Origin of the sequence: Mannheimia kashgarensis (assembly GCF_041807705.1) — a bacterium.
Lineage (GTDB): Bacteria > Pseudomonadota > Gammaproteobacteria > Enterobacterales > Pasteurellaceae > Mannheimia.
On sequence record NZ_JBGTYY010000002.1, the window covers coordinates 53,821 to 111,491 of the forward strand.

Annotated in this window: 53 protein-coding genes, 1 tRNA gene and 2 pseudogenes (2 of these 56 only partly in view); 30 read left to right on the forward strand and 26 right to left on the reverse strand. The window is 40.4% G+C overall.

All coding sequences use genetic code 11. The features are described from left to right. The 20 genes and pseudogenes from ACERCF_RS01500 to ACERCF_RS01595 form a co-directional block, all read right to left on the reverse strand. A protein-coding gene (locus tag ACERCF_RS01500) for a host cell division inhibitor Icd-like protein (RefSeq protein WP_373624373.1) crosses the window boundary here: on the reverse strand, positions 1-444 show its 5' portion. It extends 153 nt beyond the left edge of the window; 444 of the gene's 597 nt are visible here — the first part of the coding sequence; the start codon lies at positions 442-444; its stop codon lies off the left edge, out of view. A 100-nt stretch (positions 445-544) separates the two neighbouring features. Continuing rightward, positions 545-886, reverse strand: coding sequence for a hypothetical protein (locus ACERCF_RS01505; RefSeq protein ID WP_373624374.1), 342 nt, complete (start codon positions 884-886; stop codon positions 545-547). A gap of 2 nt (positions 887-888) precedes the next feature. Then, positions 889-1,116 (reverse strand): helix-turn-helix transcriptional regulator, encoded by a 228-nt coding sequence (locus tag ACERCF_RS01510; RefSeq protein ID WP_025235898.1) that lies wholly within the window; start codon positions 1,114-1,116, stop codon positions 889-891. 118 nt (positions 1,117-1,234) lie between these two features. Further along, on the reverse strand, positions 1,235-1,924 hold the full coding sequence (locus tag ACERCF_RS01515) for a hypothetical protein (protein ID WP_373624375.1): 690 nt from the start codon (positions 1,922-1,924) through the stop codon (positions 1,235-1,237). Positions 1,925-2,010: 86 nt separating this feature from the next. Continuing rightward, positions 2,011-2,226 carry a hypothetical protein gene (locus tag ACERCF_RS01520; protein WP_373624376.1) on the reverse strand — a complete coding sequence of 72 codons (216 nt, stop codon included), beginning with the start codon at positions 2,224-2,226 and terminating at the stop codon, positions 2,011-2,013. Between the two features lie 64 nt (positions 2,227-2,290). Continuing rightward, complete coding sequence (locus ACERCF_RS01525) at positions 2,291-2,764, reverse strand: HK97-gp10 family putative phage morphogenesis protein (RefSeq protein ID WP_373624377.1); 474 nt, start codon at positions 2,762-2,764, stop codon at positions 2,291-2,293. A gap of 3 nt (positions 2,765-2,767) precedes the next feature. After that, positions 2,768-3,031: a hypothetical protein gene (locus tag ACERCF_RS01530; RefSeq protein ID WP_025235901.1), complete on the reverse strand. Its 264-nt coding sequence runs from the start codon at positions 3,029-3,031 to the stop codon at positions 2,768-2,770. Between the two features lie 32 nt (positions 3,032-3,063). Next, on the reverse strand, positions 3,064-4,743 hold the full coding sequence (locus ACERCF_RS01535) for a terminase large subunit (RefSeq protein ID WP_373624378.1): 1,680 nt from the start codon (positions 4,741-4,743) through the stop codon (positions 3,064-3,066). Then, entirely contained in the window at positions 4,740-5,099 is a 360-nt protein-coding gene (locus ACERCF_RS01540; protein ID WP_373624379.1) for a phage terminase small subunit P27 family, read from the reverse strand. Before ACERCF_RS01540 ends, ACERCF_RS01535 begins: the two co-directional genes overlap by 4 nt. Before the next feature lie 245 nt (positions 5,100-5,344). Beyond that, positions 5,345-5,701 carry an HNH endonuclease signature motif containing protein gene (locus tag ACERCF_RS01545; RefSeq protein ID WP_373624380.1) on the reverse strand — a complete coding sequence of 119 codons (357 nt, stop codon included), beginning with the start codon at positions 5,699-5,701 and terminating at the stop codon, positions 5,345-5,347. 11 nt (positions 5,702-5,712) lie between these two features. Continuing rightward, positions 5,713-6,018: a head-tail connector protein gene (locus ACERCF_RS01550; RefSeq protein ID WP_025235905.1), complete on the reverse strand. Its 306-nt coding sequence runs from the start codon at positions 6,016-6,018 to the stop codon at positions 5,713-5,715. Beyond that, positions 6,011-6,382, reverse strand: coding sequence for a phage head closure protein (locus ACERCF_RS01555; RefSeq protein ID WP_025235906.1), 372 nt, complete (start codon positions 6,380-6,382; stop codon positions 6,011-6,013). The genes ACERCF_RS01550 and ACERCF_RS01555 overlap by 8 nt, the downstream gene beginning before the upstream one ends. Next, positions 6,366-7,577, reverse strand: a complete 1,212-nt coding sequence (locus tag ACERCF_RS01560) for a phage portal protein (protein WP_373624381.1) — start codon at positions 7,575-7,577, stop codon at positions 6,366-6,368. The genes ACERCF_RS01555 and ACERCF_RS01560 overlap by 17 nt, the downstream gene beginning before the upstream one ends. A gap of 2 nt (positions 7,578-7,579) precedes the next feature. After that, positions 7,580-8,149, reverse strand: coding sequence for an HK97 family phage prohead protease (locus ACERCF_RS01565; protein ID WP_373624382.1), 570 nt, complete (start codon positions 8,147-8,149; stop codon positions 7,580-7,582). A gap of 52 nt (positions 8,150-8,201) precedes the next feature. Then, the gene (locus tag ACERCF_RS01570) at positions 8,202-9,389 is read right to left on the reverse strand and encodes a phage major capsid protein (RefSeq protein ID WP_373624383.1); all 1,188 of its coding nucleotides are present in this window, start codon (positions 9,387-9,389) and stop codon (positions 8,202-8,204) included. Then, the gene (gene gpU, locus ACERCF_RS01575; RefSeq protein WP_373624384.1) at positions 9,382-9,816 is read right to left on the reverse strand and encodes a phage tail terminator protein; all 435 of its coding nucleotides are present in this window, start codon (positions 9,814-9,816) and stop codon (positions 9,382-9,384) included. The genes ACERCF_RS01570 and gpU overlap by 8 nt, the downstream gene beginning before the upstream one ends. 326 nt (positions 9,817-10,142) lie before the next feature. Continuing rightward, positions 10,143-11,380 (reverse strand): annotated as a pseudogene (locus ACERCF_RS01580) (integrase arm-type DNA-binding domain-containing protein). A gap of 254 nt (positions 11,381-11,634) precedes the next feature. Next, positions 11,635-11,711 (reverse strand) — tRNA-Val (locus ACERCF_RS01585). A gap of 63 nt (positions 11,712-11,774) precedes the next feature. Next, positions 11,775-12,587, reverse strand: coding sequence for a bis(5'-nucleosyl)-tetraphosphatase (symmetrical) ApaH (apaH, locus tag ACERCF_RS01590; protein WP_373624385.1), 813 nt, complete (start codon positions 12,585-12,587; stop codon positions 11,775-11,777). Between the two features lie 53 nt (positions 12,588-12,640). Further along, positions 12,641-14,617 carry an exoribonuclease II gene (locus tag ACERCF_RS01595; RefSeq protein WP_373624386.1) on the reverse strand — a complete coding sequence of 659 codons (1,977 nt, stop codon included), beginning with the start codon at positions 14,615-14,617 and terminating at the stop codon, positions 12,641-12,643. 158 nt (positions 14,618-14,775) lie between these two features. Between ACERCF_RS01595 and ACERCF_RS01600 the strand changes: the two genes are divergently transcribed. Together ACERCF_RS01600 and ACERCF_RS01605 are read left to right on the forward strand one after the other, a co-directional pair. Then, entirely contained in the window at positions 14,776-15,054 is a 279-nt protein-coding gene (locus tag ACERCF_RS01600) for a Bor family protein (RefSeq protein WP_006248149.1), read from the forward strand. 24 nt (positions 15,055-15,078) lie between these two features. Continuing rightward, positions 15,079-15,375, forward strand: coding sequence for a Bor family protein (locus ACERCF_RS01605; protein ID WP_373624387.1), 297 nt, complete (start codon positions 15,079-15,081; stop codon positions 15,373-15,375). 64 nt (positions 15,376-15,439) lie between these two features. Here the strand turns inward: ACERCF_RS01605 and ACERCF_RS01610 are convergent, their stop codons facing one another. Beyond that, positions 15,440-16,228 (reverse strand): SDR family oxidoreductase, encoded by a 789-nt coding sequence (locus ACERCF_RS01610; protein ID WP_373624388.1) that lies wholly within the window; start codon positions 16,226-16,228, stop codon positions 15,440-15,442. Between the two features lie 144 nt (positions 16,229-16,372). Then, positions 16,373-17,146 carry an FNR family transcription factor gene (locus tag ACERCF_RS01615; protein ID WP_373611415.1) on the reverse strand — a complete coding sequence of 258 codons (774 nt, stop codon included), beginning with the start codon at positions 17,144-17,146 and terminating at the stop codon, positions 16,373-16,375. Positions 17,147-17,372: 226 nt separating this feature from the next. Between ACERCF_RS01615 and ACERCF_RS01620 the strand changes: the two genes are divergently transcribed. The 5 genes and pseudogenes from ACERCF_RS01620 (at position 17,373) to galU (ending at position 23,172) form a co-directional block, all read left to right on the forward strand. Further along, the gene (locus ACERCF_RS01620) at positions 17,373-17,798 is read left to right on the forward strand and encodes a universal stress protein (RefSeq protein ID WP_373611416.1); all 426 of its coding nucleotides are present in this window, start codon (positions 17,373-17,375) and stop codon (positions 17,796-17,798) included. A 195-nt stretch (positions 17,799-17,993) separates the two neighbouring features. Further along, a complete protein-coding gene (gene alaS, locus ACERCF_RS01625; RefSeq protein ID WP_373624389.1) occupies positions 17,994-20,618 on the forward strand; it encodes an alanine--tRNA ligase in 2,625 nt (874 codons plus the stop codon). Between the two features lie 82 nt (positions 20,619-20,700). Next, positions 20,701-20,883: a carbon storage regulator CsrA gene (csrA, locus tag ACERCF_RS01630; RefSeq protein ID WP_373611418.1), complete on the forward strand. Its 183-nt coding sequence runs from the start codon at positions 20,701-20,703 to the stop codon at positions 20,881-20,883. A 47-nt stretch (positions 20,884-20,930) separates the two neighbouring features. Continuing rightward, positions 20,931-22,185, forward strand: a pseudogene (locus tag ACERCF_RS01635) (phosphohexomutase domain-containing protein); the annotation flags it as partial. A gap of 99 nt (positions 22,186-22,284) precedes the next feature. Next, positions 22,285-23,172 carry a UTP--glucose-1-phosphate uridylyltransferase GalU gene (galU, locus tag ACERCF_RS01640; protein ID WP_373624390.1) on the forward strand — a complete coding sequence of 296 codons (888 nt, stop codon included), beginning with the start codon at positions 22,285-22,287 and terminating at the stop codon, positions 23,170-23,172. A gap of 38 nt (positions 23,173-23,210) precedes the next feature. Here galU and priC read toward each other — a convergent pair whose 3' ends face one another. Continuing rightward, positions 23,211-23,741 (reverse strand): primosomal replication protein PriC, encoded by a 531-nt coding sequence (gene priC / locus ACERCF_RS01645; protein WP_373624391.1) that lies wholly within the window; start codon positions 23,739-23,741, stop codon positions 23,211-23,213. A gap of 500 nt (positions 23,742-24,241) precedes the next feature. Here priC and ACERCF_RS01650 point away from each other — a divergent pair, with 500 nt between their 5' ends. From ACERCF_RS01650 to ACERCF_RS01700, 11 genes are all read left to right on the forward strand, one after another. Continuing rightward, complete coding sequence (locus ACERCF_RS01650; protein ID WP_373624392.1) at positions 24,242-25,318, forward strand: porin; 1,077 nt, start codon at positions 24,242-24,244, stop codon at positions 25,316-25,318. Positions 25,319-25,488: 170 nt separating this feature from the next. Next, the gene (gene serC, locus ACERCF_RS01655) at positions 25,489-26,571 is read left to right on the forward strand and encodes a 3-phosphoserine/phosphohydroxythreonine transaminase (protein WP_373624393.1); all 1,083 of its coding nucleotides are present in this window, start codon (positions 25,489-25,491) and stop codon (positions 26,569-26,571) included. Between the two features lie 498 nt (positions 26,572-27,069). Continuing rightward, a complete protein-coding gene (locus ACERCF_RS01660) occupies positions 27,070-28,788 on the forward strand; it encodes a sensor histidine kinase (protein WP_373624394.1) in 1,719 nt (572 codons plus the stop codon). 172 nt (positions 28,789-28,960) lie between these two features. Continuing rightward, complete coding sequence (locus ACERCF_RS01665; RefSeq protein ID WP_373624395.1) at positions 28,961-29,557, forward strand: response regulator; 597 nt, start codon at positions 28,961-28,963, stop codon at positions 29,555-29,557. A gap of 169 nt (positions 29,558-29,726) precedes the next feature. Then, on the forward strand, positions 29,727-31,070 hold the full coding sequence (gene mukF / locus ACERCF_RS01670; protein ID WP_373624396.1) for a chromosome partition protein MukF: 1,344 nt from the start codon (positions 29,727-29,729) through the stop codon (positions 31,068-31,070). Positions 31,071-31,120: 50 nt separating this feature from the next. Further along, on the forward strand, positions 31,121-31,840 hold the full coding sequence (gene mukE, locus ACERCF_RS01675) for a chromosome partition protein MukE (protein WP_373624397.1): 720 nt from the start codon (positions 31,121-31,123) through the stop codon (positions 31,838-31,840). A gap of 14 nt (positions 31,841-31,854) precedes the next feature. Then, complete coding sequence (locus ACERCF_RS01680) at positions 31,855-32,910, forward strand: DNA cytosine methyltransferase (RefSeq protein ID WP_373624398.1); 1,056 nt, start codon at positions 31,855-31,857, stop codon at positions 32,908-32,910. Between the two features lie 2 nt (positions 32,911-32,912). After that, complete coding sequence (locus tag ACERCF_RS01685) at positions 32,913-33,512, forward strand: PDDEXK family nuclease (protein WP_373624399.1); 600 nt, start codon at positions 32,913-32,915, stop codon at positions 33,510-33,512. Between the two features lie 15 nt (positions 33,513-33,527). Then, complete coding sequence (gene mukB / locus ACERCF_RS01690) at positions 33,528-38,009, forward strand: chromosome partition protein MukB (protein WP_373624400.1); 4,482 nt, start codon at positions 33,528-33,530, stop codon at positions 38,007-38,009. 198 nt (positions 38,010-38,207) lie between these two features. Further along, complete coding sequence (locus tag ACERCF_RS01695) at positions 38,208-39,425, forward strand: ATP-binding protein (RefSeq protein WP_373624401.1); 1,218 nt, start codon at positions 38,208-38,210, stop codon at positions 39,423-39,425. A 65-nt stretch (positions 39,426-39,490) separates the two neighbouring features. Next, positions 39,491-40,669 (forward strand): sugar transporter, encoded by a 1,179-nt coding sequence (locus ACERCF_RS01700; RefSeq protein ID WP_373624402.1) that lies wholly within the window; start codon positions 39,491-39,493, stop codon positions 40,667-40,669. Positions 40,670-40,817: 148 nt separating this feature from the next. Here the strand turns inward: ACERCF_RS01700 and ACERCF_RS01705 are convergent, their stop codons facing one another. Beyond that, positions 40,818-42,554 carry a DUF3413 domain-containing protein gene (locus tag ACERCF_RS01705; protein WP_373624403.1) on the reverse strand — a complete coding sequence of 579 codons (1,737 nt, stop codon included), beginning with the start codon at positions 42,552-42,554 and terminating at the stop codon, positions 40,818-40,820. A 5-nt stretch (positions 42,555-42,559) separates the two neighbouring features. Continuing rightward, the gene (locus ACERCF_RS01710) at positions 42,560-42,781 is read right to left on the reverse strand and encodes a YejL family protein (RefSeq protein WP_373624404.1); all 222 of its coding nucleotides are present in this window, start codon (positions 42,779-42,781) and stop codon (positions 42,560-42,562) included. A gap of 317 nt (positions 42,782-43,098) precedes the next feature. Here ACERCF_RS01710 and ACERCF_RS01715 point away from each other — a divergent pair, with 317 nt between their 5' ends. The 9 genes from ACERCF_RS01715 (at position 43,099) to ACERCF_RS01755 (ending at position 53,092) form a co-directional block, all read left to right on the forward strand. Beyond that, positions 43,099-43,671 (forward strand): TetR/AcrR family transcriptional regulator, encoded by a 573-nt coding sequence (locus ACERCF_RS01715; RefSeq protein ID WP_373624405.1) that lies wholly within the window; start codon positions 43,099-43,101, stop codon positions 43,669-43,671. Positions 43,672-43,701: 30 nt separating this feature from the next. Then, entirely contained in the window at positions 43,702-44,907 is a 1,206-nt protein-coding gene (locus ACERCF_RS01720) for an efflux RND transporter periplasmic adaptor subunit (protein ID WP_373624406.1), read from the forward strand. 13 nt (positions 44,908-44,920) lie between these two features. Further along, positions 44,921-48,088: an efflux RND transporter permease subunit gene (locus ACERCF_RS01725; RefSeq protein ID WP_373624407.1), complete on the forward strand. Its 3,168-nt coding sequence runs from the start codon at positions 44,921-44,923 to the stop codon at positions 48,086-48,088. Between the two features lie 222 nt (positions 48,089-48,310). Next, entirely contained in the window at positions 48,311-49,774 is a 1,464-nt protein-coding gene (gene guaB / locus ACERCF_RS01730; protein WP_373624408.1) for an IMP dehydrogenase, read from the forward strand. Positions 49,775-49,823: 49 nt separating this feature from the next. Further along, complete coding sequence (locus ACERCF_RS01735) at positions 49,824-50,492, forward strand: HAD family hydrolase (protein ID WP_373611482.1); 669 nt, start codon at positions 49,824-49,826, stop codon at positions 50,490-50,492. A gap of 37 nt (positions 50,493-50,529) precedes the next feature. Continuing rightward, complete coding sequence (locus tag ACERCF_RS01740) at positions 50,530-50,847, forward strand: hypothetical protein (protein WP_373611481.1); 318 nt, start codon at positions 50,530-50,532, stop codon at positions 50,845-50,847. 21 nt (positions 50,848-50,868) lie between these two features. Then, complete coding sequence (gene guaA, locus ACERCF_RS01745) at positions 50,869-52,440, forward strand: glutamine-hydrolyzing GMP synthase (protein WP_373624409.1); 1,572 nt, start codon at positions 50,869-50,871, stop codon at positions 52,438-52,440. A 113-nt stretch (positions 52,441-52,553) separates the two neighbouring features. Continuing rightward, positions 52,554-52,808: a type II toxin-antitoxin system Phd/YefM family antitoxin gene (locus ACERCF_RS01750; RefSeq protein ID WP_373624410.1), complete on the forward strand. Its 255-nt coding sequence runs from the start codon at positions 52,554-52,556 to the stop codon at positions 52,806-52,808. Next, complete coding sequence (locus tag ACERCF_RS01755; protein ID WP_373624411.1) at positions 52,805-53,092, forward strand: type II toxin-antitoxin system RelE family toxin; 288 nt, start codon at positions 52,805-52,807, stop codon at positions 53,090-53,092. The genes ACERCF_RS01750 and ACERCF_RS01755 overlap by 4 nt, the downstream gene beginning before the upstream one ends. A gap of 74 nt (positions 53,093-53,166) precedes the next feature. On the opposite strand, the gene glmU is transcribed toward ACERCF_RS01755, so the two are convergent. Then, positions 53,167-54,531 (reverse strand): bifunctional UDP-N-acetylglucosamine diphosphorylase/glucosamine-1-phosphate N-acetyltransferase GlmU, encoded by a 1,365-nt coding sequence (glmU, locus tag ACERCF_RS01760; protein ID WP_373624412.1) that lies wholly within the window; start codon positions 54,529-54,531, stop codon positions 53,167-53,169. 222 nt (positions 54,532-54,753) lie between these two features. Between glmU and ACERCF_RS01765 the strand changes: the two genes are divergently transcribed. The 3 genes from ACERCF_RS01765 to ftsH form a co-directional block, all read left to right on the forward strand. Then, positions 54,754-55,839 (forward strand): calcium:cation antiporter, encoded by a 1,086-nt coding sequence (locus ACERCF_RS01765; RefSeq protein WP_373624413.1) that lies wholly within the window; start codon positions 54,754-54,756, stop codon positions 55,837-55,839. 113 nt (positions 55,840-55,952) lie between these two features. Continuing rightward, positions 55,953-56,579, forward strand: coding sequence for a 23S rRNA (uridine(2552)-2'-O)-methyltransferase RlmE (gene rlmE / locus ACERCF_RS01770; RefSeq protein WP_373624414.1), 627 nt, complete (start codon positions 55,953-55,955; stop codon positions 56,577-56,579). A 118-nt stretch (positions 56,580-56,697) separates the two neighbouring features. Next, a protein-coding gene (gene ftsH, locus ACERCF_RS01775; RefSeq protein WP_373624415.1) for an ATP-dependent zinc metalloprotease FtsH crosses the window boundary here: on the forward strand, positions 56,698-57,671 show its 5' portion. It continues 973 nt past the right edge of the window; 974 of the gene's 1,947 nt are visible here — the first part of the coding sequence; it begins with the start codon at positions 56,698-56,700; the stop codon falls past the right edge of the window.

Below are 57,671 nucleotides of genomic sequence, written 5' to 3' on the forward strand. Positions count from 1 at the left end.
TTTGTCGTAATGTTGGCGGGAAATGCCTAAGAATTGGTAGATCATTGCTGAAAACTCCGTTTGTAGATTTTGAACATCTACCGCAAGTTTCCACGCTTGGCGGTAGAGCGTAACGGGGTGGAAAACTGTCTCAAACGGAAAACAGCCAACGATTAAACGTTGCCCGTTACGCCCTACCATTGAGAGAAGTGCCGATCCAAGTTTGGATTGGCTTCTTTTAGGTGTGCGTAAGCCACGAACAAAAAAAGCACGAGTTAAAAGGCGTGCTAGTGTTCGCCGTTTGATATTATTCGAGTTTCCACGCTCGGCTGTGGATTTTGCCACAGCAAGGGCAATATAAATCGCTTTGGTTAAAGGTGTCAAATGGTTTTTAGGTGAAATAAATTCATTTTCTTGTGATTTTTGATGAATTTTGTTCAAAATGATGTTACAATATACTCGCATTTTAAGAAGTCCTATTCGGTAAATGTCATTTCATCAAGTTTAATTTCTAGAAATCCTGTGGAAACGGGGGAAAATGCGGCGAAGGAAATCGCCGCTTTTTTTATGCCTGCTTTCCAAGCTGTGTAATAGCGTGTTGAATTTGGCTTTCACTAAACGGCGTGAAATTTGCGTAACTTTTGCGATTTCTCCCCGCTTGTAGTTTGCTGTTATAAAGCTGTGCTAATTTGTGGATTTGTTCCGCATTAGCTGCTTTATAGCTGTAAGGTCGCCCAGCAGGTGATGTGTGGCGCACGTGTATCAGCTCTTCATCGATAAGCTTTTCAATATCGTAAGCGTAGTTGCGGGCGTTCAGGTGGTAGCCGTCTTCGATAAAGTCTTTTTCAGTAAAACCGTGCTGCGGGTGAGTGATCAAACATTGAATTGCTTTCATTATCACAGACATAATTACCCCCTTTTTGCTTCTTGCGCCGCAATCCATTCACGGATTTCAGATAAATTCCAGCGAATATGATTTTGTGATAGGCGGATAGGTTTCGGGAAGGTTGGATCGTCTTTCATCAAGCTGTTTAGCTTGGTGCGTTTGATGCCGATCATTGTCATTGTGTCTTGGGTTGTTCCCCATACTGCTTCCGCAGTTGGGGCTTTATGGGGTGGGATATGAGAAAGTGTCATTGTAAATCCTCTCTTAACTTAACTTTTGATTGATTAAGCAACGTTGCGAGAGGAATTTTAGAGAATAGGAAAAAAGAGAATAATTAGTTGAAGATGCTTATGTATATATAAAAGCTACTTATGATCCACTTTTTCTTTTGCGTGGTGGTTTACCCTTGTTCGGATCAAGGTCTTTAATCCAACGAATTACTGTTTGAGTTGTTTGCTTTAAATCTAGCTCGAATATAACACTAAGCGCCATATTGTTTTGTGATACACTTGGATCTTCTTTCCATTTTTGCTTGGCTAATGCTTGGGCATTTAATTCAGCCTCACTTTTCTTTTTAGGTATTTTACCTTTTTTAATTCTATCTACCTTAGGGCTTAATCTAACTTCATCTAATATAACCATTTTATCGGCTTCAATAATTGTAAGATAAAAGTCTTTCATTATTTCTGTAATCTTATTTGTTTTATCTACCATATTAGCAACTTGAATAGCCATTTCTTTATCCAGTATAGATGCATTGATTAAAAATGATATAATCTTATTTGTTTGTTCCATATGGTGTTCAATGTGCTTTTTTAATCCATCAATAGCAATGTCAATTAATAATTCATTAGTTTCTAGCTCATCTGAAATATTTCTTAGCATTCTTGATATTTTTTCTTTATCGCCTTCATTCTTGTAACTGCGCAAGGCTACTGTTGCTATCTTGGTATAAGCAGATAAATGGGTTAAATCTACTTCCTGATTATTCTCCTTACATATTTTTTCCAGTTGTGATAGGAAACTTTCTTTTATTAATTTTGCGTCTTCTTTATTCATTAAATAATCCTAGTGATTTTATCTTGTTATGTTATAATTACCACCGCTAACTTTGAGTAGCAATAGGGGAAGGTTAAAACCTTCATTTAAAATTTTATTGGACAAAGTAAGCAGTAAATAAATGGTGATGGTAATAGTAAAAAGCCGATAGTTGTGAAACTAACGGCTTTTTTTCTGATAACTTCTTGTGTTCTTGCTTTTGATTGCTCGGCGGTAAAAAAACGCCCTGCCTTGACATCTTCCTGCCCTCGGCGGATTTTTTCCGCTAGAAATTCATTGTAGCCTTGTTCTTTAAGTAGCATTTTTCGCCCCTTGTGTTATCGCTTGTTAAGTAACAATAGCACAGAAACGATAAAAAAAGAACAGTTACCGCCATTTCGCCATTGATTGCTGCATTGTCGCAATATAGACGTTTTTCGCTTCATTGATTGCCCGTGCTTCGCCGGCATTTTTGGCTTTTTCCATAAAGTGCGCACCTTTCATTTTCTTAGTACCTCGGTCAAGCATAAACCAGTAAAACGGATCTGTTTTATCTTTGGTGTTGGCTGATACTGCCGCCATTTTCTTTCCACCTGCGCGGCGTATTCTGATCACGCCTTTTCCGCTTAATTGCCCATCTTTGCGTTTGATTTTTATCCGGTGGCGCAAGTTGTTTTTCACTGTGCCTTTTTGCCGGTATTCCGTACTTTTCCCTAAAACCGGAATAAGTGGCTTAGCGATATTCTTATATAATTTCACGCCTGCTTTTAAGCCTTCGCGCATTGCTTTTTTCTGCGCGCTGGCTAGGTCGTTTTGAAATTGGGTTAATTTTTTTGAAATTAAATCGGCAAAACCAGCCATATATTACCCCTTGATTTTATTTAATCGTTCTAGTTTTTTGTTTAGGCGTTGAATAAGTAAATCATTCCCTAGTGTAAATTCTTGTTTCTGTTTATTTACGGCAATCATTATTCGCTTTTTTAAACAAATTTTTAATTCATTCAGCGGATATGGTTCTTTATCATTCCACAAGCTCATAAAAGTATAAGGTGGTGTGCCACGATGTAAGTAATAATCTATGGCGAGATCCATTAAAACAAAATTATTTTTAGCAATTTTTGCTTTCATTTTGGTGTCCTTATTTTAGGGTTAAATTAAAGTTATAAATCTATTCCGTTGAATTGACTTAATTCATTTTTTTGCTGTTCGCTCATATCAAAGGCTAAATCACCGTGTTCTAGCTGATAAGTGCCGAGAGCCATTAGAAAGGCGATCGCTGGGTCGATTTTGTTTGCGGATTTCTTTTTATTCGGTTTGATGTTGGCGTTTGCGTCGGTTTCCATAACCACGTTTGACAACGCCCACGCAAGCACGGGGTCGCCGTTATGCTCAATCATCTGCCGATTTATCAATACTTCCGCCGATTTCGCCACGGGGCTGTAACGTTGGTAGGTTTGCGGAAACGGCTCAACATCCAGCCCGTAGCCTTGTAGCTGTGTTCTTAGGTGCGTGGCGTTCCATACGTCGAAGCCGATCATCTTGATTTCCCATTTCTCGCTGTCTTTGAATATCTCATCTCTGATTTGGTCGTAGTCGATACAGTCGCCCTTGGTAATGCGTAGCCAGCCCATTCTTGCCCATTGGCGATAGATAGCACGGTTTTTGTTTGCCACGTTTTCAAGTTGATATTCGGGGATGTAGTGGCGTGTGATAATCCGTGCTTTGTTGTCGTTGGTCGGGAAAATGTAGCAGACGCTCGTCAAGTCGTTAGTGCTGGATAGGTCTAGCCCCATATAGCACGCCTTGCCGTATAGCTCGCTTTCGGTGTAGGTGCGCTCGCACGCTTTCCAGTTGCCTTCGCCTAGCCACGGGGTTGTGCCGTTGCACCACACATTAAAGCGTTTGGTGAGCATTTCCACCCATTCGGACGGAATACCACGGGCTTTTGCTATGGTGTTTTCAAAATCGGCATAGGGTATCGATTTGCCTATATTCGGATTGGCTTTGATCCACATTTCGGGGCTATCAACTTCGCTTTCGTCGTCCAGTTCGAAAATCAGAATAAAAATGCTCTCGTTTTTCTCCGTGCCGTCGAGAATTTGGCAGCAGTAATCATAGTGCTGTTTACAGGCGGAAATTGTGTTACTGCCGGCGGTGGTAATGGCGAATAGTAGCCCTTCCGGTCGCGCACCTTGCCCCAGTTCCAGCGCAGAATAGACGCTGTTATCGGGGTGTAAGTGGTATTCGTCCACGATCGCAAGACTGGGGTTTGTGCCTTCTATGGTGCTGGATTTCGCCGCAAGCGGTCGCATTAGGCTGTTTTTTTGCGAATAGAGCATTTTATGCTGTTGAATGGTGAGCCGTTTTTTCAGTGGGGCGGATAACTGCGCCATTTTCTTGGCGTCATCAAACACAATCCGCGCCTGATCACGGCTTACGGCGGCGGTGTAAATATCTTGCTGACCGTTTTCCATTATTAGAAACCAGTTCGCCAGCACGGCCGCCACGGTCGATTTCGCATTTTTCCGCGCCACTTGGACGTAAGCCGAACGATATTTGCGCAAGCCACTTTCGGCGTGTTTAAAGCCGAGTAGGTTCGCAAAAAGAAAGATCTGCCAGTCTGAAAGCTCTATCGGTTGTTTGTACAAATGCCCCTTGACGTGCGGGCAAAGGCGGGAAAATTTGATGAATTTCTCCACCGTTTCCACATCGAAAATGTAAGCAGGGTTGGCTAAGTCGGCAAAGTAGCGCGCGACGGCTTGTTTTATGCGGCGGCAAGCGTTGATTTCGCCACTTTCTACCGCCACGGCGTAGGCGTGCCACGATTTTTCGTTCGTCATAGGGTGTCTAATTCGTCTTGTTCTTGGGTATCGATTGGCGTTTTACGACGGCTCACAGGGTCAAAACCGAGTAGGGAAGACATCTTAATGATGATTTTCTCCGCTTCGCTTTTGGCCGTCAGTGCCGGATTGCGTGCTTCTGTGCCTTGGCTGTTGGTAATACTAAAACCACGCTCCGCCAAGTCTTGAACCGCGCGGCAGTAAAGCGAGTAGTTCACGCAATAAAGCTCTAAGTTGGTGTAGTCTTCATCGGTAATATCGCCACGCTCGGCAAGTACTGCGATTTTGCGCTTCCACTGATCGCGTGCGATTTCATCTAAATAGCTCGGGGCTTCGGGGATGTTCTTTTTTGTCATTTTGTTTTCTGTCTATATTTTCTAAAAAATTGTCGTGCGTAAAAATTTAATTGGGGGGGCGGTTCTTAGCGGTTGAGCTTTTCTTTCCAAAACTCCCCCCACTGGCTGAAATTGTTTAATTTTTGCGCGAAGCTCAAATTTGAGCTTTGTTTATTTATTAAACGAAGTCCAAAGTTGGATTTCGTTCATTTATTCAGCCAATCCAAATTTGGATTGGCTAAGGTATCAGGGTTTTCTTTATCCCTTCACTTCTTCGCACCATATCCGCGTTTGTCTATCTCTCGTGTCTTGTAGCTGTGGCAATAACGGCAAAGGGCTTGATGATTAGACTGTACCCAAAACAGCGGGTCGGCTTGCCCATTCTCTACGGGCTTGATATGGTCTATCACGGTTGCCGGTGTGTAATCGCCTTTGGCTAAACACATCACACACAGGGGATGTTGAGCTAAGTAGCCTTTGCGGTACTTTGTCCACTGGTGATCGTAGCCACGCTTTGCCGCACTTTCGCGGGTGTCCTTCGGTTTGTGTTCATCACATCGCCCAGACTTGACGCGGTTACGGCAACCGGGGAAGGTGCAACGGCGCAAGGGTTGAAACGGCATTCTGTCAGCTCCTAATAGATTGCCGGTTCGCGGTATGGCTTCCATAACGCACTAATCGCAAATGGCACTTCATACAGTTGAACGTCGGCCACGGCTTCACGGTTTGCGTATAAATGCCCGATCAACATCAGGCAACCGACCTTAATCCCCTTTGTGAAGATTACGGTTTTATCGGTGGTCGTATCGCCCCACGTTTTGCCGATATAGTTCTGCGCCACTTCTTCCGCACTCTCCGCCAAGAGTTCAAGCAGTTCATCGTCTAAGCTATGCTCTACGCGCAAGTGTGCTTTAATTTCGTCTAAGTCAATATTAGCCATTGTGCGCTTCTCCTTCTTTACACATAAGCTGTAATTCTTCGTGGCGTTCGTGAAAGTCGATAACATCAAAAATCGAAAATATCCGCTCGCCGTACTTAATCCGCATTTTTCGAACAATCACTAAATCAGGGCGATAGCGCACCCGAATACGGGTGATGTTCTCGCCGATTTGAAAAGCACCACTAAAATACTCACGCCCTGAAATCGGTTCGATACTGGCTCTTAATGTGATGACATCTTGCCAATTCTGCTTCATCGTAGATCCGCTGCGAATAATCTTGCCTTGGTTATCCGGTTTCGCTGGCGCAATTCGTTGAAGCGTGATCACCTTATCGAATTTTCCGGCTCTAACCATTCGCGCCATTTTCGCCCCCTTGCTTGACTTCTACGGTCTGTTTCCACGCTTGCGAATACTCATCACCGCCAACATAAGGCAATAGCCCTTCACGCTTACGCGCTTCATTCGGGGAAAGAATGCCCGCCTTAATAGCGGTTTCGTAGCTTTGAAATCGCTCTTGCTGATTGGTGCGCAGTAAGTCGCTGGTGTCGAACTCAATCACGTACCGCTTCCTGCTTTGGCTATTGAGATCAATCATCAAGGCATCTTTTAATTGCTGTTCAAAATTGACTAAATGCGGGCGCAAGGTTTGCCCCAAGAACGCACGGCTGGCTTCGCTGAAATTGGCGTAGCTGGAATGCGAATAATCTTGTAGGAAAATGGGCGAAATGTTGAAAATGCGCGCCACATCTTCAATCGTGAATTTTCGGCTGGCCAACCATTCCGCATCTTGGTTACTCATTCCCAACTGTTTGTATTCCATACCGCCTTCTAAAATCGGCGTTTTACCGGCATTCTTCGCCCCTTGATAGCGTTTCAAGGCTTCGATTGCCTTTTGACCTTTGGCTTGATCGAACCATTCCGCCGTGGTCACAATACCGCCCGCCATTAAGCCGTTTTTCATAATGCTTGCGCCGTGCTTCTGTTGGGCAAGGCCTAATCCCACTGCTTCACGGCAGACGGTAATCGGCGAACGCCCCATAAAGCCGTCGTGGCTGGCGTGGCGTAGGTGTAGCACTTCATCTTGAAGATAGGTGCTTACTTTGCCGTTGAAGTCTGTGATTTGATACAGATATGCGCCCGTGGTGGTGCGTTGGACGTTTACCGCGTGCGGCGGGTAGGGGGTCAGGCTTTCCGGTTGCCCTTTATCATTCCAGCCGATCACGGCGTATGCGTTGCCGGTTAAAAGAACGTGGCGCATCATCACTTCTTTAAACTGGTAGGGCGTTTGGTTGCGGTTCGGCATTTCATTCAGCAGATATTCCACCGAATGATTTTCTACCCGTTCGCGCCCGTCGGCGTTCACTTCGAACAGATAGCAAGGCATACTTGCCACCGCTTGCGCAATCACATTGACTGCATTCAATACCGCGGGCAGGGCTTCGGCGGTTTGTGGGCTAACATATTCGCCCGCGCCGGTATTGGCTGCGCCGATAATCCCCAGCACATCATCCACCGTAAAAGAACGGGTTTCAGGCTTCTTCTTAAAAAATCCAAACATCGTTAGCCCTCCGCCACAGCCAACCATTTACGGCGGTTTTCGTCTTGCCAGTTTGCGGATTTTTCGCTTTTTGCGACCGCTTGCGAACGTTTCAAAATGGCTAGACTGCTGTCTGGATATGCCGGAATGCTGGTTACGGTAATTTCGAATAGCTCTGCTTCGGTCACGGTGCGCAAATTCGGCTCTACGGAAAAATCCCACTCGTTCTTTTTGGCAATGAAACCAAAGGACATTCCGCGAATGTCGCCACGTTCCACGCTTACCAGCAGATCGCGCCCTAGTTGGTTATCCGGTGGGGTGAGTTCAAAACGTAAACCAATCGCGTCTTCTTGTAGTGAAAGTGTACCGCTTGATGTGCGTCCAAGCAGTTTTGTATGGTCGTGTTCAAACAGCGCGCGCACATCTTGCCCACCCGTCAAAGAATGGCTAAACGCATTCGGGGCGAAACGTTCGATATATTCGCCCCACAGCAATTCACTGTCTTTATTCCACTGCACCACATAGCCGGTGAGCTTCTTGTTTTCGCTGTCTGCGGTCAGCGTACTGCTGCGGATCTCTAATTCTGTTGTCATTGTATTTCCTTAGACAAAAAAGGGGCGAAAATCGCCCCTGTGGTGGTTATGCTTAGGCTTTACCTTCAAGCACCTTGATAGCGTTGCTATCGACCACGCCACCGCCTAAATACTTATCCGTGTGGACTTTATAGAAGCCCGGTTCGGTAATGTTGTCAGGGCGAGTGCGCACGCCGGTTTCGTGATCCACGATTGTATAACCACGTTTGAAATCACCTACTGCTAAGAATGGCTGTTCGACCGCCACATCCGGCATTGTTTCAAGGTAATAGACCGGCAAGCCTAACAGTGTGGACGGTGCGCCCGCTTGTAAGCCGTCGCGCCAAATGTAATCGCCGTTGCCGTTCTTCAATTTCTGAATAGTACCGGCGGTTTGTGAGTTCATAACCCACACTGCATTTTTGCGATAACCAGCTTTGAGTGAGTAGAGTAGATCGATTAGCACATCCGCATTCAGTTTGTCGGTTTTCACTTCCATTTTTTGAAGTGTGCCGAATGCGCGGGTTTTGTCGTTGTCGGTAGTGCGTGGGTAGTGTAAAAAGCCTTTAGCCATTTTCTCGCCCGTACCGTTCACAAGATCGCTTTCTTCGGTTTCGGCGAAAGTATCTGTAATTTCATCTGTCAGCCAGCCGAGAATATCTACGCCGCCAAAATCTAAAATCTCTTGCGTGGATTTTGGATACGCAAAGACATTGTGAACAGCGATCGTGACTTCGTTCATTTTCGGCGTGTTTGTACCGGTGCGCGCTTCGCCTTCTGTACCACGGCCAACGGTTGCACCACCCGCAGAAACGAGTTTTTTATACTCTTTCGCTCCCACCGGCAAACGTACGGTATGCGCAAGTGAGCGCATTACGCTTTCATCGGCAAGGCGTTTCATCACTTCGCCGTCTAACTGTGGGATAACTGAATAGCCCCCATCTGCACCGCCATTCGTATTTGTCGCTAGTGTGCGCAGTTCGCCCGTTTTAATCCAGTGGCGTAATTCATCATTACTTGGGGCTTTTGTGGCTTTCTCGGCTTTCTGATAAGCCGGATTACTGCGCTCTTCTTCGGTGACGCTTTCCAAGCGTTCGATCTCGGTTTTGAGTTCGTCCACTTTTGCTTTTAAGGCATCAAATTTACCGCCTTCTTCTTCATTCAAAGAGCGATTTTCTTTGTCGGCATTCGCCAGCATTTCGCGCATTTGCTCAACCGCTTGCGCTTTTTGTTGGCGTAGTTCTTGGAGTTTTTTAAACATTAGCATTTTCCTTATGATTAAGTGTTTGGAATTGATAGCAAACGCGATACGTTAATGCCGAACTCACCCACGCATTATTTTCTGTGTCGTATTCGTAATCGTAAGATTGATTGAAATCGGCGGTTAGCGAGAAGCTGTCGAAGTCGTGGAATAAGATTGCTTGATTGATTTTCTCATTCAGCTCATCTAAAACGGCTTCGCCTTGGTGGAAAGGTAAGTAAGTCAAAATGACTAGATCAGCTTCCCACTCGATATTTCCAATCGTAACGGGCTGCCCTTCTGCGCCATTGAGATAAACCGCAATCATCGGCAATTCATCATCGAGATTGAGAATTTTCGGTAATCCATTGTGGAAATAGGTAACTTCTTCAATTTCACCGCTTAAAAAGTTGATAACTTCTTGTCTAATTTTGTTATGGATTAGCATCAAAACCCCGCTCAAAAATCCGTTAAATCCTTATTCTAAGGATTTAAAAATTGAACTTGAATAGGATGTTTTTTGTGCGAAAAAATACGATAAAAAATGAAAGCTAAATTTACATTTCTTTTCAGATAGGATGTTTTCTTGTTTGGTAGTAGGTTTGAGATAAATCACTTTATCACTTATAACTCACTTCTATATTTTCCTTTATATATCAATCATTTATTTCTTTTTTAATTGAAAAAGTGAGAAAGTGAGTTATATATAAGAAATAATATATAAAAAGAGATAAGTAAAAATAAAGCCTAGCGGGTTTGCTAGGCTTGGAAGGTTTAGGGGAGTTTTGCCAGTATCGAGAAAGTGGAGCATTGTTCTACATAATCGCCCCACGCCTGCATTACAGGCTTACGCTGCTCTAAATAGGTTGAACGGTTATAAACTTGGCTTACTTCGCTGCCGACTGCGTGAGCTAAACAGGCTTCAGCCACCTCATAGCCTACGCCATTTTCAGCAAGCCACGTTCGCGCCACTGCGCGCAATCCGTGCGCGTCTGTCTGCCGGCATATCCCATCGAATTTATCGCTTTGTTTGCTGTTTCTTTATTCATCGGCTGGTTTGGCTTGCTGTAATGCGGAAACACAAAACGAGAATTACCGGAAATCGCTTTCATCTTCTCTAAAATAGCAATGGCTTGAGTAGAAAGCGGTACAGTATGCGAATTTGCGCCTTTCTTCGTCTTCTTCATCTTGTCGGCTGGTATCGTCCATAGCTTTTCTAACCAGTCAATTTCGCACCATTCGACGCTTACCGCTTCTGCGGGGCGAACCATTGTCAAAAGCTCCCATTGGATCAAAATCTTTGTAACTAAATCGCGGTTAGAGTTATGAAGCGTGTTCAGAAATTCCGGTAACTCTTCGGGGCGAATAGCCGGATTGTTCTGCTTAGGCTTCTTACTGAATGCTTCGCCGACCTTCTCACAGTAGTTAAACTGTAATAAGCCGGTATTCACGGCATAATTTAGAATTTGATTGGTCAAACGGATCAGGCGGTGCAGTGTGTCGCTTTTCCCGGCTGCATTTAACGGTTTGAGCGTTTCCACAAGTAAATATGGCGTGATTGCATTAATAGGATGATGACCTAGCTTTTGAAAGAGGTATTTTTCCAGCCGTTGCCAATTCTTTTCCATTGTGAGCGGTTCGACATCATTTTGCCGTTTAACCCGCCAATTCTCGGCAACTTTATAAAAAGTGCTTGAACGAGTTTGTAGGTCTGCGATTTTTTGTTCTTTTTGATGTATCTGCGGATCGATATTTTGAGCCAATAAAGCCCGATATTCATCGCGCTTTGCTCTTGCCTGCGCAAGAGAAATTTCAGGATAAGCACCAATCCCTAAATTTGTGCGTTTGGGTGGCTCTGTCAAAGGTCGATAGTAATTGAAAAGCCAAGATTTTGAGCCATTAGACTTTACACGCAAAAAAAGCCCTTGCCCATCCATTAGACTGTAATCTTTCTCTTTGGGCTTAGCTTTATCTACTTCGGTATTTGTAAGGGGTTTTGTTACTCTTGCCATAATTTAGGAACACGGGAATTTTAGGAACACGAAAAATAAAAACTTTGTAAGCCTTGCTCTTCAAGGCTTGTGAGATTTTTAGGAACACAGAATTTTACGTATTATAACCTGTGTTCCTAACTGTGTTCCTAAAATCTGCGGTTAAACGCGAAAAAATACGGTAGGAAATGATAAGTAAAAAGGGCTTAAAAACACGAAATCCCTTGATAATCAAGGGCTTTGCGAAAGGTTGCGTTAAGTTACGCTAGGAATAATGGTGCGACTAGCTGGACTCGAACCAGTGACCCCCACCATGTCAAGGTGGTGCTCTAACCAACTGAGCTATAGTCGCATTAATGGGAAGCATTCTATTGGAAAAAAGAGGACTGTGCAATATGCTTTTTCTTGAATGCTCTTATTTTAAACGCTTTTGCGTGAAAATCTGTTTATCTTCCCAGCGGAGCATTGTTAAATGGCTTCCCCAAGCACAGCCAGTGTCTAAAGCGTGAATATTTCGATAAGGGCATTTACCCATTAAACTTGCCCAATGTCCAAAAATAATTTCTTGTTCTTTATAGAGAGGATTATCTAATTCAAACCAAGCCACAAGATCTTTGGGGGCTTCTTCAACTGGTAATTTACACTCAAAATCTAACCGCTTGTCGGTGTAGCAAAAACGCATACGGGTTAGCACATTAATGATATAACGCCAGCGTTCAATTCCTTGTAAATCTTCAGACCATCGTTGCGGATTATTTTCATACATTTGAGCGATATAATCAGCGTATTCTGAACTTTGTAGCACTCTTTCGGCTTCTTTCGCACAATTTAATGTGGTAGCTAAATCCCATTCTGGGCTAATGCCTGCGTGAACAAGGAGAAATTTATGCGTTGGGTGATGGATTGCAAGCGGTCGATTTCTTAGCCAATTTTGCAATTCCAGACGATCTTCTACTTGGAAAATAGGATCAACTTTATCATTCGGCTTTACTCGTTTGATACCAAGCAATGTAGAAAGTAAATGTAGGTCGTGATTACCTAAAACAGTTTTAGCATTATTGGTAGGATCTTTTACAAAACGTAGGCAAGCTAGAGAATCTTCACCACGAGCAACTAAATCGCCCGTTAAAAATAGTTCATCTTGCTCAGGAGTGTAATTGGCTTTTTCCAATAAAAGCTGAAATTCCTTAAAGCAACCGTGCAGGTCGCCTACAATATAAGTTGCCATTGATGATTTCCCTAAAATAGGCTAGGGGCAAATTGCAATTTGCCCCTACAACACTAGATAATATTTCCCACAATAGAACGGGTTTCTAACCGTACTTCGGTTAATTTAACGCGTACAGATTGTCCGATTTGGTAGGCTTTTTCGCCCTTGATGTAAATTGCCAATTCTTCTTGGCGGTATTCCATCTCATCTTTATTGTCGTGTAAAGTTGAGAATGGTACGAAAATTTGAGCACCATTTTGAATGACTTTAGCACGCAAACCACCTCGAGAAACATCTGCAATTTCACACTCAAATTCGACCGCGTGTTCTATCATTGGGAAAAGATAGCGAGCATAGAGCCAGTCAGCAATATCACGTTCTACTAATCGGTTTTGGCGGCGAGCTTCTTGCAGACGAGTAAGTACGTTTTCTTCCACCGTTGAGGATTGTTTACCTAACAATACTTGCTTGATTAAACGGTGATTTACCATATCGCCATATTTGCGGATTGGCGATGTCCAAGTGGCATAGTGACTGATCCCCAAGCCAAAATGAGGGGCAACCTCTGATTTAAATTCCGCAAAAGTAAGGTAGCGGCGTAAGCGAAGTTCCAAGAATTTCTCCGGGAAATCTTGAATATCACGCTGCATTTCACAATAGCCTTCTAAGGTTGCTAAGCGTTCAGCAGAATAGCGTTCTGCCAGTTTATCACGGTTTTCATCTGTTGCTAAGGTTTGCAGTAAAAATGATTTAACCAATTCATAATTTTTCGGATCAAAACCTGAATGCGTGTTGAATACACCTGTTCGGGCGTGTTGGCTTAGGAATTTGGCACAGCTGATGTTAGCAATAATCATTGATTCTTCAATCATTTGATTTGCAATACGGCGATATTCAATGTGAATATCTTTAACAGAACCATCTTCATTTAGCTCAAATTTATAATCGCCTTGCTCTTTGAATAATAAGGCATTTTTAGCACGCCATTGGATACGCGCTTGTGTGAATTGGTGCAACCAGTCGATTTGTTGCTTAGTTTCTTCCGATTCTGGCTGCCACGCATTTGCTACGCCTTCAAGGTAATCAGAGACATTGTCATAAGCCAGTCTGTCTTTCGATTTAATCCAAGCAGAGGTGAAGGTTGCTTCTTTAGTGAAATTGCCTTCTAAATCGGTTTCTATAAAGCCTACTAATGCAGGGCGTTTCTCATTCGGTACAAGTGAGCAGAGATCATCAGACAATTCACGAGGTAACATTGGAATGTTAAAGCCCGGTAAATAGTTGGTGAAGCAACGCTGGCGAGCCGCTTTCTCAATATTAGAGTTTTCAGGAATATAGGCAGTTGGGTCTGCAATCGCCACCACTAAACGCCAGCCTATTTGCATATCGTTCTCTTTGATTGGCTCGATATATAACGCATCGTCCATATCTTGCGTGCTTGGGCTATCGATTGTTGTGAAGTAAAGATGAGTTAAATCTTCACGCTCTAATTCATCGTGCAATTCATAGCTTTTTTCATTGGCAACAGGTTCACGAGGTTGTTCGTGGCGAGCAAGCGTTACCCACCAAGGAGCGAAATTATCGTCCTCTTTACAAATAAATTGCGTTACTTGAGCAAAGAAAAAACGGTCATCACGCAAAGGGTGCTTTTTTAATTGTGCCACAACCCAATCGCCATTTTCTAATTTTTCAGTTACTTTTTTGTGCGTATTGGCAGGAATAGTTTGCTTAATGCTTGGGTGATCAACGGCTAATTGTAATTTACCTTCTTTATTTAAACGCACTTGAGCGATAAATCTATCAAGCATCGGTTCAAGTAGAGAATCAATTTCCACTTGTTCTTTGTCGCCATCTCGTTTGACTACAGCTTTAACAGAATCGCCGTGCATTACTTTCTTCATTTCCATTGGCGGAATGAAGTAACTTTTTTTATCGCATTCTAAAAAGCCGAATGCTTTATCTGAGGCTTTTACAAAGCCTTCTACATATTCTTTGCTGGCTTCAATTTGTTGTTTGAGTTGGGCTAAAAGGGGATTGTTTTGAAACATAATTTCTCATTTTAAAAATAAAAAAAGGTGCTATCGTTGCACCGAAAAAACAATGGCATTATAACGGATTTGAACCAAGTTCAGCAAATAAATGCTGTTGCTATAATTTATAAAGGTTAGTAGAATATAATCCATTTAAAAATAATGGAGACTTTTCAATGAAAAAATTACTTGCAATTGCAACAGTATTTTCTTTAGCAGCCTGTTCTACTCAAACACTTGAACTATCTCCTGCTAAGGAAGCTCAATATGATCGTGTTCAACACTTCTTTGTTTCTGGGCTTGCTCAAAAACAAGAGATAGATGCAGCAAAAATTTGTAATGGTGCAGATAAGGTAGGAAAGGTAGAAACTGAAACTACTTTCTTTAATGGCTTGTTAGGTACAATTACTTATGGTATCTATTCACCTCGCCAAATCCGTGTATATTGTAACTAATCCTAGTAATTTAAGGAGTTTAAAATGAAAAAATTGCTTGCTATATCTGTATTAACAGCCCTGCTGACTACGGCATGTACAACACAAACTGCCCATATTGGCGGCAAAGTTACTGATAATATTAAACCAACTAAGAGTGTAACTCAGTCGTTCTTTATAGGCGGGATTGGACAAGAAGAAACATTGAACGTTACCGAGATTTGTGGTTCGACAGATAAAGTTAATCAAGTAGAAACTGTTTTATCTGGTAGTAATATTCTAGTTGGTATTGTTACTATTGGTATTTATACTCCTCGTACAGCAAACGTATATTGTAAATAATACTAATAAATGTAGAAAAAACGGACTTAAGAATTAAGTCCGTTTTTTCTATTAATTAATCGTTTTAATCATCACCTAATTCGCCCATTGCCATTACGCTGAAACCGGCATCAACGTGTAACACTTCGCCTGTTACGCCTGACGCTAAATCCGAGCATAAGAAAGCAGCAGAGTTACCCACATCATCAATAGTCACGGTGCGACGTAGAGCAGCAGTTTTCTCGAAAGCAGAAAGCATTTTCTTGAAGTTTTTAATGCCTGATGCTGCTAATGTACGGATCGGACCGGCTGAAATCGCATTTACACGAATACCTTCTTTACCTAAATCGGCTGCCATTACACGGGTTGCTGCTTCTAAAGAGGCTTTGGCTAAGCACATTACATTGTAGTTAGGGATTGCACGCTCTGCACCTAAGTAGCTTAAGGTTAAAAGAGCGGCATTTTCATTTAAGAACGAGCGAGCAGCTTGAGCCATTGCGACGAAGCTGTAAGCACTGATGTCGTGTGCAATACGATAACCTTCACGGGTTGCGGCATTCACATAATCGCCGTCTAATTGGTCGCCTGGTGCAAATGCGATAGCGTGAACAAAACCGTCAAATTTCTCCCAGTGTTTGCTTAATTCAGTAAAACACTCAGTAATGCTTTCATCGGTTGCTACATCTAACGGAAGTATAATTTCTGAACCAAATTCTTTGGCAAACTCTTCAACACGCGGTTTTAATTTATCGTTTAAGTAGGTGAATGCTAATTCTGCACCTTGTTGTTTCATTGCATTTGCAATACCGTAAGCGATTGAACGATTACTTGCTAAACCTGTAACTAAAATACGTTTGCCAGTTAAGATACCCATAAAAAATTCCTCTATTTGTATTAATCGGGGTCAAAATTGTGTCGATTATAGCGGATATAGAGAGTACGGGCAAATAGAGTTGATGGCTCATCGGATCAGAAATCCCTTCTTGATTGTTCATCAAAGAAGGGATTTTGAGAGAAGTTATGCAGTAGTTTGAGCAATAATATTTTGTTGTGGCTTAATTGCCCCTGTTAATTCGGCTAATTCTTCCATACGGTTAATATGAATATATTTGCCTTGTACGGAAATCATACCGCTTTTCTGGAAACGCCCAAGTAGGCGGCTGATGGTTTCAATGGTAAGTCCTAAATAGTTGCCGATATCGCCACGAGTCATTGTTAATCTAAACTCTTTTGCTGAAAAGCCTCGAGCGGAATAACGTTGGGAAAGGTTATATAAGAAAGCAGCTAATTTTTCTTCTGCATTCATTTTAGAGAGCAATAAAATCATTTCTTGGTCGCTCTTAATTTCATTACTCATTAAACGCATAATTTGATGACGGATTTTCGGCATTTTACCTGCGAGGTCATCTAAAATATCAAAGGGAATTTCGCAAATCATCGAAGTTTCTAATGCTTGAGCATAACCTTCGTGTTGCATATTGGTAATAGCATCAAAACCAATTAAATCACCAGGTAGATGAAAGCCTGTAATTTGCTCTTCACCACTCTCACTTAACGTATAGGCTTTTAATGTACCAGAACGAATAGCATAAAGAGAACGTAGCTCATCGCCAGATTTAAAAATCACTTGTGATTTTTGAACAGGCTTTTTACGCTCAATAATATTATCAAGCTGTGTTAGCTCTGTTTCATTTAGTGTAAAGGGTAAACATAGCTGGCTAATGCTACAATTCTGGCAATGGATTGTACAAGCGTGGCGTCCTGAGGGTTTTAATTCTGAGACAATTTTCATCTATTCAACCTTAGAAGATTAGAAAAATATTTCTAAATTTGATTTAGAACAAAGTTTACCATTAAATTTTAATGAAGCAAAGTATAGGCAAAAAAATTAATACTTCAAAAGGAGTAGAAAAAATAATAATAAATTTCCATTTTTGCGATCTACTTCAAGTTTTTATTTTTCAGGCTGTGTTAGTATGCCCTAAACCATTAAGATAAGTCTAAATAAGGAGATTATTATGTATAAACATATTTTAGTGGCAGTTGATCTTTCAGAAGAAAGTTTGGTGCTAGTGCGTAAAGGTGCAGGATTAGCCGCACAATGTGGTGCTAAACTTTCACTTATTCACGTTGATGTTAATTTCTCTGACTTATATACAGGGCTAATTGATATTAATATGTCTTCAGTGCAAGATAGTGCCGCTGCGGAAACCAGCACTGCATTAGCAGAGTTAGCAGCAAAAGTAGATTATCCTGTTTCTGATTGCTTAAATGGTACAGGCGATTTCAGCCAAGTGCTACAAGAAGCGGTAGAAAAAAATAACGTAGATTTATTGATTACAGGCCATCATCAAGATTTTTGGAGTAAATTTATGTCTTCAACACGTCAAGTAATGAATAATATTACAATTGATATGCTTGTTGTACCATTATCAGAAGAGTAATTTGTAATTTTTTAAACAAAATAAACCGCTTGCGGAGTGGTTTGCTCTGCAAGCGGTTATTTTTTAGCAAAATTTTACAAAAATCTTTTCATTATCTAACAAATAAGCTGAACTAAACTAACAATATGGCATAAAAAATGTGTAAAATAGAAGGCAGTTCAATGTTTAACTTCTATTTTCAAAAGAGTATTTTTAATGAAAACAACATCAGAAATCAGACAATCATTTTTAGAGTTTTTCCAAACAAAAGGACATACCATTGTTCCAAGCAGTTCACTTGTGCCTGAAAATGACCCGACATTACTATTTACGAATGCGGGTATGAACCAATTCAAAGACGTTTTTCTCGGTTTGGAAAAACGCCCTTACACTCGAGCAACTACTGCTCAACGTTGTGTGCGTGCAGGCGGTAAACATAATGACTTAGAAAATGTAGGCTATACCGCTCGTCATCATACTTTCTTTGAGATGATGGGGAATTTCAGCTTTGGCGATTATTTCAAACAAGATGCGATTAAATTTGGCTGGGAATATTTAACATCACCACAATGGCTAGGTTTACCAAAAGAAAAATTATACGTTACGGTTTATAAAACTGATGATGAAGCCTACGATATTTGGCATCAAGAAGTAGGAGTACCTGCTGATCATATTATTCGTATTGGCGATAATAAAGGTGCTCCTTATGCGTCTGATAACTTCTGGGCAATGGGCGACACAGGGCCTTGCGGACCTTGCACAGAGATTTTCTACGATCATGGTCCTGAGCATTGGGGGGGATTACCGGGTAGCCCTGAAGAAGATGGCGACCGTTATATCGAGGTTTGGAATATCGTATTTATGCAGTTCAACCGTTTAGCAGACGGCACAATGGAAAAATTACCAAAACCATCTGTTGATACAGGTATGGGCTTAGAGCGTATGACGGCGGTAATGCAACACGTAAACTCTAACTATGAAACCGATATTTTCCAAACCCTCATTAAAGAAACAGCAAATCTATTAAATGTACAAGATTTAGATAATAAATCACTGCGTGTTGTGGCAGACCACATTCGTGCTTGTTCATATTTAGTTGCTGATGGCGTTATGCCATCTAACGAAGGTCGTGGTTATGTGCTACGTCGCATTATTCGCCGTGCTGTTCGACACGGAAACCTACTCGGTGCAAAATCAGCATTTTTCTATCAATTAGTGCCGACATTGGCGAAAGTGATGGGAGCAGCTGGTGAAATTGTTGCACAAAAGCAAGCTCTTATTCAGAAAACATTAAAAGCAGAAGAAGAGCAATTTGCCCGTACATTAGAGCGTGGTTTGAACTTATTAGAAGATGCTTTAGCGAAAGTGGAAAACAACACACTTTCCGGCGATGTAGCCTTTAAACTTTACGATACTTACGGCTTTCCGCTTGATTTGACTGCTGATGTTTGCCGTGAGCGAAACATTGTGATTGATGAACAAGGTTTTGAAGCAGAAATGACGGCACAGCGTGAGCGTGCAAAAGCCAGCAGCAATTTTGGTGTAGATTACAATAATGTAATTAAAGTGGAAGGCCAAACCAAGTTTTTAGGCTATGAGCAAACAGCATTTAATGCGAAAGTCGTAGGCTTATTCTGTAATGGTGTTGCGGTTGAGAAAATTGAGTCCGGCGATAATGCAGTTGTGATTTTAGACCAAACGCCATTCTATGCTGAATCAGGCGGTCAAATAGGTGATGCTGGTGAAATTAGTTCACCATTAGGGTTATTCCAAGTCAATGACACCCAAAAATATGGTCAAGTTTGGGGGCATATCGGGCAATTAAATGGAGGCGTTTTAGCCATTGGTGATGTAGTTTCAGCCCTCGTTAATGTTGAACGCCGTCAGGCAATCACATCAAACCACAGTGCAACCCATTTACTGCACGCAGCACTTCGCCAAGTATTAGGTGACCACGTTGCCCAAAAAGGTTCTTTAGTGTCTGAAGATAGCTTGCGTTTTGACTTCTCTCAACCAGAAGCAATTGCAAAAGCTGATTTAGAAGAAATTGAGCGTATTGTGAACGCGAAAATCCGAGAAAATATCCAAGTTCAAATTGAAACAATGGGTATTGAACAAGCCAAAGAAAAAGGAGCAATGGCACTATTTGGCGAGAAATACGGTGATGTAGTTCGTGTAGTTGAAATGGGGCCATTCTCAATCGAGCTATGTGGTGGTATCCACGTTAGACAAACGGGCGACATTGGCTTATTTAAATTTGTCTCTGAAGGGGCAGTCGCCGCAGGTATTCGCCGAGTAGAAGCCGTAACAGGCGGAAAAGCAATTGAATTATTACACAGCCAGCAACAGGTGCTAAACCAAATTGCTGATCTTTTAAAAGCAGATCAAGCCTCAATTGTAGAGAAAATCCAGCAATTGCAAGAGAAAGCGAAAAAAGCGGAGAAAGAGCTTCAAAGCCTTAAAGAAAAACAAGCTGCACAAGCGGGCGGAGAATTGGCAAAATCGGCAAAACAGATTAATGGTGTGAATGTCATCATTGAAAAACTGGATAATGTAGATAGCAAAGCACTCCGCACAATGGTGGACGATTTGAAAAATCAACTTGGTTCAGGCGTGATTGCCTTTGCGACTGAAACCGAAGGTAAGGTAAGCCTTATTGTGGGGGTAACTAAAGATTTAACGGCAAAGCTAAATGCGGGCGAATTAGTTGGTTTAATGGCGACAGCTGTTGGCGGAAAAGGCGGTGGTCGCCCGGATATGGCGATGGCAGGTGGTTCTGAACCACAAAATATTCCGCAAGCTCTTGCGTTAGCACAAGAATTCATTACTACAAAACTTTAATAATAAAGGCGGGCTAGGCTCGCCTTTGAAATTTTACTCTATGTTAGCAATAGAGTTTTTTAACCCGGTCAAGGAGACAATTATGCTTATTCTAACTCGCAAAATTGGGGAGGTTTTACTCGTAGGAGACAATGTTGAGATTTCGGTGCTTAACATTCGAGGAAACCAAGTGAAACTAGGTGTGAATGCACCAAAAGAAATCTCAGTACACCGTCAAGAGATCTATGAAAGGATTAAAGCCTCAACAGAAGAGGGAAAATTCTAATTATTCATTAACCTCACAAGGAACATACTATGGGAAACTCACTTGTTTTAAAGCTAAAATCAATCGTAGTAGGTGGGAGATATTCGTTTAACCAGTAACGAGCTGAAAAGTACAGTTACAAACGGATTATTGGATTCAGGTGTTGATGTTATCGACTTAGGTTTAACTGGTACAGAAGAGGTTTATTTTGCGACTTCTTTCTTAAAAACCGATGGCGGAATTCAAGTAACGGCAAGCCATAACCCGATGGATTATAACGGTATGAAATTAGTCCGTGAAGGCTCCCGTCCAATTAGTGCTGATACAGGCTTAGCCGATATTCAACGTTTAGCTGAGGAGAATAATTTTCCGGCGGTTGAAAAACGTGGAAAATATACACAAAAATCGGTGCAAGGCGATTATGTTGAACATTTGCTTTCCTACATTGATTTAACTAAGCTCACAGCTAAAAAATTAGTCATTAATTCGGGCAATGGGGCAGCAGGACAAATCATTGATGCGATTGAAGCCCAATTCAAAACCCAACAAGTGCCAGTGGAATTTATTAAAGTCCATAGTAATCCAGACGGCAATTTCCCAAATGGTATTCCTAACCCAATTTTGCACGAGAACCGTGAAGATTCCATTAAAGCCGTTTTAGAAAATAAGGCGGATATTGGTATTGCCTTTGATGGCGACTTTGACCGCTGTTTCTTCTTTGATGAAGAAGGTGGTTTTATTGAAGGTTATTATGTTGTCGGCTTATTGTCTCAAGCGTTCTTAGCTAAAAATAAAGGAGCGAAGATTATCTACGATCCACGCTTGATTTGGAATACAGAAGAGCTTGTGCGTGAAGCAGGTGGCGAGCCTGTAATGTCTAAATCTGGGCATTCATTTATTAAAGAGAAAATGCGTGAAGTTGATGCGATTTATGGCGGCGAAATGTCTGCACACCACTACTTCCGTGATTTCTTCTATTGCGACAGCGGTATGATCCCTTGGCTATTAACCTTAGAGCTATTATGCACTACAGGTAAATCGCTTAGTGAATTAGTTGGCGAGCGTTTAGATAAATTCCCATCACCGGGTGAAATCAACAGTAAATTAACTGATGCACAGGCCTCAATTGCCCGAGTAAAAGAAGCCTACAAAGACGGAAAAGTAGAAACTTTAGACGGCATTAGTGTTGAATTTGACAACTGGCGTTTCAATTTACGCAGTTCTAATACCGAACCTGTGGTTCGCTTAAATTTAGAAACTCGTGGCGACAAAGCCCTAATGAAAAAAAAAACTGATGAAATTTTAGCCTTATTACGTCAATAATGCTTAAAATTTTGTAAAAAAATGAAAAAAGATGACCGCTTGCGATATACTACAAGCGGCCTATTTTGAATAAGATTTCACAAATCATAAGGATTTCAAATGAAAGTGATTATCCCTGTTGCTGGTCTTGGTACTCGTATGTTACCCGCAACAAAAGCTATTCCTAAAGAAATGCTTACCCTTGCCGACAAACCCTTAATTCAATATATCATCAATGAGTGTGTAGCAGCAGGTTTCAAAGAAATTGTACTAGTAACACACTCTTCAAAAAATGCTATCGAAAACCACTTTGATACTTCTTTTGAGCTTGAAACAATGCTTGAAAAACGAGTTAAACGCCAATTATTAGATGAAGTTCGTTCTATTATTCCGAAAGATGCACGCTTAATTCACGTTCGTCAAGGTCAAGCGAAAGGATTAGGGCACGCCGTTTTGTGTGGCAGAGCAGTAGTAGGTAATGAAGCTTTTGCAGTAGTATTGCCAGATGTGCTGCTTGGAGATTTTACTGCTAATCAAAAAACAGAAAACCTTGCAGCAATGGTTAAACGCTTTAAAGAAACGGGACATAGCCAAATTATGGTTGCCCCTGTACCGATGGAAAATGTGAGTAGCTACGGTGTGGCAGACTGCAATGAGGTTGATATTCCATTAGGTGGCTCAGCACCAATTGCAAAAATGGTAGAAAAGCCGAGTGTGGAAGAAGCTCCTTCAAATCTTGCAGTTGTGGGGCGTTATGTATTCTCCGCCAATATTTGGGACTTGTTGGAAAAAACACCTGTGGGTGTAGGCGATGAAATTCAGCTTACTGATGCAATTGATATGCTGATTCACCAAGAAACGGTTGAAGCTTTTAATATGACAGGTCGCTCATTCGACTGCGGCGATAAAGTAGGCTATATGAAAGCCTTTGTAGAATATAGTTTAAATCACGATAAATGCGGAAAAGAATTTAAGGCATTTATTAAAGATTTAGCGAAATCTCTATAGCTAAAATTTGTGAGGAAAATAGACACTATTTATGGTGTCTATTTTTGTTTAAATAACAGCTCTTGCTCCAAATCTTCAATCGCCTTCATACATTTATCTTTACGATATTCTGTTTCCAGAATTTGATTTTGCAATTCTTGCTTTAATGCTTCATTTTCCTCATTATAATTCTGTTCCATTAGCCAACTCATCTTCTCATTTAAGGCTCGTAATGCTTTACGATATTCCTGCAAGCGTTTACTCGACGAAAGGGTGTGAATATTTGCAGAAAATTTAAAGGAAGATTGAAATTGAACCGTATTCTTTTTTTGTTGTTGATCTTTACTAATTGCACTATTGAGAGCATCAAACTGTTTAATCAATTTTTCAGCATAAAACTCACTATATGAAACATCTTTTTGATTAAGCAATTGTTCTGCTGTTTTCTCAATTTCGGCGACAAAGAATTTCACTAATCCAGATTGTTTAGAAAAATAGGTCGAGCTGACAGTGATTTTATTTTCAGAAAATGAAGCTAAATCAGCTAAATTTAGCTTCATTTGAGTAAGGAAACGGTGTTTTTGCATCATTCAATTTCGTAATTAATAATTTAGAAGCAGTTTTATTTTATATAAATCTATCAGAAAAACAAAGTTACAGGGATTATAAGCGGTCTATATTTTGCTATTTTTTGTAATATTCAGGTTAAAAATAATCTTATTTTGTAAAAAAATCCTAAAATTGTGATCTATGTCACAAAATAAATGAACTTTTTTCAAATTTAATAATTTATTGAGTTAATTGTTTAAAAGTATTTTATTTTCAATGGGTTATGTCTGTTTTAAATCTGTGGTAAAGAAATGTAAAATTCTCCAAATGAAACAATAAATATGTAACTAATTGATTTTTATAGGTATTTTAGGGCGTGCGGATGGTGTTTAAACTATTGACAACAACTTTTGTTTTTGCAATTATGCTCGTGAAAACAATGTTAGGCATTATAGCCGATACATTGTGATTGGAGTATTGTTCTTACACCTTAATGAGAGCAATTACTATTATACAACATATAAAATCTAAGGTGAAAATTATGAAAAAAACATTAGTTGCATTAGCATTAACTGCATTCGCAGCATCAGCATCAGCAACAACAGTTTATGATGCTGAAGGTACAAAAGTAGATTTCTGGGGTTCTATCCGTGTAATCGCAGATAATCAAACTACAAAAGTTGGTGGTAAAAAAAATGCCAGTGAAGATAACGGCGACACCAAATTACGTAACCAAGGTACTCGCTTTGGTGTAAAAGTAAACCATGCATTAAATGACAATGGTTTCTACGCATTAGGTCAAGTACAAGTTCGCTTTAAAGGCGATCAAAACTCAGGTTTTGGTAGTTTATATGCTAATAGAGCATTTGTTGGTTTAGGTCAAAAAGAGTATGGTCAGCTTACTTTCGGTAAACAACCGGTAATTGCTGATGATGTAGGTTTAGCAAACGACTATGAATACGGTTTACTAGATGACTATGTGCCAACTTCGAGCACAAGTGCAATTCGTTATGACTACAACGGTATTGAAGGGTTAACGTTAAGTGCTAACTATAACTTTAGCCAGACAGAAGAAAATAACGGTAAAAAACTTGTAACAATTGATCCTGTTACTGGTGAAAAAAAAGGTCATAATATCAAAAACGGTTACGGTTTTGGTGCTATTTATGAAGCAAACAACTGGATCTTACAAGGTGCTTACGGTCGTACCCATTACAAAACAGATTCTGAAGATAAAATCCGTGCAAATGCTTTCGATGCTGCAATTGGCTATAACATCAACGAAACTGTGTTAGTCGGTGTTGACGGTGGTTACCAAGTTGAGAAAACAGGCTCAGATAAAGATAAATCATTCTACGTTGGTCCAATGGTTAAAGTTCAAGTAACAGATAAATCATCTGTTTATGCAAACTATAAATATGGTCATTCTAAAGACAGTGCTGGTGGCAAAAATAAATCTCACGGCTTCTTAGCAGGTACTGATTACAAATTCCACAAAAACGTAGTTGCTTTCGTTGAAGGTAAATATGTAACAGCAAGAGACCACTATGTAGATGGTTCTCGTTCTGCGAAAGAAACAAAAAGAGCTATCGGTGTAGGTTTACGCGTAAACTGGTAATTGCTTAATTAGCTAACTAATTAACCCCTAACAAGAAATTGTTAGGGGTTTTGTTTTGCAAAAAATCGAGTAAATTTGACCGCTTGTCAGCAAAATATTTGCCAATCGCTCTACCATTTAACTGTTTTTCGGATAGAATATAATCATTATTTTAATACAAGAGGTGAAAAATGACAGAGGTTTATAACTTCAGTGCAGGGCCGGCAATGATGCCGAAAAAAGTGTTAGAAAAAGCACAAGAAGAATTATTAAATTGGTTAGATCAAGGCACTTCGGTAATGGAAGTCAGCCATCGTGGTAAATTATTTGTGGAATTGGCTGCCCAGTCTGAAGCTGATTTACGTAAACTTTATAATGTGCCCGAAAATTACCGTATTCTATTTTTACAGGGCGGAGCAAGAGGGCAATTTGCCGCTATTCCAATGAATCTTATTGGACAAAAAGGTAAAGCACTTTATTTAAACTCAGGGCATTGGTCGGCAACTGCTGCGAAAGAAGCTCGTCATTTTGCTGAAATTGATGAAATTAATATTTTAGAGACCGAACCACAATTAAAAGTAAATCGTTTAGATTTTAGCGATATTAGCGAACAATACGACTATGTACATTACTGCACAAACGAAACCATTAGTGGTGTGGAAATTTTTGATATTCCTAATGTGGGTAACACGCCACTAGTGGCGGATATGTCATCAAATATTCTATCCCGTGGCATTGATATCAGTAAGTTTGGCATAATCTATGCAGGTGCTCAGAAAAATCTAGGTCCTGCTGGTATTACGATTGTTATTATTCGTGATGATTTAATAGGTAAGGCACGTAAAGACACCCCATCTATTTGGAATTATGCGGTTCAGCGTGATGCGGACTCGATGATCAATACACCCCCAACTTTTGCGTGGTATTTATGTTCATTAGTATTCAAACACTTATTGGCAGAGGGTGGACTAGAAGCAACTGAAGAGCATAATTTAGCTAAAGCAGCGTTGTTATATGATTATTTAGATAGCTCAACATTCTATTACAACACGGTAGCGAAAGAAAACCGTTCTTGGATGAATGTGACTTTCACTACAGGCAACGATGAGCTAAATGCAAAATTTGTGAGTGAAGCAACCGCTTGTGGCTTACAAGCCTTAAAAGGGCATAAAGTGCTAGGCGGTATGCGAGCTTCAATTTATAACGCAATGCCGATTGAGGGAGTGAAAGCATTGATTGAATTTATGAAAGTATTTGAACAACGTAATACCTAGTAAAAAGCAGAAGAGCCACATTTGTGGCTCTTGTAGTTTGTTTTATTAAATGGACAAAAAACAGATTTTAGATGCTCATAAGAAAATCTTAAGTGAATTGCCCCTATGATTCATTGCTATATTTTTCTCCTGGTTAAACCTAAAAAACGGAATCTCATAAACAGATATAAGATGTGTAAATTGTAACGATTTTATAGTATTACTAAGTTTTTCTGGTGCAATTTTCTCTAGTAATATAATTACTTTATGTAAGTGATATACTGAATGCCCTTTACTCTCTCAGAACCGACCATTATCATAGCTCTACTTAATTTTATAACAGTCTCTATATTGAAAACTATATGCAGACTCACACTATAAAATAACCACCCTTAACATCTTCCCTGATTTAAGAATGACTTTAACTGTTCAGGGTAAATCTGCATATATGACAGAAAAGTATAATTTCTTGAGTAATTTATTAATAAGCAATTCAAATTTTTGAGGGAGGATTCTCTAGTGAAATTTGTTCCTTACACATTAATCCAATTAATGATGAAATCTCCATCCTTAAAAGACGGTTTAGCTCATATTGCCCTAATATTTCTTCTCTTTCTATCCCACAACATCTGGGCATCCACCTATCACATCGGTATTCTTGCCCAACGAGGAGAAGCCTACACTCGCACGCATTGGCAGCCGTGGGTTGATTGGTTGAATGAGCAGCTTCCGAATGAGCAATTTGAGTTGGTGCCGCTTGGGTTGAACGAGACAAATCGGCATTCAGAGCTGGATTTTCTACTGACTAACCAAGCCCAATTTTTCTATTTGAATGATCAAAATGTGCGTTGGTTGGCAACGCTGAACAGCCCTTATTCGGCGAATGCAGAGCAGGGGGCGGTGGGCAGCAGTATTTGGGTACGGGCGGAGAGTGGTTATCAGCAGTTGGCGGATCTGAAAAATCAGACGATTAGTGCGGTGGATAATCACGCTTTTGGCGGTTATCTGCTCGGCTTGCATCGTTTTTATCAGCTTGGAATGCAGCCTCAGCGGGATTTTTCGGTGCGGTTTAGCGGTTTTCCGGTGGAGCAGGCGTTGCAGTTGTTGGCGGATAAAACAGTGGAAGCGGCGATTGTGCCGGTCTGTTTGCTGGAAGAGTTAGTGGCTGAGGGTAAATTTGTCCGTTCGGATTTCCGCTTGCTGTCGCCGCAGCCAAGCTCAATCGCCTGTGAAAGTAGCACCGAGCTTTTGCCGAACTGGTCACTGGCGGCGATGCCGAGTGTCTCGAATCGTTTGGCAGTAGAGCTTGCCACTCAACTATTGCAGAGCGAACGGGCGGATTTGCCCCGTTGGACACCGCCATTTTCCTCTGCACAGGCGGATCAGATTTTGCGGGAACTTTATCGCCACCCACAGCAAAAAAGCCTATGGGCAACGGTGCAGGATTGGATCGTGCTAAATAAATTCGGGCTGTTGGCGGTGCTGGTATTTATTCTGCTGAATTTTGCGGCGTTACGCTATCAGGTCTATCGCAAAAGTAAGGCGTTAAATACCGCTCATCGTAAAATGCAGCAGTATCAGCAGGAGCTGACCCGAGCGGATCGGCTCACGCTGTTGGGCGAGATGACGACCGGCTTTGCCCACGAGTTGAAACAGCCGTTGTCGGCAATTAGAATGTACGCCGAAGGGCTGAAAAGCCAGAGCCAAGACAGCTATCAACAGCGGATTTTGGAGAAGCTGATTGCACAGGTGGATCGCTCTACTCAGACAATGCAAACCATTCGGGATTGGGCGAAAAGCCGTCCAAGCAGTGAGTTGCAAGCGGTGGTTTTGAATGAATTAATTGCAAAAGTGATCGAGTTTATCAGCGTGGAGAATCGCCAAAATGCCAAGATTTGGCTGATTGCCGACTGCTCTTTTTCGCTTAATTTGAATGCAACGGCGTTGGAGCAGGTGATGACAAATTGCCTGCTTAATGCCCTGCAAGCGGGAGCCACAACGATTGCTGTTCGGTTACAAGCGGTTGAAAATGAGATAAACATCACTATTGAGGACGATGCCGGTGGTTTTTCCCAAACCCAACTTGATTTCCCGTTCGTCCCGTTTCGCACCGATAAACCACAGGGGATGGGCTTAGGCTTGGTGCTGTGCCAAAGGCTGATGCAGTCGCTCGGCGGGTCGATTGAATTGGCGAATGGGGAGCGAGGGGCGAAAGTGATTTTAACCCTACCAAGTTAATAACAAATGTATTTTGATGGTGCGTTAGCAAACGCACCCTTGTATGCGTAAGCTTTTAACCGTGATTAACGCCATCGTCCGTGATAGCTCACAGTGGAATGCTCACGCGGTTTAATTAACGAATTTGTATCTCGCCAAATATTTTGGGGGATACAGTTGCTACGGAGAAAAAATGCAAATTCATATTCTTGACGATGAAGAACCGCTGTTAGACGCAATGGCTTTCCTGCTTGCCCCGTTGGGCTTGGAACTCCACACTTGGCAGAACAGTCTCGATTTTTTGGCACAGGCTGATTTACACCAAAAAGGCGTGCTGTTGCTGGATATTCGTATGCCTTATTTAGACGGTCAGCAGGTTCATCAAAAACTGCGGGAGGCACAATCGACGCTGGCGGTCGTGATTATGACGGCTCACGGCGATGTGCCGATGGCAGTTACCGAGCTGAAAAACGGGGCGGTGGATTTTCTGCAAAAACCGGTCGGCTTTGAGCAGTTAAAGCAAGTGCTGGGGGCTGCTGAAAAAGCCAGCGAACAAGCAGTTAAAATTCGTGAAATTTCGCAAAATTATGCAAAATTGACGGAAAAAGAGCGGAACTTAGTGCCTTATATTATGCAGGGCTATATTAATAAACAAATTGCCGATAAATTGGCGATTTCAGTCAGAACGGTAGAAGTGCATCGTGCAAGTGTGATGGAAAAAATGCAGGCGGAGAGTTTGGCGGGCTTAGTGCAGAAAATTAGCGATTTGCAAAAAATTGAGAAAATATAACCGCTTGTGTATTTGAAAATAAATATGGAAATTGCTGATAAAGCATTAAATAGTTAGGGTAGTTTGCAAAAATTAAGGTTTGCATTTTATCCTTGCATTCCCATTTGTCTTGCATTCAGTTACAATGTGAACTATTTTTTACTTATACTTAAATCAAAGATTAAGCCGTATGCAAAACGAATTGGCACAGACTATTCCAGAACTCATCTCTTGGACGAAAGATCGTGAATTTTCACTTTCACTCTCTTCCGACCGCTTAGCGTTTCTACTTGCTATCTCTATTTATAATCAAGAACAGACAGATGGTGAATTGTTAGAAAGTGATCTTGTTGATCTTTTCCGTTATGTTTCAAATTCGTTTGAGCAGCCTGATGCAACCTTTACTCAGCGTGCAAATAATGCGATTAATGATTTAGTTAGACAGCGTTTGTTAAATCGCTTTAGTAGTGAATTTACCGAAGGATTAGCGATTTATCGTGTAACGCCGTTAGGAGTAGGCATTTCAAACTATTATGTTCGCCAGCGTGAATTTTCCACACTTCGCCTTTCTATTCAGCTTTCTATTGTGGCGGATGAAATTCAGCGTGCTTCAGTGTCAGCTGAAGAAGGAACGGCAGAGGCGAAAGATGAGCGTTTTTGGCGAAATAATGTGTATGCACCACTTAAATATTCGGTGGCAGAAATTTTTGACAGTATTGATCTTTCACAACGCATTATGGACGAAAATCAGCATCAAATTCGTGAGCGAATTGCAGAGCTTTTAAGCCAAAACTGGCACGAAGCGATTATAAGTTGTGAACAGTTATTAGATGAAACCTCAGGTAATCTGCGTGAGTTGCAAGACACACTGAATGCCGCAGGCGATAAGTTACAAGCTCAATTATTACGTATTCAAAGCTGTTTGTTTGCCCGTGATGATTTAGATTTTATCGACCAGCTGATTGTGAATTTACAGAATAAATTAGACCGTATTATTAGCTGGGGACAACAGGCAATCGATCTTTGGATCGGTTACGATCGTCACGTCCATAAATTTATCCGAACAGCGATTGATATGGATAAAAACCGTGTGTTTGGGCAGCGTTTACGTCAATCTATCCAAGATTATTACAACAATCCTTGGTTTCTTTACACTGCTAAGGCGGATTCATTGCTTGATTTGCGTGATGATGAGGCGATGTTAAATGAAGCAGAATCAGTGGGTGAGTTACCAAGCGAATTAGAGTACGAATCCCTTTCTGATGTGCAAGAACAGATTGTTTCTGCGATGCAGGCTCATTTAGCCCCATTCCGTGCGGAAGGCAAACCGATAGATTTAGGTATTATCTTGCGTGAACAGCTGGCTCGCTTCCCAGAGTCTCGCCATTTTGATGTGGCTCGCATTATTGTCGATCAGGCGGTGAAATTAGGTATGGCAAGCCAAGATAGCCAAGCGGTTTACCCACAATGGCAACCGATTAATGAACAGGGTGCAGAAGTGCAAGCGAATGTAATCGACCAATACAACAAGTAACAAGCGGTCGTTTTTGTGTAGAATTTTACAAATTTAAAAGAGAATAGAAGATGACAGACAATATCCAAGATGTGATTTCGCCAAAATTGGCACTCGCCATTGCAAACCCCATTTTTCCAGAGTTGGACAGCCAACTGCGTGCAGGGCGTCATATCAATACTGAACAACTTGATCAACACGCCTTTTTGATGGATTTCCAACTGGAGTTGGAGAGCTTTTATCGCCGTTACCACGTTGAGCTAATTCGAGCACCTGAAGGCTTTTTCTACCTACGCCCGAAAGCCTCAACGCTGATTGCTCGTTCCGCAATGTCTGAAATGGAAATGTTGGTGGGGAAAGTATTATGTTATCTCTATTTAAGCCCAGAGCGTTTAGCTCAGCAAGGTATTTTCAACCAAGATGATGTGTATGAAGAGCTATTAAGCCTTGCTGATGAAAGTAAATTATTAAAAGCGGTAAACCCACGTTCAACAGGCTCAGACTTAGACCGTGCCAAGTTAGCGGAAAAAGTAGGTGGTGCATTACGTCGCCTAGCTCGCATTGGCATTATTACCCGTGTAGGGGAACAAAACAGCAAGAAATTTGTGATTTCAGAATCGGTATTCCGCTTTGGGGCTGATGTACGCACAGGCGATGATCCAAGAGAAGCTCAACTTCGCTTAATTCGAGAGGGTGAAGCCACCACGCCTGAATTATTAAAAGAACAAGCGGTTGAAATTGATGAAAATATTGCAGATGAAGTGGAAGATTCGGAAGATAGTGAAGAGTAGAGGTTATTCCTATAATGGAAGTTAAATTAGAAGAGCCTACAGTACAATATAAGTTATTCAAGGATATTTTTTCATCAGATTCTAAATTTTCATTTATTGATTTATTCGCTGGTATTGGTGGGTTTAGACTTGCAATGGAGCGGTTAGGAGGAACTTGTGTTTTTTCTAGTGAAATTGATGAAAATGCGCAGAAAACATATACGGCAAACTTCGGAGATAAACCATATGGTGATATTACTTTAGAAGAAACGAAAAGTTTAATTCCTTCATATTTTGATATTTTGTGTGCGGGTTTTCCCTGCCAAGCATTCTCTATTGCTGGTAAAAGAGGAGGGTTCGACGATACTCGTGGAACATTGTTCTTCGATGTTGCAGAAATCATTCGTAGGCATAAGCCGAAAGCCTTTTTCCTTGAAAATGTAAAAGGACTACTTAGCCATGATAAAGGTAGAACATTAGAAACAATACTGAATGTTTTGCGATGTGATTTAGGTTATTTTGTTCCAGAACCTCAAATACTAAATGCAAAAGATTTCGGTGTTCCACAAAATCGAGAGCGAGTATTTATTGTTGGTTTTAGAAAAGATTTGGCTATAAAGTCTTTCTACTATCCTAAACCATTAGGAAAAAAAGTAAGCTTTAATGATGTAAAAGAAAAAGATGTTGTACCAACAAAATATTATTTATCAAATCAATATGTAGAAACCTTAAGAAACCATAAAGCTCGCCATCAAGGAAAAGGAAATGGGTTTGGGTATGAAATTATTCCAGATGATGGTATCGCAAATGCAATAGTTGTTGGAGGAATGGGGAGAGAAAGAAACCTAGTTATAGATCATAGAATTACTGATTTTACACCAACAACAAAAATAAAAGGTGAAGTAAATAGAGAGGGTATCCGGAAAATGACTCCTCGTGAATGGGCTAGATTGCAAGGATTTCCAGATAGCTATCTTATCCCTGTAGCTGATACTCAAGCATATAAGCAATTTGGAAATTCTGTTGCTGTACCAGCAATTCAAGCAACAGCTGAAAAAATTTTGGAGTATTTAGGCATAGTAGGTAAATAGAAATGGCAAAAGGAACTAAAGTTACTGATATAGTAAGGAAGATAATTCAAAAATACCCAATCAATCAAAATTGGAAGCCAAGTGAATTTATTTCTTTTTATTGGAGTGTTTATACATCGGAATTTGATTCTAATAATTCTGTAAATGGTGGTGTATTTGAACAATTACTTGTTCTTGCCTTACTACGAGAAAATATATCCCCTATATATGTTCAAGCAGAGTTAGCTTTTGTACCGAATGTTATTTTAGATATTGTTTTATATAATCGTAAAACTCCAATTACAATTAGTGCTAAAACAACTTTAAGAGAGCGTTGGAAGCAAGCTGATTTAGAAGCTATGGCAACTAAATATGTACATCGAGATGCACTATGTTATGTTGTTACACTATCCGAAAGTGAAGTAGTTGCTCGCCGTCGAGAAGTGAATAGTTATATAGGAATAAATGATTTCGTATTAGCACATACTTCTGAATTTGATCTTTTAGTAGAGAAGTTAAAACAGATACAGATTACCACAAGTGAAAGTATAAAAATAATTCAAAGCGATCATAAGTTTTATGATAAAGAAAATATTGAACAACTTTATCAAATTAAAATTTAGTATTTAGGCATATATATGACAGAAATTAATGAAGCATTTGCAGTACAAGTGGAATTGCAAAATAATCCTCAAATTGCACCGCTTGCAAGACAAAATGAAGTACAACGCGGTAAATTCCTCTCTTTAACCTTAATCAACTGGAACGGTTTTTTTGCTCGTACCTTTGATTTAGATGATCTAGTTACCACCCTTTCTGGAGGTAACGGAGCAGGTAAATCCACCACAATGGCGGGTTTTGTTACGGCATTAATTCCAGATTTAACCTTACTGAACTTCCGTAATACAACGGAAGCAGGTTCAACTGCTGGCTCTCGTGATAAAGGTTTATACGGTAAATTAAAAGTGGGTGTCTGTTATGCGGTGTTGGAATCGTTAAACTCTCGTGGGCAACGTATTATTACTGGTGTGCGTTTACAGCAAGTTGTTGGGCGTGATAAGAAAGTGGATATCCGCTCGTTCTCACTGCAAAACATTCCACAAGAACAGAGCATTATCAGCCTTTTAACGGAACAAGTGGGTGATAAGGCTCGTGTGTTGCCATTAAATGATCTGAAAGATAAATTTGAAGGCACAGAAGTTCAATTTAAACAATATCATTCAATTACCGATTACCACAGCTTTATGTTTGACTTGGGGGTGATCCCAAAACGCCTTCGTTCGGCAGCAGACAGAAGCAAATTCTATAAATTAATTGAAGCCTCACTTTACGGTGGTATTTCAAGCGTAATTACCAAATCATTACGTGATTATTTATTGCCAGAAAATACAGGTGTTCGCCAAGCGTTCCAAGATATGGAATCGGCATTGCGTGAAAACCGAATGACGTTAGAAGCGATCAAGGTTACTCAATCTGATCGTGATATGTTCAAACGCTTGATTACTGAATCGACCAACTATGTGTCGGCAGATTATATGCGTAATGCTAATGAGCGTCGTGGCAATGTGCAGGCAGCGTTAGAGCAGCGTAAAGAGTGGTATGCGGCGAAATCGAAAATTGTGGTTGAACAGCAACGTTTTGTTGAATTCAGCCGTGAAAGTGCCGACATTGCAGAGGCAGAGCAGTCGCTAGAAAGCGAATATAATAGTGCGAACGATCATCTAAATTTAGTGATGAATGCGTTGCGTCATCAAGAAAAAATTGAACGCTATCAAGATGAAGTGGAAGAGCTGAACATCAAACTTGAAGAGCAACAAGAAGCTTTAGAAGAAATTGCTGAAATGGCAGAAAATGCCCAAGCTCGTGCAGATGAAGCAGACGACCACGTTGAAGAATTGCGTTCACAAATGGCGGATTACCAGCAGGCGTTAGATGCACAGCAAACTCGAGCATTGCAATACCAACAAGCGGTAAATGCGTTAGAGAAGGCGAAACAGCTCACAGGTTTAGCGAATTTAGATCTCAATAATATTGAAGATTACCACGCTGAATTTGCTGCTCAAGCTGAAGATCTTACCGATAAAGTGTTTGAGCTTGAACAGCGTTTAAGCGTATCAGATATGGCGAAAACCCAGTTTGAAAAAGCCTTTGAGCTAGTTTGCAAAATTTCGGGCGAAATTGACCGCTTGCAAGCGTGGGAAGAGGCTCGCTTGTTGCTTTCAGCATTCCCAGAACAGAAAATGCAGGCTCAACAAGCGGTAAGTTTACGTCAGAAACTGAACGATTTAGAGCAACGTTTGCAACAACAGCAAAATGCCCAGCGTTTAGTGGCGGAATTTAATCAAAAATCGCAACAGCAGCTCAATTCAGCGGAAGAATTGGACGCCTATTTTGAAGAGCAGCAAGCTCGCTTAGAAGATTTGGAAGCCGAGCTTTCGGACTTTGTAGAACAACGTTCAACCCAACGCCAACAACGTGAACAGCTTAATCAACAATATCAGCAGTTAGCGAAAAATGCCCCTGCTTGGCATACGGCACAATCAGCCCTTGTTCGTTTAGAAGAGCAATGTGGCGAGAAATTTGAGTCAAGCAAAGCGGTAATGCAGTTTATGCAAAATATGCTGAGCAAAGAGCGTGAAGCTACCCTTGCTCGTGATGAGCTTGCTCGTAAAGAGCAGTTGCTTGATGAGCAAATCAACCGCTTAAGCCAACCAGATGGATCGGAAGATGCTCGTTTAAATCAATTAGCCGAACGTTTTGGCGGTGTTTTATTATCAGAGCTTTATGATGATGTGTCGATTGAAGATGCTCCTTATTTCTCGGCATTATATGGCGAAGCTCGCCACGCAATCGTGGTGCGTGATTTAGAAGCAGTTAAAGCACAGCTTGAAAAATTAGATGACTGCCCAACGGATCTCTATTTAATTGAGGGCGATCCTTCAGCTTTCGATGATGCAGTATTCAGTACTGAAGAGCTAGGCGATGGTGTGGTGGTGAAAGTATCTGACCGTCAATGGCGTTACTCGAAATTCCCTGAAGTGCCGTTGTTTGGTCGTGCTGCTCGTGAAAAACATTTAGAAACGCTTAAAGCAGAGCGTGATGAAACGGCAGAAAAACACGCAGAACGTGCTTTTGATGTGCAGAAATGCCAACGTTTACATCAACATTTAAGCCAATTTGTGGGTACGCACTTAAACTTAGTATTCCAAGATAATCCCGAAGATCTGATGCAAGAAATTGCAGCAGAGCGTGCGGAGATTGAGCGTGAATTAGCACAATCAAGCGGTAATGAACAACAATTACGCCATCAATTAGAAAGCGTAAAAGCCCAGTTGCAAATGTTGAACAAAATTCTACCGCTTGCAAACTTGTTAGCAGACGAGACCTTAGCTGAAAGAGCAGAAGAGTGCCGTGAACAGCTAGAAGTGGCGGAAGAAGATGAAATGTTTATTCGCCAATTTGGTTCAACATTAACTCAATTAGAGCCGATCGCCGCAGCCTTGAAGAGCGATCCTGCATTATTTGAACAGCTTGAGGCGGATTACAGCCGTTCTGTTGCAGAACAAAAAATCTTACAGCAAAAAGTGTTTAGCTTGGCGGATGTAATGAACCGCCGTTTACACTTTAGCTATGAAGAAACTGTAGGTACGGAAGGTTCAGCACTCACTGAACAGTTACGCCAACGTTTAGAAAACGCACAGCGTGAGCGAGAGCAGGCTCGAGATCAACTTCGTCAAGCACAGGCTCAATTATCTCAATATAACCAAGTTCTAACAGGTTTACGCAGCTCTTACGATGCGAAAAACCAAATGTTACAAGAGTTAATTCGTGAAATTGATGATTTAGGTGTGCGTGGCGATGTAAACGCTGAAGAGCGTGCAAGATTCCGCCGTGATGAATTGCAACAACGCCTAAGCCAACAACGATCTCGCAAAGGTTATTTAGACAAGCAAATTGCCGTGATTGAAGCGGAAATGGATAACCTCAACCGCACCTTACGCAAAGCCGAGCGTGATTACCATACTCAACGTGAATTGGTGGTACAAGCAAAAGCAAGTTGGTGTATTGTTCAGCGTTTATCTCGCAATAGTGATGTAGAAAAACGTTTAAATCGCCGTGAGTTAGCCTATCAATCTGCGGAAGAGTTACGTTCAATTTCAGATAAAGCATTAGGTGCATTGCGGACGGCAGTGGCGGATAACGAATACTTGCGTGATAGTTTAAGAGCGTCGGAAGATAGCCGTAAACCAGAAAACAAAGTGGCATTCTTTATTGCAGTTTACCAACACTTGCGTGAACGTATTCGCCAAGACATCATCAAAACGGATGATCCGATTGATGCGATTGAACAGATGGAAATTGAGCTTTCACGCTTAACCAATGAATTAACCAGCCGTGAGAAAAAATTGGCGATTAGTGCGGAAAGTGTGGCAAACATCTTACGCAAAACAATCCAGCGTGAGCAGCAGCGTATTCTCCAACTCAACCAAGGCTTACAAAATATTGCCTTTGGTCAGGTAAAAGGGGTGCGTTTAGTGGTAAATATTCGTGATACTCACGCTATTTTACTCAATGCATTATCCAATAATCGTGAGGAACACAAAGACTTATTCGACAGTCAAAAACTCAGTTTCTCTGAAGCATTAGCAATGCTCTATAAACGTGTAAACCCACATATTGAAATGGGGCAACGCACACCGCAAACTATCGGTGAAGAGTTATTGGATTACCGCAACTACTTAGATTTAGAGGTGGAAACCTTCCGTGGGGCAGACGGCTGGATGCGTGCAGAAAGTAGTGCATTATCAACAGGGGAAGCAATCGGTACAGGTATGTCCATTCTCTTGATGGTAGTACAAAGCTGGGAAGAAGAAGCTCGCCGTATGCGTGCGAAAGATATTCTGCCAGCTCGTTTACTATTCCTTGATGAAGCGGCTCGACTAGATGCAACTTCAATTAATACGTTATTTGAACTCTGCGAACGTTTAGATATGCAGTTATTAATTGCAGCTCCTGAAAACATCAGCCCAGAACGTGGTACAACCTATAAATTGGTGCGTAAGATTACCAATAACCAAGAGTATGTACATGTTGTTGGTTTGAAAGGGTTTGGCAAGTAATCGGAAAAAAATGCCATAATCAGTAAAAGATTGTTAGTAGAAATACTAGCAATCTTTTATTTTTGGAAAACTAAAAATAGCCTAGATATTTTTAACTTATTTTTAAATTTTTGAAAATTTATGCGATTTAACTTGATTATTTTAGAAAATTTGAAAATAAATTAATTTTGAATTACACTAGAAACAGAGGTGAATAAAATGAAATTAGTTTCTAGACCCGATTATTTAGCGTTTTTAAGACGGCATAAAGATAAAAACATCATCAAAGTGGTGAGCGGTGTTCGACGTGCAGGAAAATCTGTTCTCTTTCAGCTATTTAAAAATGAGTTAATAGCTCAAGGTGTGGCGGAAGATCATATTATTTCGGTTAATTTTGAAGATCTGAGTTTTTATAATTTGAGAGATTTTCGCTTATTGAATCAATATATTACGGAAAGATTGAGAGATGAGCAGAAGCATTATATTTTTCTTGATGAGATTCAACACGTTGAAAAATTTGAACTGGTTGCAGATAGTTTATTTATCAAGCCTAATGTAGATCTCTACTTAACTGGCTCAAACGCTTATTTTATGAGCAGTGAACTTGCTACAAATTTGACAGGTCGCTATGTTGAAATTGAAGTACTACCGCTTTCTTTCCAAGAATATCTGCAAGGCGTTGAAAGTAGCAATGTAGAAAATGTAGGTAGGCTGTTTAACGAATATCTATTTAGTGCTTTCCCTTATTTGCTCCAAACAGAAAGTTATGTTGAACGGGTGGAGTATTTAAGAGGGATTTATCATTCTATTTTGCTCAATGATATTGTACCGAGAATTGGTAATCCTAATCCCTCAGTTATTGAGCGAATTGTGAGAACATTGCTCAGTAGCATTGGTAGTTTGATTTCAACCAATAAAATCCGCAATACATTAGCGAGCCAGCAAGTTACTTTATCACACACCAGTTTGGAAAATTATTTACAAACATTAACGGATAGCTTGCTATTTTATGCGGTGCCTCGCTTTGATGTAAAAGGTAGAGCCTTGCTTCAACGTTTGGAAAAGTATTATGTAGTTGATTTAGGGTTCCGGAATTTGTTATTGCCCGATCATCAAGAAGATTTTGGTCATTTAATTGAAAATCTCGTTTATCTTGAGTTACGCCGCCGCTATTCAAAAGTTTACGTTGGTAACATTGATAAATTTGAAGTGGATTTTGTTGTAGTAACGGAGGTTGGAAATTATGAATATTACCAAGTCAGTGAAACAACACTTTCTTCAGAAACGTTAGAAAGGGAACTTCGCCCTTTACAAGCTATTAGCGATCAATATCCAAAATATCTTTTAACAATGGATACTATCCAGCCAAATGCTAACTACAATGGTATTCAAAAGAAAAATATATTAGATTGGTTACTTGAACAAAAAGCATTATAATTTTTGACCCAAAAGCTATTTCGGCTTTTGGGTTTTCCTTTTTCCTTTTTCTCGGATTTATAATTATGAAACTTGCCCGAAAAGCTCAGCGGAGATTGTCTTTCCTAAGAGTATTTACCCTCGCGTTTGCAGCCTTTATTGTGATTACAACAGAATTTATTCCTATCGCCTTACTTTCGGATATCGCCCAAAGTTTTCAAATGGAAACCTCAAGCACGGGGATTATGATCACCGTCTATGCGTGGGTGGTGTTTGGATTATCACTGCCGTTAATGTTACTGACAGCCAAGATGGAGCGAAAGCGGTTGTTAATTATACTGTTTATCGTTTTTACCCTTAGCCATATTTTATCGGTGGTGGCTTGGAATTTCTGGGTATTATTGATTTCTCGTACCATTATTGCGGTCTCCCACGCTATTTTCTGGTCGATTACGGCTTCATTGGTTATTCGGGTTGCTCCAAAAGATAAGAAAAGACAAGCTTTGGCTATGTTAGCTCTAGGCAGTTCACTTGCAATGATTTTAGGATTACCGCTTGGACGAATGATCGGGCAAGCCTTAGGTTGGCGAGCTACTTTTAGTGTGATTGGGATTATTGCTTTTATTGTCCTTTTAATGCTCTGGCGGTTGTTGCCTTATTTACCAAGTAAAAACGCAGGCTCAATTAAAAGTTTACCCATTTTATTTAAACGCCCGTTGCTAGTTGGAATTTTCTTACTGGTAATGTTGATTGTTTCGGGTCATTTTACCGCTTACAGCTATGTTGAACCCTTTATGGTTCAAATCAGTGCTATTAGCCCGAAAACAACCACATTGATTTTATTAGTATTTGGTTTAGCAGGTATTACAGCTAGTTTCTTATTTGGCAAATTATATGGCAAAGCACCAAATAAATTTATTTTAGCTGGCATTGGCATTATTATGCTAAGCCAGTTCTGCTTATTACTGCTAAGTGGCTCTACTATTGCGATGTTTGCACTCGCATTTATATGGGGGATAGGCATTACAGGTATGAGCATTGCCCTACAAATGAAAGTGCTTGAGCTTGCCCCTGATGCTACTGATGTCGCCGCAGCGATATTTTCGGGAACCTATAATTTAGGTATTGGAACAGGGGCGTTACTGGGCGGAATTACCATCAATCAGCTAGGGTTAGCTAACATAGGGTTTATTGGTGGAGGCTTAGCTTTTATTGCGATTTTATGGTTTATTTTTATTACTTTGAAATATAGAAAAGTAAGTTGATAGAAGACAAGCGGTTACAAAAAGCATCGCTTTTTGAACGTTGGTAAAGCCTGCGGTAGCGAAGCTGTGAGCAATCCTTACAAAGGATTGTGAATAAATTTTCTGAAAAATTTGCAAAAATTAAAGAAAATATGACCGCTTGCTTGTATTATTTCGCAATAAACTGATTGCTTTGTTGGATCATTTGCAAGAATAATGCAAGTGGTGGGCGAGTACCTTGCTCTATTTCCCCGTTAGCATTGAAATGTTTGAAATTCCCTTTGTGATCAATATGATACTGCTCGCCATTTGGCATTACTGCAACGTTCCATTTATGGTTAGAGCTAGATACCCAAAGGCGTTGGCTCTGGGTGCTTAAATCGATGCCTTGTGCATAATCGCTAAGCGGATTTTGCACTTTAAAGAAGCCGTTTAATAGTGTTGGCATAATATCTAAATGGCTTGAAAGGAAATTATACTCTTTGCTTTCGCCTTGCCAATAAAAGAGCATTGGTACTTGAATGCGTTGCTTAGCAAACGGATTTTCATTGGTTGCTTCATTGTTAGTAATATCAGAAGTGATCATAACTAACGTATTACCTAATAACGCATTTTGTGTTAAGTGCTGCCAAATTTCAGCAAATTGCGTATCTAACAGTTTTTGTTGAGCGGAATTAGAGCTTGCTGATGGCAAACTTAAATCTAAATAGCTAAAGAATGGATTACCTAGCGAACGGCTACTAATCCAACTCTTCCATTGTGAAATTGCACTAACATTGCTGTGAGCTGTCGGTAATAAAATACCGGAGAAAATGGCCTGATGATAAATTGGATCAGCAAATCCATTATGAGAGAAAAGCCCTAACTGGTAATTCGATTGTCTGAAAATTTGAATTAATGGCGAAACGGTTTTGTCTGCCAATACAGAATCTAAATATTTTCCGCTTAAACTATAAAATAAGCCTAACGCACCTGCCGAATTGCTATCGCCACTGCTATAGTGGTTCATAAAACGGTACGAGTGCTGACTGATTTCAGAGAGACGAGGCATATTTTCAGCATTAATCATCTCTTTAGATAAGCCCGAGAGATTAATTAATAAAATATTAGTATTCGATTGCGTTGTTGCAACCAAAGAAGCCTTAGGGTAATTTAAGAAAAAGGTGTCTAAACGCCCACTTTCTTCAATCTCTTGATCGAATTCCGCTCTATCAATAAAACCGTGTTTTTCTAAAAAGTTACGAGCTGTCATCGGGTGTGATAACGGATAATTCGCTTTTTGGGCGGTAATAGGGCGATAGGCATTCATATCTGCCCACGCATAAATTAAGTGAGTAGCGGTAAAGCTCACTAAGAAAAATAACGCAACATATTTCCCCCATTTTTGGCGACTAAAGCTACGTAGCTTTTGCCAACACCAACGAGAGTAAATCATTTCTGCCAATAAAATAAGTGGCATTGGCACAAATAGCAGCTGCCATTTTCGAGTAAGTTCACCTTCTTCAGGATTGACTAATAAATCCCATACAAGCGGTGATAAATGCAAAGAAAATTGCTTAAAGACCTCCGTATCCACTAATAAAACAGTTTGCCCGATGGTGGCAAGAATCACCGAAAGCCCTCGATAGGTTCGATCATTTTTAATGATAAAACTAAGTGGAAATAAAATTAACAGAAAAGCCGCAAACACGACAAAACTGAAATGCCCAAATAAGCTGACAAAAAAGTAAAGTTTACCAACAAGGGTATTCGGCCAGTCTGCATTGAAGGCATAACGGGAAGAAATGAGCAACGCCAGCACAATGTTAAATAGTGCAAACCAATGCCCCCACGTTATTTTTTGTGAGGTGGCTTCCCGATATTGGCGGGAATTGGTTGGCAATAATGCGTGTAGGCGTTTAAACATAATAGTTATTTAGCTTTTAATGATTGTTTGAGTGCGCTTGCAAATGCTTCTGCGAGGGCTTCACGTTGCGTAGGGTTTTGAATATTTTCGCTTAAAATATTCGTTACCATATTACCTAACGCCATTAAAGATAAATCAACAGGAGCTTTATGCTGTTCAATGGTTGTAATGAGATCGGCTAATAATGCATCAAATTGTTTTGTATGATATTTAGATTTTGTTGCCATAACAAATGGATAAAATAATAAAAATAATATGTGAATAGTAGCATAAAAATGAGTGGAAAGTAGCATTCGGTTTTATTGTTTGGCTGATTTTTGCAAAGTTTTGGCAAAATTTATTCACAATCCTTTTTAAGGGGGGATCATAGCTTCGCTACCGTTGGCAAAGCTAATGTTCAAAAATCGATGCTTTTTGTAACCGCTTGTTCAAAAAAATTTAAATTTTTCAAGGTGTTTATTCACTTTTTTGATGATTTTTCTTCTTCCCTTTTTTATAAAAAAAGATAAAATGAACGACCGTTCATTATAGGCTAGGAGATGATATGTCTAGGCGGATTGAGCCAAAAGAAGAAATGATAAAACGTATTCTCTCAGCAACAGAAGTACTTATTGTGAGAGAAGGATTGCAAAACCTTTCAATGCGTAATATAGCAAAAGAGGTAGGAATTGCTTCAGGTACGTTATATCTCTATTTCAAAACAAAAGATGAATTACTGCACTGTTTGGCAGCCAATTTAATAAAGTGCTATCAGGGGTATATGCATATTGAGTTTGAACCAGAGGTTGAACTCTTTCAACAATATAAACAACTTGTGAATAAAAAATGGGCTTTTTTAGCGGAGCGTCTTGCATTAGTAAAACAATTCCAAGCTGTAATGGGGATTGATGAGTTAATTCGAGAAACAGTCGCTGATGAAAATTCTTTTTGGAACAGGCTTGTTTTTGAAGGTAAAAAGCAAAAAATCATTGTGGATTTACCAAATGAAATACTTTATTCGGTGAGTCTTGGCACTTTAATCGAGATCAAGTATTTGCAAAACTTGAATCAGAACTTCGAGCTAGGTGAATATTTAGACGAAATTATTTTACGCACTTGGAAAGCAATCACTTTTTAAGTTTATTTTTAGTTATTTTATGGAGAATGTATGACAACAGAAACGCAGAAGCCAGGTAAAGGCAGAAAGTTTTTAATTGTACTCACATTGTTAATTGTATTGATTGTGTTTGCTGCAATCGTAGGATTACAATTAATTGGGAAGAAAGCAAAAGCAGATGCCGCTGCGAATATGCCTGAATCTGTGAGCGAAGTAACCGCAATGCAAGTTACCACACAGGAATGGACTCCAACTATTTCGGCTGTAGGTTATATCCGCCCAAACCAGGGGGCGATGTTAAGTGCTGAAACCTCAGGTGTAGTAAGCCGTGTATTGGTTACATCGGGGCAGCGTGTAAATAAAGGTGATCTTTTAGTTGAATTTGATAGTAGTGTTGAGATTGCAAATTTAAAAGCATCGGAAGCTCAACTTTCAACAGCAAAAGCAAATTATGACCGCTATCGTAATTTGATTGCATCAAATAGTGCGTCAAAAGCAGAATTTGATAATGCACGATCAACCTATAACCAATTATTAGCGAATATTGAGTCGTTACGTTCGGTTATTAAACGTCGCCAAATCTATGCACCATTTAGCGGTGTGGCGGGTATTGTGAATGTAAACGTTGGTCAATACATCACAATGGGAACAGAAATTGTGCGTGTTGAAGACCAATCTTCAATGAAAGTTCGTTTTACATTGCCTCAAACCAATGTTGAGCAAGTGTCAATTGGGCAAAAAGTAACAGCCGAAATTGATGCTTTGCCAGCACAAACTTTCCCTGCTCGTATTATTGCGATTGATCCTGCGGTTGATCGTTTAACCGGTTTAATTAATGTTGAAGCGGTTATTGAAGAAGGAGCGGATAAATTACTCTCAGGTATGTTTGCACGCTTAAATGTAGCCTTACCAACGCAAACAGGGCAGGTTGTTGTGCCACAAATTGCGGTGGCTTATACGATGTATGGCGAAACTGTTTATTTGTTACAGCCATTATCTGAAGAAGATAAAAAAATGGTTCAAAAAATGTCTACACAAAACCCAACTTTAGATGCGAATAAAATGTACCGCGCAAAACAAGCAGAAGTAAAAACCGCTGACCGCAAGGGTAACTATTCACAATTAACTAAAGGTGTGAAAGCAGGAGATTTAATTGTAACAGGCGGTTTGCAACGTTTAAGCAACAATGCGTTAGTTAAAGTTTCTGATGTTGAGGCGGTAGGCATTACCACACCAGCAAAAAACAGCAAACTGTAGTGGAGTGAATTAAGTGAAATTTACTGACATCTTTATTAAACGCCCTGTTTTAGCCGTTTGTATTAGCTTACTCATTACGATTTTAGGCTTACAAGCGATTGAAAAATTGCAGGTGCGTGAATATCCAGAGATGACTGTTTCGATCGTAACCGTGAGTGTAAACTACTCAGGTGCAGATGCAGGTTTAATGCAAGCACTTGTTACTTCACAGTTAGAAGAGGCAGTAGCTCAAGCGGATAATATTGACTATATGACGTCATCAAGTTCGCCAAGTACTACAACAGTTACGGCGAAAATGAAGTTAAATACTGACCCGAATGCGGCACTTTCTGATATTTCAGCTAAAGTAAATGCAGTACGTTCAAACTTGCCAAGTGGTATTGATGACCCATCTATTAGCGTATCAACGGGTTCAAATGATGCATTAATGTATATTCGATTTGTGTCTGATGAATTAAATACAGCACAAGTAACCGATTATCTAAACCGTGTGGTTAAACCGCAATTTTTTACGGTAAATGGGGTGTCAAGTGTTGATGTATATGGCTCAACCTTTGGTTTACGCATTTGGTTAGATCCAGACAAAATGGCGAGCAATAAGTTATCAGGCTCAGCGGTGCTATCGGCATTAAGTGCCAATAACTTACAAACCGCAGCGGGTAACTCTAACGGCTATTATACGGTTTATAAAAACAAAGTGTTATCCACTACACCTTCTGTTCAAGAATTAGAACAGGTGACTGTTTCAACAACAGCAGATGGCAGAATGATTAAACTGAAAGATATTGCGACCGTAGAATTAGATAAATCTAGCGATTTTGTTCGTGCAACAGTAGGTGGTAAGGAAGCGGTGGTTTTAGCGGTTTCAGTTGCGGCTACAGCAAACTCGCTTACCGTTGCAAAAGATATTTACCCGATGTTTGATCAGGTAGTGAAAAACTTACCGGAGAATATTCAAGGGGATATTATTTACGATAAAACGGTTGCAATTGATAGCTCAATCAATGAAGTTATCCGTACTATTTTAGAAGCAACTGTGATTGTATTGGTGGTAATTATCCTATTCTTAGGATCGCTGCGTGCAATGATTGTGCCAGTTATTACCATTCCGATTTCATTAATTGGTGCGTTATTCTTGCTTCAAATGTTCGGATTTTCAATCAATCTTCTGACCTTACTTGCGTTAGTATTAGCGATTGGTTTAGTGGTAGATGATGCGATCGTCGTACTTGAAAACGTAGAACGCCACGTTAAAGAAGGCAAAACGCCATTTGATGCAGCTATTATTGGTACACGAGAAATTGCCTTACCGGTAATTTCAATGACGATTACACTCGGTGCAGTATATTCTCCAATGGCATTAATGACAGGGATAACAGGCACACTTTTCAAAGAGTTTGCTTTAACTCTTGCTGGTGCGGTATTTATTTCGGGTATTGCGGCTCTAACACTTTCTCCGATGATGTCTAGCCGAGTGCTGAAAGAGCATAAAGAAGGCGAAGAATCTCGCTTTGCACGCTTTGTCCATCGTTCACTAGACAAAATGACAAGCTGCTACACCAATATGCTAAGTGCAGTTATGGCGGTTCGTGGTTTTATGTTGTTCTTTGCGGTGCTGATTTTTGCAAGTCTTCCATTCTTGTTTAACTCACTTTCAAGTGAAGTTGCACCAACGGAAGATCGTGGTTTCGTTGTAGGGATTTCAAATGGTCCATCTAACACAAATTTAGATTATACAGAAGAAGCCCTAGTGCCGTTTACTGAAGAAGTATCTAAAGTACCTGAAGTCTCATCAGTTATGACGATCTCAGGGTTTAATGGCGGTAATAGTGCATTATCTATCATTGCCTTGAAAGATTGGAATGATCGTACTCGTGAGCGTGCAGAAATTTCAAATGAGATTGCAGCACTCGGTAAAAAAGTGGTTGCAATGGATGTTAATGCGATCTCTTTCCCTGAGATCTCAACAGGTGAAAATGGCTTGCCGTTCTCACTTGTTATTACTACCGCAGACAGCTATGAAAAATTAGCCGTAGTTGCTTCAGAGTTCTTGAAAAAAGCACAAGCATCAGGTCAATTCTTCTTTGCAAACTTAGACCTCAAATTTGACACGGCAACGATGAATATGAAATTCGATCGTGAAAAAATGGGGGCTTATGGTGTAACGATGCAGCAGGTAAGTGGCACATTAGGTGCATTCCTATCAGGTGCGATTATTACCCGTGTTGATATTGACTCTCGAGCTTACCCGATTGTTTCACAAGCGGTGCGTAATGACCGTTTAAATCCTGAAGATTTAATGAATTACTATGTCACAACCGCATCAGGCGAATCTATTCCACTAGGCTCATTTGTGACAATGGAATTAAAAACCTCTCCGTCTTCATTACCTCGTATGAGCCAATTAAACTCTGCCACCATTGGCGGTGTAGTATCAGGCTCAATCGGTGATGCGGTAAATTGGGCAAAAGCGGAATTAGATCGTAGTTTACCATCAGGTTATCAATATGATTTCCGTGGCGAGTCACGTCAATTTATCCAAGAAGGGAATGCAATGGCAATGACCTTTGCCCTTGCGGTAGTGATTATTTACCTTGTATTGGCAATTCAGTTTGAATCTTGGCGTGATCCGTTGGTAATCTTAGTTTCTGTACCACTTGCCGTAAGTGGAGCATTACTGGTAATGAATCTCCCAACAGCGATGAAAGGCTTATTTATGGGCATTGCGGCAGGTACAGGTTCAAAAGATCTGATGGCATTTGCCAACGGTATCTGGACGGCAGGCTACACTTTAAATATCTATTCACAAGTAGGTTTAATCACTCTTGTGGGCTTGATTACCAAGCACGGTATCTTAATGTGTGAAGTGGCGAAAGAAGAGCAGTTAAATCACGGCAAATCACGCTATGAAGCCATTGTTTATGCGGCAACGATTCGTTTACGTCCGATTATGATGACAACCGCTGCGATGATTGCTGGTTTAATCCCACTCTTATTTGCAGTAGGTGCAGGAGCAATCGCACGCTTTAGTATGGGTATGGTAATTGTATCGGGTCTTGCAATCGGTACACTCTTTACTTTATTCGTATTGCCTGTTATCTACACCTTCTTAGGACAAGAACACAAACCATTGCGTGAGTTTGATGAGGAAAAATATTTTCCAACAGTTAAACAAGTATAAATGAATGAAAAGGCGTAGTGATACGCCTTTTTTGTTGCTTACAAGCGGTTACTTTTCCTCAATAATTTGCAAAATCTAAAGAAAATTTGACCGCTTGTTATTAATTTTTTAATCTGAAGTAATCGTTTGCCTATTTACAAAAATAACGTTCCTCTGTATAATCCGCTCGCAATTTTCCAATACAGTTTTTTCAATTTAACCACTCTTTAAGGAATTATTGCAATGTTACGAATCAAGCAAGAAGCCCTCACATTTGATGATGTTCTTCTCGTTCCAGCACACTCAACAGTGCTTCCAAATACCGCCGATCTTTCCACTCAATTAACCAAAACTATCCGCCTCAATATTCCAATGCTTTCCGCTGCGATGGATACAGTAACTGAAACCAAATTAGCGATTTCTCTTGCTCAAGAGGGAGGAATTGGTTTTATTCACAAAAATATGTCGATTGAACGCCAAGCAGACCGAGTGCGTAAAGTAAAAAAATTTGAAAGCGGCATTGTGTCTGAGCCTGTTACCGTTTCGCCCGATCTTACATTGGCGGAACTTGCCGATTTAGTCAAACAAAACGGCTTTGCAGGTTACCCTGTTGTGGATGAAAACCAAAATTTAGTCGGCATTATTACAGGGCGTGACACCCGTTTTGTAAGCGATTTAAGCAAAACCGTGCGTGAATTTATGACACCAAAAGAGCGTTTAGTGACGGTGAAAGAAAACGCCACTCGTGAAGAAATTTTCCATTTAATGCACGAATATCGTGTTGAAAAAGTGCTTGTGGTGGATGATGCCTTCCACTTAAAAGGAATGATTACCCTAAAAGACTACCAAAAAGCCGAAAGCAAACCGAATGCCTGTAAAGATGAATTTGGCCGTTTGCGTGTAGGGGCGGCAGTAGGAGCTGGGCCGGGAAACGAAGAACGTATTGATGCGTTAGTAAAAGCTGGTGTTGATGTGCTGTTAATTGATAGTTCACACGGGCATTCTGAAGGCGTATTACAACGTGTGCGTGAAACCCGTGCAAAATACCCTGATTTACCGATTGTCGCAGGCAATATTGCTACCGCTGAAGGGGCGATTGCATTAGCTGATGCTGGAGCAAGTGCGGTAAAAGTAGGAATTGGGCCGGGTTCAATCTGTACTACCCGAATTGTAACAGGTGTGGGTGTGCCTCAAATTACTGCTATTGCTGATGCCGCAGCAGCCTTAAAAGATCGTGGCATTCCTGTAATTGCTGATGGTGGTATTCGCTACTCAGGCGATATTTCAAAAGCGATTGCTGCAGGAGCAAGCTGTGTGATGGTAGGTTCAATGTTTGCTGGCACAGAAGAAGCCCCAGGCGAAATCGAGCTTTATCAAGGTAGAGCATTCAAATCTTATCGTGGAATGGGATCTCTGGGTGCAATGAGTAAAGGCTCAAGCGACCGTTATTTCCAGTCAGACAATGCAGTAGATAAACTTGTGCCAGAAGGCATTGAAGGTCGTATTGCTTATAAAGGTTACTTAAAAGAGATTATCCACCAACAAATGGGTGGATTACGCTCTTGTATGGGCTTGACAGGCTGTGCGACTATCGAAGAGCTTCGTACCAAAGCCCAATTTGTGCGTATTAGCGGTGCAGGCATTAAAGAATCACACGTTCACGATGTAACCATTACCAAAGAAGCACCAAACTACCGTATGGGCTAATAAAAAGTGTAGGGGCGAATCATTATTCGCCCATTATTAAGGAAACAAAATGCTACAAGCCATTATTTTTGATATGGACGGTGTGGTTGTTGATACCGAATATCTCGAATTTTCACTGCAAAAGCAGTTCATTGAAGATATTAAAGAACATAACCGCCCGATTACTTTAGAACAACAATCTGAAGTGGTTGGCAAATGTTTAAAAGAAATTCCGGTTATCGTGCAAAAATTAGCAGAGTCGAGCTTGCCGATTGATGAAATTCGCCAGCGTTACTATGCGTTTTTCCAAGATCTATTTAGCAAGGTTGATTTTAAAACGATTTTCAGAGAAGACATTCAGCATATTATTCAATTTGCCAAGCAAAATAATATTAAATTAGCGGTTGCCTCTTCATCGGCGAAATCGCATATTGATAATATTCTGACGGTATGTGGCATTAAAGATGAGTTCGATTTCATTGTCAGCGGCGAGCAGTTTGAACACAGCAAACCAGATCCAACAATTTATCGTTACACCTGTGAGAAATTAGATGTAGATCCCCAAAATGCCGTTGCGATTGAAGACTCCTACTACGGAATGAAATCCGCTAAAACTGCAGGCCTAACCGTGATTGGCTATGAAGAAAAACGAATGCTGATCGACCAAAGTCTAGCAGATTATATGGGGAAGGATATGAATGAGATTTTGAGCATTTTGCAAAAGATTTGTAAAAATTGACCGCTTGTATTACTAAGACTAAGATAAGGAAACCTATATGAAAAAACTTTCCCTTGCAATTCCATTATTTATACTTTTAGGTTGTACTAACGATTGGTCATCTAGCGGTGTACCTGATATGTACGAGGGACAATCACAAGAAAGCGTATTAAAAGCACTGCAAAAAAATAACTGGAACATCAAAAAGCAAATGACTGATGAAAAAGGGGATCTATATTTGATTGCTGAAGGAAAACCAACAAAACAATTCCAAAATCTTTTTGGACGTGATTGTCGTCAAGGTCAATTTGCAATTTACAAAAAAGAAGGTTTACAAGTTCTTAAAACTTCTGAATGTGAGCAATCAGATAAATAATTTAATCAAAGAGAAAGAATAATGACCAACATCCACAACCATAAAATCTTAATCCTCGACTTCGGTTCACAATATACTCAACTTATCGCCCGCCGAGTGCGTGAAATAGGGGTGTATTGCGAACTTTGGGCTTGGGACGTAACGGAAGAGCAGATCCGTGAATTTAACCCAACAGGGATTATTCTTTCGGGGGGGCCTGAAAGTACTACCGAAGCAAATAGCCCTCGTGCTCCAGAGTATGTCTTTAATGCAGGCGTGCCTGTACTTGGTATTTGTTACGGAATGCAAACAATGGCAATGCAGCTGGGAGGTTTAACCGAAACGTCTGACCACCGAGAGTTTGGCTATGCTTCTGTTGATTTAAAAGCAACAGATAGACTATTTGCAAATCTTAATGATAATTCGACCGCTTGTGAACCGAAACTTGATGTTTGGATGAGCCACGGCGATAAAGTTACTCATTTACCAGAGCATTTCCAGATTACAGGTGTAACGCCAACTTGCCCGATTGCGGCGATGTCGGATGAAAGTCGCCGTTTTTATGGGGTACAGTTCCACCCAGAAGTAACGCATACTAAAAGCGGCTTAGAATTATTAACCAACTTTGTGGTAGGTATTTGTGGTTGCGAAAGAAATTGGACACCAGAAAACATTATTGAAGATGCCGTTGCTCGCATTAAAGAACAAGTGGGCGATGATGAAGTGATTTTAGGCTTATCGGGTGGCGTAGATTCTTCCGTAACAGCGTTGCTTTTACACCGAGCTATCGGCAAAAACTTACACTGTGTATTCGTGGATAATGGCTTGCTCCGTTTAAACGAAGGTGATCAAGTAATGGAAATGTTTGGCGATAAATTTGGCTTAAACATTGTGCGTGTGAATGCGGAAGATCGCTTCTTAGATGCCCTTAAAGGCATTGATGAGCCAGAAGCCAAACGCAAAATGATTGGTAAGGTTTTTGTTGATGTATTTGATGATGAAAGCAAAAAACTTACTTCTGTAAAATGGCTGGCACAAGGCACAATCTATCCAGATGTGATTGAATCTGCAGCGAGCAAAACAGGTAAAGCCCATGTGATTAAATCACACCACAATGTAGGCGGCTTACCTGATTATATGAAATTGGGCTTAGTTGAGCCGTTAAGAGAGCTTTTCAAAGACGAAGTACGTAAAATTGGCCTAGCACTAGGCTTGCCCGCAGAAATGCTTAACCGCCACCCATTCCCGGGGCCGGGCTTAGGCGTACGGGTGTTGGGCGAAATCAAAAAAGAGTATTGCGACTTACTGCGTAAAGCCGATGCAATTTTTATTGAGGAGCTTTACAACTCTGGTTGGTATTACAAAGTTAGCCAAGCCTTTACGGTATTCTTACCAGTAAAATCGGTAGGCGTAATGGGTGATGGGCGTAAATATGATTGGGTAGTTAGCTTGCGTGCCGTTGAAACCATCGACTTTATGACCGCACATTGGGCTCATCTTCCGTATGATTTATTAGGTAAAATTTCCAACCGTATTATCAACGAAGTGAATGGCATTTCCCGTGTGGTATATGACGTAAGTGGAAAGCCTCCAGCAACTATTGAGTGGGAGTAGATTTTAAACTAAAAGCCTTACTAATCTTTAATTGGTAAGGCTTTTTGGTTTGTAGCGGCTTGACAAAACCAGTAAAAAGAGCGATAAATAGCCCTAAATAAGGAGTGTTATTTATGCCTAGTATAGTATTAACCAATACGGTTGCAAGTATTACAGAGTTGAAAACAAACCCAATGGCAACAATAAGAGCAGCAGCAGGCGAGCCTATTGCAATTCTTAATCGTAATGAGCCTGCATTTTATTGTGTGCCACCTCATATTTATGAGTATTTAATGGAATTAGCTGATGATGCTGAGCTTGCTAGAATTGTGGAAGAGCGACAATTTGAAGAAAGTTACGAGCTAGAATTAGCGGATTTATTAAAATGAAATACACCGTTGAATTTATTAAATCTTCAGAAAAGGAGTTCCGTAAGCTAGACTTAGCATTGCGAAAACAGTTTGTTGAAAAATTAAAGGAGCGAGCAGAGAACCGACGTGTAGAAAGTGCCAAACTGCGTGGAATGAAAGATTGTTATAAAATCAAATTGCGTAATGCTGGATATCGATTGGCGTATCAAGTGATTAATGAGAGAATTGTCGTTAAAGTGATTGCAGTAGGGAAACGAGATCGAAGTGAAGTTTATCAAAAAGCATTAGCAAGATTATCCTAATATGAAAGCCCCTAAAGTTAATGGCTACTTTAGGGGCTTTCATTTGTAAAAAATCAGAGAAATCTAACCGTTTGCTATTTGTTCTTAGTAGGGCGTTTCCAACCTTGAATATGGCGTTGTGGCACACGGCTAATCACTAATTCATTTTCGCCAACATCTTTGGTAACTGTAGCACCTGCGCCAATGGTTGAACCATTGGCAATGGTTACTGGGGCAACTAACTGGCTGTCTGAGCCAACGAATACGTTATCACCAATGATGGTTTTGAATTTGTTTGCACCGTCATAGTTACAGGTAATGACACCTGCACCGATGTTACAATCTTTACCTACTTCGGCATCACCCACATAGGTTAAGTGATTTACTTTTGAGCCTTTGCCGATAGTTGCTTTCTTGATTTCAACGAAGTTGCCGATATGCGTTTCTTCGGCTAATTCTGCACCCGGACGTAAACGTGAGAATGGACCGATAGCTGATTTTGCACCAACAACTGAATCTTCAATCACAGAATAAGGCTTAATTTCAACATTGTCGCCAATTTCACAGTTTTTTAATACACAGCCAGCACCAATTTTTACATTATTGCCAAGTTTGATTTCGTCCTCTAGAACCACGTTCACATCAATTTGAACATCTTTGCCGTGTGTTACTGTTCCACGAATATCAAAACGGCTTGGGTCGATAATGGTTACACCTGCTAACAATAGTTTTTCTGCTTCACGTTTTTGGTAGAAACGCTCTAATGCGGCAAGCTGTAAACGATTATTAGCCCCTTCCACTTCCATAAATTCAGTGGCTTGAACGGCTTGCACTTTGAAACCGTCTTGATTTGCCATTGCAATCACATCAGTGATGTAGTATTCGCCTTGTGCATTATTGTTATTTAAGTTTTTCAGCCATTTTTTGAAGCTCGCACCGCTTGCAACCATCACGCCAGTATTTACTTCTTTTACTTTAAGCTGTTCTTCATTCGCATCTTTTTGCTCTACAATCGCAACTACAGATCCGTTTTCACGAATAATGCGTCCGTAACCTGTTGGGTTTTCTAATTCAACCGTTAATAGCGCAATACCATTTTCAGGCTTAGCCGCAATTAAACTCTCCAATGTGCTTTTGGTAATGAGTGGAGCATCGCCATAAAGCATCACAATGTTTTCATCATCAGCAAAGAAATGTGCTGCTTGTTGCATTGCGTGCCCTGTTCCTAATTGTTCAGCTTGGAATACCCAGTTTACAGGCTCTTCGCTTAAACGAGCTTTGAGTAAATCTGCACCGTGTCCGTAAATTAAGTGAATTTGTTGGGCGTCTAGCTGCTTGGCCGTATCAATAACGTGTTTTACCATCGGTTTACCTGCAATTGGGTGCAATACCTTTGGTAAATCAGAATACATACGAGTGCCTTTACCTGCGGCTAAAATTACAACGCTCAGTTGAGTCATAAAAAATCCTTAAATTAGAGTATTAAAGCATAAAATTCGCGGTATTTTACTCTTTTTGGTAGGGAATTTCATTGCTTAATATGATTATTTTGTAAAGGAGAATTTTTTATCTTATTTTTCAATGAGATATTTAAAATTAAATCAGATAAATAGGTATTACATTAATCTATATTTTGATAGAATAATGTAGATAGACATAACTAAAAAAATAAGGAGAAATTAATGCCAAGTGTAGACAAAGGTCATCAGGCTTTACCGCTTTGGTCGATATTACTACCTATCGCTGCGTGGGTAGTTTATTTCTTTGGAGTAAAAGAAAGTGTTATTTTACAACTAATTGGTAGTGCTTTACTGATTGGTAGTGTGCTTTCAGCTGTTCACCATGCAGAGGTTGTAGCACATAAAGTTGGTGAGCCTTTTGGTACGATTATTCTTGCCTTAGCTATCACCATTCTTGAAGTGTCACTTATTGTGTCATTAATGGTTGCAGGTGGGGATAATACTGCATATTTAGCTCGAGATACTGTTTTTGCGGCGATAATGCTGATATTGAATGGTATTTTAGGTGGATGTTTATTGATTGGTGGCTTAAAACACCGTGAGCAATTTTTTAGCCAAAAATCAGCAAGTACGGCATTGGTTACATTAGTTGTAATTTTAGTAATTACATTAGTGCTACCAAACTTTACGACCACCACGGTAGGCGCAACTTATAGCCCTTCTCAATTAATCTTTGTAGCGATCGCGTCAATTGTACTTTATGCATCATTTATTTTAATTCAGACAGTTCGCCACCGTGATTACTTTTTAGCAGATGACGATAATCCATCTCATCACGCAGAGCCCCCATCAACAAAAGTAGCATTAATCAGTTTATTATTATTGATTGTCTGCTTGGGAGTAGTGGTATTCCTTGCAAAAGCACTTTCTCCATCTATTGAGAGAATGGTTGTTGGTGCTGGTGCACCATTGGCATTAGTGGGTGTAATTATCGCAGCAGTAGTACTTTTACCAGAAGGTGTTGCTGCATTAACTGCTGCACACCGTAACCGTTTACAAACCAGTGTGAATCTTGCATTAGGTTCGGCATTAGCAAGTATCGGCTTAACTATCCCAGCAGTAGTTATTGTATGTTTAATGTATGACATTAATATGGTGTTAGGCTTAGACTGGAAATCAATGGTGTTACTTTCACTTTCTTCTTTTGTGGCAATGCTTTCGCTGAATCACGGGCAAACCAATATGCTTTATGGTATTGTGTTATTAGTGATTTTGGCAACCTATATATTTACGGTTATTGTGCCTTAATTCATATATGATCAAATATTAAGAGATAGCGAGGAGATTTCTCGCTATCTCTTGAATTATTTTAAATAGCCCTTATTAATAGGGCTAAATTTACTTTAAAAAGAAAGAAAAATATGGGTAGAAAACGTAGTGCAAGCTCATCACGTTGGCTTGCAGAGCATTTTAAAGATCAATTTGTACAAAAAGCACATAAACAGAAACTGCGTTCACGAGCGTATTTTAAGCTTGATGAAATTCAGCAAACCGATAAGCTCTTTAAACCGGGGATGACTGTGGTTGACCTTGGTGCTGCACCGGGAGGTTGGTCGCAATATGTGGTAACACAAATTGGTAGCAAAGGCAGGGTGATTGCCTGTGATATTTTAGATATGAATCCGATTGCTGGAGTGGATTTTTTACAAGGCGATTTCCGTGAGGAATCCGTTTTAAATGCATTATTAGAGCGTGTTGGCGAAGAAAAAGTTGATGTACTAATGTCTGATATGGCACCTAATTTCAGTGGTATGCCTTCAGTGGATATTCCTCGTGCGATGTATTTGGTTGAGTTGGCGTTAGATATGTGTCGCCAAGTGCTAGCACCAAAAGGTAGCTTTGTAGTGAAAGTTTTCCAAGGTGAAGGATTTGATGAATATCTCCGAGAGATACGCTCGTTATTTAGCGTAGTAAAAGTGAGAAAACCTGAAGCCTCTAGAGATCGCTCACGAGAAGTCTATATTGTTGCAACAGGCTACAAAGGCTAGAAACCACGCAAGCGGTCATTTTTTATTAAAAATTTGCAAAAAAGTTAGGAAATTTGACCGCTTTTATAGTAACCTTGGATAGATTTATTAACAGAATAGGGGATTAACCTTGAACGATATGGTTAAAAATATTTTACTTTGGGTTGTGGTTGCCATCGTAATGATGACAGCCTATGAAGGCTTCAATTCTAATTTTGGTGCTAACTCAAATACTGTACCATACTCGACTTTTTTGAGTGATATCAAAGAAAATCGCTTAAAAGGTGTCGATTTTAAACAGAACAATGACACCATAGTAGTAACTAAAAATGATGGTGCAACTTACCAAACTGTAATGCCGATGTATGATGAATATCTAATGGCAGATTTGGCGAAAACCAATGCGGTAATTACCGGGCAACCGGCAGAACGTCGTGGATTGTTATCCCAAATTTTAATCTCGTGGTTCCCGATGCTACTATTAATCGGTTTCTACATTTTCTATATGCGACAAATGCAGGGCGGTGGTGGTCGTGGAGCAATGGGCTTTGGTAAAAGTAAAGCGAAAATGCTTACTGCAGATGAAGTCAAAACCCGTTTCTCTGATGTTGCTGGCTGTGATGAAGCAAAAGAAGAAGTGGGCGAGGTGGTTGAATTTTTGCGTGATCCAACCAAATTCCAAAAACTAGGTGGACGCATACCAAAAGGAATCTTAATGGTTGGTCCTCCAGGAACAGGTAAAACCTTATTAGCGAAGGCTATTGCTGGCGAAGCAAGAGTGCCGTTCTTCACAATGGCAGGTTCAGACTTTGTTGAAATGTTTGTTGGCGTGGGTGCTTCCCGTGTGCGTGATTTATTCGACCAAGCCAAGAAAAATGCACCTTGTATCATTTTCATTGATGAGATTGATGCGGTAGGCCGTAAACGTGGTGGAGCAGGCTTTAGCGGCGGGCACGATGAGCGTGAACAAACCCTTAACCAAATGCTTGTAGAAATGGATGGCTTTGAAGGCTCTGAAGGTGTAATTATTATCGCAGCAACAAACCGTTCTGATGTACTTGATGATGCTTTAACTCGTCCGGGCCGTTTTGACCGCCAAGTAACGGTTGATTT

Excerpts from the sequence above, each read along its gene's own strand:
- ACERCF_RS01505 (WP_373624374.1), bottom strand. The coding sequence starts at position 886 with ATGTCTGTGATAATGAAAGCAATTCAATGTTTGATCACTCACCCGCAG.
- ACERCF_RS01510 (WP_025235898.1), bottom strand. The coding sequence starts at position 1,116 with ATGACACTTTCTCATATCCCACCCCATAAAGCCCCAACTGCGGAAGCA.
- ACERCF_RS01515 (WP_373624375.1), bottom strand. The coding sequence starts at position 1,924 with ATGAATAAAGAAGACGCAAAATTAATAAAAGAAAGTTTCCTATCACAA.
- ACERCF_RS01520 (WP_373624376.1), bottom strand. The coding sequence starts at position 2,226 with ATGCTACTTAAAGAACAAGGCTACAATGAATTTCTAGCGGAAAAAATC.
- ACERCF_RS01525 (WP_373624377.1), bottom strand. The coding sequence starts at position 2,764 with ATGGCTGGTTTTGCCGATTTAATTTCAAAAAAATTAACCCAATTTCAA.
- ACERCF_RS01530 (WP_025235901.1), bottom strand. The coding sequence starts at position 3,031 with ATGAAAGCAAAAATTGCTAAAAATAATTTTGTTTTAATGGATCTCGCC.
- ACERCF_RS01535 (WP_373624378.1), bottom strand. The coding sequence starts at position 4,743 with ATGACGAACGAAAAATCGTGGCACGCCTACGCCGTGGCGGTAGAAAGT.
- ACERCF_RS01540 (WP_373624379.1), bottom strand. The coding sequence starts at position 5,099 with ATGACAAAAAAGAACATCCCCGAAGCCCCGAGCTATTTAGATGAAATC.
- ACERCF_RS01545 (WP_373624380.1), bottom strand. The coding sequence starts at position 5,701 with ATGCCGTTTCAACCCTTGCGCCGTTGCACCTTCCCCGGTTGCCGTAAC.
- ACERCF_RS01550 (WP_025235905.1), bottom strand. The coding sequence starts at position 6,018 with ATGGCTAATATTGACTTAGACGAAATTAAAGCACACTTGCGCGTAGAG.
- ACERCF_RS01555 (WP_025235906.1), bottom strand. The coding sequence starts at position 6,382 with ATGGCGCGAATGGTTAGAGCCGGAAAATTCGATAAGGTGATCACGCTT.
- ACERCF_RS01560 (WP_373624381.1), bottom strand. The coding sequence starts at position 7,577 with ATGTTTGGATTTTTTAAGAAGAAGCCTGAAACCCGTTCTTTTACGGTG.
- ACERCF_RS01565 (WP_373624382.1), bottom strand. The coding sequence starts at position 8,149 with ATGACAACAGAATTAGAGATCCGCAGCAGTACGCTGACCGCAGACAGC.
- ACERCF_RS01570 (WP_373624383.1), bottom strand. The coding sequence starts at position 9,389 with ATGTTTAAAAAACTCCAAGAACTACGCCAACAAAAAGCGCAAGCGGTT.
- gpU (WP_373624384.1), bottom strand. The coding sequence starts at position 9,816 with ATGCTAATCCATAACAAAATTAGACAAGAAGTTATCAACTTTTTAAGC.
- apaH (WP_373624385.1), bottom strand. The coding sequence starts at position 12,587 with ATGGCAACTTATATTGTAGGCGACCTGCACGGTTGCTTTAAGGAATTT.
- ACERCF_RS01595 (WP_373624386.1), bottom strand. The coding sequence starts at position 14,617 with ATGTTTCAAAACAATCCCCTTTTAGCCCAACTCAAACAACAAATTGAA.
- ACERCF_RS01600 (WP_006248149.1), top strand. The coding sequence starts at position 14,776 with ATGAAAAAATTACTTGCAATTGCAACAGTATTTTCTTTAGCAGCCTGT.
- ACERCF_RS01605 (WP_373624387.1), top strand. The coding sequence starts at position 15,079 with ATGAAAAAATTGCTTGCTATATCTGTATTAACAGCCCTGCTGACTACG.
- ACERCF_RS01610 (WP_373624388.1), bottom strand. The coding sequence starts at position 16,228 with ATGGGTATCTTAACTGGCAAACGTATTTTAGTTACAGGTTTAGCAAGT.
- ACERCF_RS01615 (WP_373611415.1), bottom strand. The coding sequence starts at position 17,146 with ATGAAAATTGTCTCAGAATTAAAACCCTCAGGACGCCACGCTTGTACA.
- ACERCF_RS01620 (WP_373611416.1), top strand. The coding sequence starts at position 17,373 with ATGTATAAACATATTTTAGTGGCAGTTGATCTTTCAGAAGAAAGTTTG.
- alaS (WP_373624389.1), top strand. The coding sequence starts at position 17,994 with ATGAAAACAACATCAGAAATCAGACAATCATTTTTAGAGTTTTTCCAA.
- csrA (WP_373611418.1), top strand. The coding sequence starts at position 20,701 with ATGCTTATTCTAACTCGCAAAATTGGGGAGGTTTTACTCGTAGGAGAC.
- galU (WP_373624390.1), top strand. The coding sequence starts at position 22,285 with ATGAAAGTGATTATCCCTGTTGCTGGTCTTGGTACTCGTATGTTACCC.
- priC (WP_373624391.1), bottom strand. The coding sequence starts at position 23,741 with ATGATGCAAAAACACCGTTTCCTTACTCAAATGAAGCTAAATTTAGCT.
- ACERCF_RS01650 (WP_373624392.1), top strand. The coding sequence starts at position 24,242 with ATGAAAAAAACATTAGTTGCATTAGCATTAACTGCATTCGCAGCATCA.
- serC (WP_373624393.1), top strand. The coding sequence starts at position 25,489 with ATGACAGAGGTTTATAACTTCAGTGCAGGGCCGGCAATGATGCCGAAA.
- ACERCF_RS01665 (WP_373624395.1), top strand. The coding sequence starts at position 28,961 with ATGCAAATTCATATTCTTGACGATGAAGAACCGCTGTTAGACGCAATG.
- mukF (WP_373624396.1), top strand. The coding sequence starts at position 29,727 with ATGCAAAACGAATTGGCACAGACTATTCCAGAACTCATCTCTTGGACG.
- mukE (WP_373624397.1), top strand. The coding sequence starts at position 31,121 with ATGACAGACAATATCCAAGATGTGATTTCGCCAAAATTGGCACTCGCC.
- ACERCF_RS01680 (WP_373624398.1), top strand. The coding sequence starts at position 31,855 with ATGGAAGTTAAATTAGAAGAGCCTACAGTACAATATAAGTTATTCAAG.
- ACERCF_RS01685 (WP_373624399.1), top strand. The coding sequence starts at position 32,913 with ATGGCAAAAGGAACTAAAGTTACTGATATAGTAAGGAAGATAATTCAA.
- mukB (WP_373624400.1), top strand. The coding sequence starts at position 33,528 with ATGACAGAAATTAATGAAGCATTTGCAGTACAAGTGGAATTGCAAAAT.
- ACERCF_RS01695 (WP_373624401.1), top strand. The coding sequence starts at position 38,208 with ATGAAATTAGTTTCTAGACCCGATTATTTAGCGTTTTTAAGACGGCAT.
- ACERCF_RS01700 (WP_373624402.1), top strand. The coding sequence starts at position 39,491 with ATGAAACTTGCCCGAAAAGCTCAGCGGAGATTGTCTTTCCTAAGAGTA.
- ACERCF_RS01705 (WP_373624403.1), bottom strand. The coding sequence starts at position 42,554 with ATGTTTAAACGCCTACACGCATTATTGCCAACCAATTCCCGCCAATAT.
- ACERCF_RS01710 (WP_373624404.1), bottom strand. The coding sequence starts at position 42,781 with ATGGCAACAAAATCTAAATATCATACAAAACAATTTGATGCATTATTA.
- ACERCF_RS01715 (WP_373624405.1), top strand. The coding sequence starts at position 43,099 with ATGTCTAGGCGGATTGAGCCAAAAGAAGAAATGATAAAACGTATTCTC.
- ACERCF_RS01720 (WP_373624406.1), top strand. The coding sequence starts at position 43,702 with ATGACAACAGAAACGCAGAAGCCAGGTAAAGGCAGAAAGTTTTTAATT.
- guaB (WP_373624408.1), top strand. The coding sequence starts at position 48,311 with ATGTTACGAATCAAGCAAGAAGCCCTCACATTTGATGATGTTCTTCTC.
- ACERCF_RS01735 (WP_373611482.1), top strand. The coding sequence starts at position 49,824 with ATGCTACAAGCCATTATTTTTGATATGGACGGTGTGGTTGTTGATACC.
- ACERCF_RS01740 (WP_373611481.1), top strand. The coding sequence starts at position 50,530 with ATGAAAAAACTTTCCCTTGCAATTCCATTATTTATACTTTTAGGTTGT.
- guaA (WP_373624409.1), top strand. The coding sequence starts at position 50,869 with ATGACCAACATCCACAACCATAAAATCTTAATCCTCGACTTCGGTTCA.
- ACERCF_RS01750 (WP_373624410.1), top strand. The coding sequence starts at position 52,554 with ATGCCTAGTATAGTATTAACCAATACGGTTGCAAGTATTACAGAGTTG.
- ACERCF_RS01755 (WP_373624411.1), top strand. The coding sequence starts at position 52,805 with ATGAAATACACCGTTGAATTTATTAAATCTTCAGAAAAGGAGTTCCGT.
- glmU (WP_373624412.1), bottom strand. The coding sequence starts at position 54,531 with ATGACTCAACTGAGCGTTGTAATTTTAGCCGCAGGTAAAGGCACTCGT.
- ACERCF_RS01765 (WP_373624413.1), top strand. The coding sequence starts at position 54,754 with ATGCCAAGTGTAGACAAAGGTCATCAGGCTTTACCGCTTTGGTCGATA.
- rlmE (WP_373624414.1), top strand. The coding sequence starts at position 55,953 with ATGGGTAGAAAACGTAGTGCAAGCTCATCACGTTGGCTTGCAGAGCAT.